The 52,640-nt window shown below is 59.8% G+C and carries 76 protein-coding genes (1 of these 76 running past the window's edge); 25 read left to right on the top strand and 51 right to left on the bottom strand.

The window, feature by feature from the left end:
• From EHF33_RS20750 to EHF33_RS20740, 3 genes are all read right to left on the bottom strand, one after another.
• Positions 1–5,085: the 5' portion of a phage tail tape measure protein gene (locus tag EHF33_RS20750; protein ID WP_124875857.1), read on the bottom strand. 3,510 nt of this gene lie to the left of the window's left edge; only the first 5,085 of its 8,595 coding nucleotides appear in the window; its start codon is at positions 5,083–5,085; the stop codon falls past the left edge of the window.
• A gap of 100 nt (positions 5,086–5,185) precedes the next feature.
• Positions 5,186–5,614, bottom strand: coding sequence for a hypothetical protein (locus EHF33_RS20745; RefSeq protein WP_124875855.1), 429 nt, complete (start codon positions 5,612–5,614; stop codon positions 5,186–5,188).
• A 377-nt stretch (positions 5,615–5,991) separates the two neighbouring features.
• The gene (locus tag EHF33_RS20740; RefSeq protein ID WP_124875853.1) at positions 5,992–6,396 is read right to left on the bottom strand and encodes a hypothetical protein; all 405 of its coding nucleotides are present in this window, start codon (positions 6,394–6,396) and stop codon (positions 5,992–5,994) included.
• Between the two features lie 434 nt (positions 6,397–6,830).
• On the opposite strand from EHF33_RS20740, the gene EHF33_RS20735 reads away from it, so the two are divergent.
• Complete coding sequence (locus EHF33_RS20735; RefSeq protein WP_124875851.1) at positions 6,831–7,028, top strand: hypothetical protein; 198 nt, start codon at positions 6,831–6,833, stop codon at positions 7,026–7,028.
• A 113-nt stretch (positions 7,029–7,141) separates the two neighbouring features.
• Here the strand turns inward: EHF33_RS20735 and EHF33_RS20730 are convergent, their stop codons facing one another.
• Positions 7,142–7,576: a hypothetical protein gene (locus tag EHF33_RS20730; RefSeq protein WP_124875849.1), complete on the bottom strand. Its 435-nt coding sequence runs from the start codon at positions 7,574–7,576 to the stop codon at positions 7,142–7,144.
• Positions 7,560–8,042 carry a hypothetical protein gene (locus EHF33_RS20725; protein ID WP_124875847.1) on the bottom strand — a complete coding sequence of 161 codons (483 nt, stop codon included), beginning with the start codon at positions 8,040–8,042 and terminating at the stop codon, positions 7,560–7,562. Before EHF33_RS20725 ends, EHF33_RS20730 begins: the two co-directional genes overlap by 17 nt.
• 242 nt (positions 8,043–8,284) lie before the next feature.
• Here EHF33_RS20725 and EHF33_RS20720 point away from each other — a divergent pair, with 242 nt between their 5' ends.
• Positions 8,285–8,671, top strand: a complete 387-nt coding sequence (locus tag EHF33_RS20720) for a hypothetical protein (protein ID WP_124875845.1) — start codon at positions 8,285–8,287, stop codon at positions 8,669–8,671.
• Positions 8,668–9,075: a helix-turn-helix domain-containing protein gene (locus EHF33_RS20715; RefSeq protein WP_124875843.1), complete on the top strand. Its 408-nt coding sequence runs from the start codon at positions 8,668–8,670 to the stop codon at positions 9,073–9,075. Before EHF33_RS20720 ends, EHF33_RS20715 begins: the two co-directional genes overlap by 4 nt.
• 54 nt (positions 9,076–9,129) lie before the next feature.
• Here the strand turns inward: EHF33_RS20715 and EHF33_RS20710 are convergent, their stop codons facing one another.
• The 19 genes from EHF33_RS20710 to EHF33_RS20625 form a co-directional block, all read right to left on the bottom strand.
• Positions 9,130–9,315: a hypothetical protein gene (locus EHF33_RS20710; RefSeq protein WP_124875841.1), complete on the bottom strand. Its 186-nt coding sequence runs from the start codon at positions 9,313–9,315 to the stop codon at positions 9,130–9,132.
• A 14-nt stretch (positions 9,316–9,329) separates the two neighbouring features.
• Complete coding sequence (locus tag EHF33_RS20705) at positions 9,330–9,836, bottom strand: hypothetical protein (protein ID WP_124875839.1); 507 nt, start codon at positions 9,834–9,836, stop codon at positions 9,330–9,332.
• A gap of 112 nt (positions 9,837–9,948) precedes the next feature.
• Positions 9,949–10,941, bottom strand: a complete 993-nt coding sequence (locus EHF33_RS20700; RefSeq protein WP_124875837.1) for a hypothetical protein — start codon at positions 10,939–10,941, stop codon at positions 9,949–9,951.
• Complete coding sequence (locus tag EHF33_RS20695; protein ID WP_124875835.1) at positions 10,938–11,234, bottom strand: hypothetical protein; 297 nt, start codon at positions 11,232–11,234, stop codon at positions 10,938–10,940. Before EHF33_RS20695 ends, EHF33_RS20700 begins: the two co-directional genes overlap by 4 nt.
• Positions 11,235–11,242: 8 nt before the next feature.
• Positions 11,243–11,761: a hypothetical protein gene (locus EHF33_RS20690; RefSeq protein ID WP_124875833.1), complete on the bottom strand. Its 519-nt coding sequence runs from the start codon at positions 11,759–11,761 to the stop codon at positions 11,243–11,245.
• A gap of 151 nt (positions 11,762–11,912) precedes the next feature.
• A complete protein-coding gene (locus EHF33_RS20685; protein ID WP_124875831.1) occupies positions 11,913–12,416 on the bottom strand; it encodes a hypothetical protein in 504 nt (167 codons plus the stop codon).
• Positions 12,413–13,120: a hypothetical protein gene (locus EHF33_RS20680; RefSeq protein WP_124875829.1), complete on the bottom strand. Its 708-nt coding sequence runs from the start codon at positions 13,118–13,120 to the stop codon at positions 12,413–12,415. Before EHF33_RS20680 ends, EHF33_RS20685 begins: the two co-directional genes overlap by 4 nt.
• A complete protein-coding gene (locus EHF33_RS20675; protein ID WP_124875827.1) occupies positions 13,117–13,536 on the bottom strand; it encodes a hypothetical protein in 420 nt (139 codons plus the stop codon). Before EHF33_RS20675 ends, EHF33_RS20680 begins: the two co-directional genes overlap by 4 nt.
• Before the next feature lie 3 nt (positions 13,537–13,539).
• Positions 13,540–13,893, bottom strand: coding sequence for a hypothetical protein (locus EHF33_RS20670; RefSeq protein WP_124875825.1), 354 nt, complete (start codon positions 13,891–13,893; stop codon positions 13,540–13,542).
• A 3-nt stretch (positions 13,894–13,896) separates the two neighbouring features.
• Complete coding sequence (locus EHF33_RS20665) at positions 13,897–14,124, bottom strand: hypothetical protein (protein WP_124875823.1); 228 nt, start codon at positions 14,122–14,124, stop codon at positions 13,897–13,899.
• Positions 14,125–14,132: 8 nt separating this feature from the next.
• Positions 14,133–15,356, bottom strand: coding sequence for a phage major capsid protein (locus tag EHF33_RS20660; RefSeq protein WP_124875821.1), 1,224 nt, complete (start codon positions 15,354–15,356; stop codon positions 14,133–14,135).
• 66 nt (positions 15,357–15,422) lie between these two features.
• A complete protein-coding gene (locus tag EHF33_RS20655) occupies positions 15,423–15,815 on the bottom strand; it encodes a hypothetical protein (RefSeq protein ID WP_124875819.1) in 393 nt (130 codons plus the stop codon).
• Positions 15,812–17,200 carry a signal peptide peptidase SppA gene (gene sppA, locus EHF33_RS20650; RefSeq protein WP_124875817.1) on the bottom strand — a complete coding sequence of 463 codons (1,389 nt, stop codon included), beginning with the start codon at positions 17,198–17,200 and terminating at the stop codon, positions 15,812–15,814. The genes EHF33_RS20655 and sppA overlap by 4 nt, the downstream gene beginning before the upstream one ends.
• The gene (locus EHF33_RS20645; RefSeq protein ID WP_124875815.1) at positions 17,178–18,611 is read right to left on the bottom strand and encodes a hypothetical protein; all 1,434 of its coding nucleotides are present in this window, start codon (positions 18,609–18,611) and stop codon (positions 17,178–17,180) included. The genes sppA and EHF33_RS20645 overlap by 23 nt, the downstream gene beginning before the upstream one ends.
• A 3-nt stretch (positions 18,612–18,614) precedes the next feature.
• Positions 18,615–20,246, bottom strand: a complete 1,632-nt coding sequence (locus tag EHF33_RS20640; protein ID WP_124875813.1) for a hypothetical protein — start codon at positions 20,244–20,246, stop codon at positions 18,615–18,617.
• Between the two features lie 31 nt (positions 20,247–20,277).
• Entirely contained in the window at positions 20,278–20,760 is a 483-nt protein-coding gene (locus tag EHF33_RS20635; RefSeq protein WP_124875811.1) for a hypothetical protein, read from the bottom strand.
• 660 nt (positions 20,761–21,420) lie between these two features.
• Complete coding sequence (locus tag EHF33_RS21285; RefSeq protein WP_164473660.1) at positions 21,421–21,567, bottom strand: hypothetical protein; 147 nt, start codon at positions 21,565–21,567, stop codon at positions 21,421–21,423.
• A 160-nt stretch (positions 21,568–21,727) separates the two neighbouring features.
• Positions 21,728–22,471: a hypothetical protein gene (locus tag EHF33_RS20630; RefSeq protein WP_124875809.1), complete on the bottom strand. Its 744-nt coding sequence runs from the start codon at positions 22,469–22,471 to the stop codon at positions 21,728–21,730.
• A gap of 95 nt (positions 22,472–22,566) precedes the next feature.
• Positions 22,567–22,791, bottom strand: a complete 225-nt coding sequence (locus EHF33_RS20625; protein ID WP_124875807.1) for a hypothetical protein — start codon at positions 22,789–22,791, stop codon at positions 22,567–22,569.
• A 213-nt stretch (positions 22,792–23,004) separates the two neighbouring features.
• On the opposite strand from EHF33_RS20625, the gene EHF33_RS20620 reads away from it, so the two are divergent.
• A complete protein-coding gene (locus EHF33_RS20620) occupies positions 23,005–23,613 on the top strand; it encodes a ParA family protein (RefSeq protein WP_124875805.1) in 609 nt (202 codons plus the stop codon).
• Complete coding sequence (locus EHF33_RS20615) at positions 23,610–23,897, top strand: hypothetical protein (protein WP_124875803.1); 288 nt, start codon at positions 23,610–23,612, stop codon at positions 23,895–23,897. Before EHF33_RS20620 ends, EHF33_RS20615 begins: the two co-directional genes overlap by 4 nt.
• Before the next feature lie 15 nt (positions 23,898–23,912).
• Here EHF33_RS20615 and EHF33_RS20610 read toward each other — a convergent pair whose 3' ends face one another.
• The 5 genes from EHF33_RS20610 to parS all read right to left on the bottom strand — a co-directional run bounded on the left by EHF33_RS20610 (position 23,913) and on the right by parS (position 26,008).
• A complete protein-coding gene (locus EHF33_RS20610; RefSeq protein ID WP_124875801.1) occupies positions 23,913–24,278 on the bottom strand; it encodes a hypothetical protein in 366 nt (121 codons plus the stop codon).
• The gene (locus tag EHF33_RS20605; RefSeq protein WP_124875799.1) at positions 24,275–24,643 is read right to left on the bottom strand and encodes a hypothetical protein; all 369 of its coding nucleotides are present in this window, start codon (positions 24,641–24,643) and stop codon (positions 24,275–24,277) included. Before EHF33_RS20605 ends, EHF33_RS20610 begins: the two co-directional genes overlap by 4 nt.
• A complete protein-coding gene (locus EHF33_RS20600) occupies positions 24,640–24,927 on the bottom strand; it encodes a hypothetical protein (RefSeq protein ID WP_124875797.1) in 288 nt (95 codons plus the stop codon). The genes EHF33_RS20605 and EHF33_RS20600 overlap by 4 nt, the downstream gene beginning before the upstream one ends.
• A 128-nt stretch (positions 24,928–25,055) precedes the next feature.
• Positions 25,056–25,565 carry an RES family NAD+ phosphorylase gene (locus EHF33_RS20595; protein ID WP_124875795.1) on the bottom strand — a complete coding sequence of 170 codons (510 nt, stop codon included), beginning with the start codon at positions 25,563–25,565 and terminating at the stop codon, positions 25,056–25,058.
• Complete coding sequence (gene parS, locus EHF33_RS20590) at positions 25,562–26,008, bottom strand: type II RES/Xre toxin-antitoxin system antitoxin (protein ID WP_124875793.1); 447 nt, start codon at positions 26,006–26,008, stop codon at positions 25,562–25,564. The genes EHF33_RS20595 and parS overlap by 4 nt, the downstream gene beginning before the upstream one ends.
• Positions 26,009–26,529: 521 nt before the next feature.
• On the opposite strand from parS, the gene EHF33_RS20585 reads away from it, so the two are divergent.
• Complete coding sequence (locus EHF33_RS20585) at positions 26,530–27,267, top strand: glyoxalase superfamily protein (protein ID WP_124875791.1); 738 nt, start codon at positions 26,530–26,532, stop codon at positions 27,265–27,267.
• 15 nt (positions 27,268–27,282) lie between these two features.
• On the opposite strand, the gene EHF33_RS20580 is transcribed toward EHF33_RS20585, so the two are convergent.
• The 8 genes from EHF33_RS20580 to EHF33_RS20545 form a co-directional block, all read right to left on the bottom strand.
• The gene (locus tag EHF33_RS20580; RefSeq protein WP_124875789.1) at positions 27,283–28,662 is read right to left on the bottom strand and encodes a hypothetical protein; all 1,380 of its coding nucleotides are present in this window, start codon (positions 28,660–28,662) and stop codon (positions 27,283–27,285) included.
• A gap of 241 nt (positions 28,663–28,903) precedes the next feature.
• Complete coding sequence (locus tag EHF33_RS20575; RefSeq protein WP_124875787.1) at positions 28,904–29,170, bottom strand: hypothetical protein; 267 nt, start codon at positions 29,168–29,170, stop codon at positions 28,904–28,906.
• Entirely contained in the window at positions 29,167–29,529 is a 363-nt protein-coding gene (locus EHF33_RS20570) for a hypothetical protein (protein ID WP_124875785.1), read from the bottom strand. The genes EHF33_RS20575 and EHF33_RS20570 overlap by 4 nt, the downstream gene beginning before the upstream one ends.
• Complete coding sequence (locus EHF33_RS20565) at positions 29,526–30,113, bottom strand: hypothetical protein (protein ID WP_124875783.1); 588 nt, start codon at positions 30,111–30,113, stop codon at positions 29,526–29,528. The genes EHF33_RS20570 and EHF33_RS20565 overlap by 4 nt, the downstream gene beginning before the upstream one ends.
• Positions 30,110–30,466: a hypothetical protein gene (locus EHF33_RS20560; RefSeq protein ID WP_124875781.1), complete on the bottom strand. Its 357-nt coding sequence runs from the start codon at positions 30,464–30,466 to the stop codon at positions 30,110–30,112. The genes EHF33_RS20565 and EHF33_RS20560 overlap by 4 nt, the downstream gene beginning before the upstream one ends.
• Positions 30,463–30,720, bottom strand: a complete 258-nt coding sequence (locus tag EHF33_RS20555) for a DUF7352 domain-containing protein (protein ID WP_124875779.1) — start codon at positions 30,718–30,720, stop codon at positions 30,463–30,465. The genes EHF33_RS20560 and EHF33_RS20555 overlap by 4 nt, the downstream gene beginning before the upstream one ends.
• A 161-nt stretch (positions 30,721–30,881) precedes the next feature.
• A complete protein-coding gene (locus EHF33_RS20550; RefSeq protein ID WP_124875777.1) occupies positions 30,882–32,036 on the bottom strand; it encodes a helix-turn-helix domain-containing protein in 1,155 nt (384 codons plus the stop codon).
• A complete protein-coding gene (locus EHF33_RS20545) occupies positions 32,037–32,720 on the bottom strand; it encodes a hypothetical protein (RefSeq protein WP_124875775.1) in 684 nt (227 codons plus the stop codon).
• Between the two features lie 354 nt (positions 32,721–33,074).
• Here EHF33_RS20545 and EHF33_RS20540 point away from each other — a divergent pair, with 354 nt between their 5' ends.
• Positions 33,075–33,812, top strand: a complete 738-nt coding sequence (locus EHF33_RS20540; RefSeq protein ID WP_124875773.1) for a hypothetical protein — start codon at positions 33,075–33,077, stop codon at positions 33,810–33,812.
• 8 nt (positions 33,813–33,820) lie between these two features.
• On the opposite strand, the gene EHF33_RS20535 is transcribed toward EHF33_RS20540, so the two are convergent.
• A complete protein-coding gene (locus EHF33_RS20535; protein ID WP_124875771.1) occupies positions 33,821–34,159 on the bottom strand; it encodes a GIY-YIG nuclease family protein in 339 nt (112 codons plus the stop codon).
• Positions 34,156–34,404, bottom strand: coding sequence for a helix-turn-helix domain-containing protein (locus tag EHF33_RS22110; protein WP_124875769.1), 249 nt, complete (start codon positions 34,402–34,404; stop codon positions 34,156–34,158). Before EHF33_RS22110 ends, EHF33_RS20535 begins: the two co-directional genes overlap by 4 nt.
• Positions 34,405–34,562: 158 nt before the next feature.
• Between EHF33_RS22110 and EHF33_RS20525 the strand changes: the two genes are divergently transcribed.
• The 6 genes from EHF33_RS20525 (at position 34,563) to EHF33_RS20500 (ending at position 37,114) form a co-directional block, all read left to right on the top strand.
• Complete coding sequence (locus tag EHF33_RS20525) at positions 34,563–35,348, top strand: LexA family transcriptional regulator (protein ID WP_241191487.1); 786 nt, start codon at positions 34,563–34,565, stop codon at positions 35,346–35,348.
• A gap of 180 nt (positions 35,349–35,528) precedes the next feature.
• Complete coding sequence (locus EHF33_RS20520; protein WP_124875765.1) at positions 35,529–35,795, top strand: hypothetical protein; 267 nt, start codon at positions 35,529–35,531, stop codon at positions 35,793–35,795.
• Positions 35,792–36,220, top strand: a complete 429-nt coding sequence (locus EHF33_RS20515) for a hypothetical protein (protein ID WP_124875763.1) — start codon at positions 35,792–35,794, stop codon at positions 36,218–36,220. The genes EHF33_RS20520 and EHF33_RS20515 overlap by 4 nt, the downstream gene beginning before the upstream one ends.
• Positions 36,217–36,660, top strand: a complete 444-nt coding sequence (locus tag EHF33_RS20510) for a hypothetical protein (RefSeq protein ID WP_124875761.1) — start codon at positions 36,217–36,219, stop codon at positions 36,658–36,660. Before EHF33_RS20515 ends, EHF33_RS20510 begins: the two co-directional genes overlap by 4 nt.
• Positions 36,660–36,875 (top strand): hypothetical protein, encoded by a 216-nt coding sequence (locus EHF33_RS20505; RefSeq protein ID WP_124875759.1) that lies wholly within the window; start codon positions 36,660–36,662, stop codon positions 36,873–36,875. The genes EHF33_RS20510 and EHF33_RS20505 overlap by 1 nt, the downstream gene beginning before the upstream one ends.
• Positions 36,872–37,114: a hypothetical protein gene (locus EHF33_RS20500; RefSeq protein ID WP_124875757.1), complete on the top strand. Its 243-nt coding sequence runs from the start codon at positions 36,872–36,874 to the stop codon at positions 37,112–37,114. The genes EHF33_RS20505 and EHF33_RS20500 overlap by 4 nt, the downstream gene beginning before the upstream one ends.
• Positions 37,115–37,146: 32 nt before the next feature.
• Here EHF33_RS20500 and EHF33_RS20495 read toward each other — a convergent pair whose 3' ends face one another.
• On the bottom strand, positions 37,147–37,404 hold the full coding sequence (locus tag EHF33_RS20495) for a hypothetical protein (protein WP_124875755.1): 258 nt from the start codon (positions 37,402–37,404) through the stop codon (positions 37,147–37,149).
• A 53-nt stretch (positions 37,405–37,457) separates the two neighbouring features.
• Here EHF33_RS20495 and EHF33_RS21280 point away from each other — a divergent pair, with 53 nt between their 5' ends.
• The 4 genes from EHF33_RS21280 to EHF33_RS20480 are packed head-to-tail and all read left to right on the top strand — an operon-like array spanning position 37,458 to position 38,231.
• Entirely contained in the window at positions 37,458–37,610 is a 153-nt protein-coding gene (locus EHF33_RS21280) for a hypothetical protein (protein ID WP_164473659.1), read from the top strand.
• Positions 37,610–37,801: a hypothetical protein gene (locus EHF33_RS20490; protein ID WP_124875753.1), complete on the top strand. Its 192-nt coding sequence runs from the start codon at positions 37,610–37,612 to the stop codon at positions 37,799–37,801. The genes EHF33_RS21280 and EHF33_RS20490 overlap by 1 nt, the downstream gene beginning before the upstream one ends.
• Positions 37,774–38,016 (top strand): hypothetical protein, encoded by a 243-nt coding sequence (locus tag EHF33_RS20485; protein WP_164473658.1) that lies wholly within the window; start codon positions 37,774–37,776, stop codon positions 38,014–38,016. The genes EHF33_RS20490 and EHF33_RS20485 overlap by 28 nt, the downstream gene beginning before the upstream one ends.
• Complete coding sequence (locus tag EHF33_RS20480) at positions 38,013–38,231, top strand: hypothetical protein (protein WP_124875749.1); 219 nt, start codon at positions 38,013–38,015, stop codon at positions 38,229–38,231. The genes EHF33_RS20485 and EHF33_RS20480 overlap by 4 nt, the downstream gene beginning before the upstream one ends.
• Before the next feature lie 155 nt (positions 38,232–38,386).
• Here EHF33_RS20480 and EHF33_RS20475 read toward each other — a convergent pair whose 3' ends face one another.
• Positions 38,387–39,466: a hypothetical protein gene (locus EHF33_RS20475; RefSeq protein ID WP_124875747.1), complete on the bottom strand. Its 1,080-nt coding sequence runs from the start codon at positions 39,464–39,466 to the stop codon at positions 38,387–38,389.
• A gap of 226 nt (positions 39,467–39,692) precedes the next feature.
• Between EHF33_RS20475 and EHF33_RS20470 the strand changes: the two genes are divergently transcribed.
• The 7 genes from EHF33_RS20470 (at position 39,693) to EHF33_RS20445 (ending at position 43,017) form a co-directional block, all read left to right on the top strand.
• On the top strand, positions 39,693–40,118 hold the full coding sequence (locus EHF33_RS20470) for a DNA cytosine methyltransferase (protein WP_420889988.1): 426 nt from the start codon (positions 39,693–39,695) through the stop codon (positions 40,116–40,118).
• Between the two features lie 5 nt (positions 40,119–40,123).
• Positions 40,124–40,600, top strand: coding sequence for a hypothetical protein (locus tag EHF33_RS20465; RefSeq protein WP_124875745.1), 477 nt, complete (start codon positions 40,124–40,126; stop codon positions 40,598–40,600).
• Positions 40,597–41,070, top strand: a complete 474-nt coding sequence (locus EHF33_RS20460; RefSeq protein WP_124875743.1) for a hypothetical protein — start codon at positions 40,597–40,599, stop codon at positions 41,068–41,070. The genes EHF33_RS20465 and EHF33_RS20460 overlap by 4 nt, the downstream gene beginning before the upstream one ends.
• Before the next feature lie 453 nt (positions 41,071–41,523).
• The gene (locus EHF33_RS21275) at positions 41,524–41,694 is read left to right on the top strand and encodes a hypothetical protein (RefSeq protein WP_164473657.1); all 171 of its coding nucleotides are present in this window, start codon (positions 41,524–41,526) and stop codon (positions 41,692–41,694) included.
• A gap of 48 nt (positions 41,695–41,742) precedes the next feature.
• Positions 41,743–42,030, top strand: coding sequence for a hypothetical protein (locus tag EHF33_RS20455; RefSeq protein WP_124875741.1), 288 nt, complete (start codon positions 41,743–41,745; stop codon positions 42,028–42,030).
• On the top strand, positions 42,027–42,566 hold the full coding sequence (locus EHF33_RS20450; RefSeq protein WP_124875739.1) for a hypothetical protein: 540 nt from the start codon (positions 42,027–42,029) through the stop codon (positions 42,564–42,566). The genes EHF33_RS20455 and EHF33_RS20450 overlap by 4 nt, the downstream gene beginning before the upstream one ends.
• A gap of 172 nt (positions 42,567–42,738) precedes the next feature.
• Positions 42,739–43,017, top strand: a complete 279-nt coding sequence (locus EHF33_RS20445) for a hypothetical protein (protein ID WP_124875737.1) — start codon at positions 42,739–42,741, stop codon at positions 43,015–43,017.
• On the opposite strand, the gene EHF33_RS20440 is transcribed toward EHF33_RS20445, so the two are convergent.
• The 4 genes from EHF33_RS20440 to EHF33_RS20425 form a co-directional block, all read right to left on the bottom strand.
• Positions 43,012–43,935, bottom strand: coding sequence for an ImmA/IrrE family metallo-endopeptidase (locus tag EHF33_RS20440; protein ID WP_124875735.1), 924 nt, complete (start codon positions 43,933–43,935; stop codon positions 43,012–43,014). The two genes, EHF33_RS20445 and EHF33_RS20440, sit on opposite strands and share 6 nt — an antisense overlap.
• Positions 43,932–44,864, bottom strand: a complete 933-nt coding sequence (locus EHF33_RS20435) for a uracil phosphoribosyltransferase (RefSeq protein ID WP_124875733.1) — start codon at positions 44,862–44,864, stop codon at positions 43,932–43,934. The genes EHF33_RS20440 and EHF33_RS20435 overlap by 4 nt, the downstream gene beginning before the upstream one ends.
• Positions 44,851–45,552: a DUF4062 domain-containing protein gene (locus tag EHF33_RS20430; protein ID WP_241191488.1), complete on the bottom strand. Its 702-nt coding sequence runs from the start codon at positions 45,550–45,552 to the stop codon at positions 44,851–44,853. Before EHF33_RS20430 ends, EHF33_RS20435 begins: the two co-directional genes overlap by 14 nt.
• 319 nt (positions 45,553–45,871) lie before the next feature.
• Positions 45,872–46,111, bottom strand: coding sequence for a hypothetical protein (locus EHF33_RS20425; RefSeq protein ID WP_124875729.1), 240 nt, complete (start codon positions 46,109–46,111; stop codon positions 45,872–45,874).
• A 39-nt stretch (positions 46,112–46,150) separates the two neighbouring features.
• Here EHF33_RS20425 and EHF33_RS20420 point away from each other — a divergent pair, with 39 nt between their 5' ends.
• Positions 46,151–46,366 (top strand): hypothetical protein, encoded by a 216-nt coding sequence (locus EHF33_RS20420; protein WP_124875727.1) that lies wholly within the window; start codon positions 46,151–46,153, stop codon positions 46,364–46,366.
• 749 nt (positions 46,367–47,115) lie between these two features.
• Here the strand turns inward: EHF33_RS20420 and EHF33_RS20415 are convergent.
• The 6 genes from EHF33_RS20415 to EHF33_RS20390 all read right to left on the bottom strand — a co-directional run bounded on the left by EHF33_RS20415 (position 47,116) and on the right by EHF33_RS20390 (position 52,640).
• Positions 47,116–49,881, bottom strand: coding sequence for a class I SAM-dependent DNA methyltransferase (locus tag EHF33_RS20415; protein ID WP_164473656.1), 2,766 nt, complete (start codon positions 49,879–49,881; stop codon positions 47,116–47,118).
• Between the two features lie 93 nt (positions 49,882–49,974).
• Complete coding sequence (locus tag EHF33_RS20410) at positions 49,975–50,352, bottom strand: hypothetical protein (RefSeq protein ID WP_124875725.1); 378 nt, start codon at positions 50,350–50,352, stop codon at positions 49,975–49,977.
• A gap of 183 nt (positions 50,353–50,535) precedes the next feature.
• A complete protein-coding gene (locus EHF33_RS20405; RefSeq protein ID WP_124875723.1) occupies positions 50,536–50,901 on the bottom strand; it encodes a hypothetical protein in 366 nt (121 codons plus the stop codon).
• Positions 50,902–50,906: 5 nt separating this feature from the next.
• On the bottom strand, positions 50,907–51,362 hold the full coding sequence (locus EHF33_RS20400; RefSeq protein WP_124875721.1) for a hypothetical protein: 456 nt from the start codon (positions 51,360–51,362) through the stop codon (positions 50,907–50,909).
• A gap of 55 nt (positions 51,363–51,417) precedes the next feature.
• Positions 51,418–51,732 carry a hypothetical protein gene (locus EHF33_RS20395; RefSeq protein ID WP_124875719.1) on the bottom strand — a complete coding sequence of 105 codons (315 nt, stop codon included), beginning with the start codon at positions 51,730–51,732 and terminating at the stop codon, positions 51,418–51,420.
• Positions 51,729–52,640, bottom strand: a complete 912-nt coding sequence (locus EHF33_RS20390; protein ID WP_124875717.1) for a M15 family metallopeptidase — start codon at positions 52,638–52,640, stop codon at positions 51,729–51,731. Before EHF33_RS20390 ends, EHF33_RS20395 begins: the two co-directional genes overlap by 4 nt.

Here is a 52,640-nt window from a genome sequence, read left to right as displayed (position 1 = left end):
CCCGGTGACGTAAGTGTTGGCGCTGGTGCCGGTCTTGTCGGTGGCCTCCTGGAGCTTGCCCATCTCGGTCCAGGCGTCGTTCAGGGTCTTAGCGTCCACCTGCCCGAGGCTGATCTTCTCGCGCAGGCCGGTGGCCAGGGTCTTGTAGGAATCGCGAGTGCCCTGCACGCTCTTGGTTACAGCATCCTGTGCGGCGGCGCTGGCTTGGTTGCGAGTGATGTTGGCGGCGCTGGTGGCCGTCACCAGGTCATTGTCAAGTTTGCCAACTGCCTGCCCGTAGTTGGGGTCTTTGGTGTTGAGGGCCTTCACGGCGCGGTCGCGCTCGGCCTGGGCGATTTTCACCGAGCGGGTGTACTCATCGTCGGCAAATTGCTTGGTCAGGGCAGCCTTTTTGACGAGGTTGTCTTTGACCGCTTCAAGGGTGGCCGCGTTCTGGCCCTTGAGTCTCGCCGACGAGCTGTTCATTGTCTCGATATCGAGCTGCTTAGAGGCGTCGGCAAAGACTTTCTGTTGATCCAAAGCCGCTTTTTTGGCGTCTGAAATGGCCTTGTCGCGGGTCAGGCGGGCGGAGGTTTCTGATGCGTCGTAGGCCGTTTTCGCAGCATCGATGGTTTTTTGCTGGTTGGGCCCGCCCGCCACCGTCGCGGCGGTAATCGCCTTGTCGCGGGTGGCTGCGGCGATGGCCACTTGCCGGTCGTACTCGTTCTTGGCAAAGCCCTTCGTCAAGCTCGAAACCTTCGTCAAATTGTCTTTGACGCTCTCCAATTTGGCGTCGTTGAGCTGCTTGAGGCGGCTGGCCGAGCTGGTCATGCTGTCGATGTCGAGCTGCTTGCTGGCATCCGAGTATTTGCGCTGCTCGGCCAAGTTCTCGGCGCTGGCGCTGCTGGTGCGGGCGTTGCGTTCGTCAAGCGCTTTTTGAAGGGCTTGGGTATGGTCGTTTTCCGCGACCTGAAGGGCCTGCACGCGGTTTGCGGGGTCGGTTTTGTTGGGATTGTTGGCGTTCGCTTTGGCCTGCTTGTACTGGGCGTCCGCGAGGGCCACACCGGCGGCGTAAACGCTCTGGGCATAGTCCTTTTCGTACTGGAGGCGCTTGGAGGCGCTGTCTTTGGCGAGGGCCACTTTGGTATCGCGCTGGCTGGTCAGGCGGGTGAGTTCTTGCTGGGCCAGGGTCACGTCGCCTGCCTGAGCGGCTTCCTTGACCTTGGCGGCTTGCTGTTCGGCGGCCTGCTGGTTTTTGAGTGACTCGGTCACGATGCCCAGTACCGAACCCTTGACTTTGCTGTCCTTGATAAAATCCGCCACTTCGCGCTTAGAAGCCGCGATGGCGGTGTCAGACTGGCTTTTCGAGGCGTCAGCCTGGCGCTGTGCAATCCCTGTCGCCTCAGCGCGGTACTGGTTCAACTCAGCAGTGTTGGCGATGTACTCTTTGGCCCCTTGGTTGGCTCTGCTGAGCGCCCCAACCTCGTAATCGAACACCTTTTTGGCTGCCGAACTGTCGCCGCCGCTGGCCTTGACCCAGGCGTTGATCTGGTTATCGGCCTTGCGCTGGGTATCGCCGCCCACGCGGGTGCTCTTCTGGAGCTGAGCCATCCGCTGAGCTGGGGCGATCCACTTGGCATAATCCGCGTCTGAGACACCAGCGGCCTTAAGTTCCTTGGCCGCCACCTTGGCATCCTCGACAATCTTGCTCCAGAGCAGCTTGTGCTCCTTCTTGAAGGTGGCCACCTCAGCCAGGATTTTGGGATCAGCGTTGCCGCTGGCCTTGGTCTGGATCCAGGCGGCGTAGAGGGTTCTGGCCCGCGTGTCCAGCTCGTTTTGTAGCCCGGCGATATCGGGCTTACTGTTGGCGGCAACTGGCGCGGGCGGCCCCTGTGGATGCTCACCCGGCGCAGGCAGGCGATAGACGGTGGCCTGGTTCTGGTCGTAGAAGTTCTTGCCGGTCATCCGGGCGGAGGTGTTGGAACCCACCAGCATGGCTTTGCCGTTGTTCCAGCCCGCGAACATCTCCGTGTGAGTGCCGCTCTTGGCTCCGTAAGGCCGCCCAGTGGACGGATCGATGCCGTGCCAGAAGACTGCATCGCCCTGTTTGGCATCCTTGAGCGCGATTGGCACGCCGCCCGCCGCCTTGATGTTCCTTTCGAGCTGGGCGGCGTTGTTGCTGTATTTGACCTTCTGGCCGAGTTCGGAGAGCATCTGGCTCACGACGTCGGCACACCAGGCTGCGATTTTCGGATCGCCCGTGACGTTTTTGGTCATGGAGGCGATGAACTGCTGGGCAGTCTCTTTGCCGTTCTGGGCGGCTGCGGCTGGGGCGACAGGCGCGTTGGGATCCTTCGCAACCTTGTTAAATTGCACGTTGTCGGCCAGCATTTCCTTCGTGACGCTGCGCTGCTCCTGAAGCTGAGCAAGCATCTTCTCGCCTGCCGCAATTTTCTTGGCGTCTTTCTCGGCTCGCCACTTTTCTAGAGACTGCTCCAGCAGCGCAATTGACGCGGTTGAAACCCCCAGGTCAGCAAGGAGCTGCTTGCGTTGGTCGAGCATCTTGTTCTGCTCTGGGCTGCCCAGCGCGGGCATAGCGGAGGCCAGTCCATCACCGATGTTGCTCAGGCCGGTGCTCTTGCCGACTTTGCTGAACCAATCTCCAATGCTGTTGGTCTTCTTCTCGATCGCCGTCAGCCAGTTGTTGACGATTTTCAGGAATGCAACCATTTCGTTGTCATCGGCCTTGATCTTCATGTTTCCGAACTTGTCGGCATTGATGCGGGCGTCAGACATTGACGTGGACACCTTGTCAATCCACGTCACCACTGACGTTGCGCCCACTACAACGTCAGCAAGTGCAGGTGTAAACGCCTTGGCAAAGGTGCTGCTGAGGTTCTTGGTGGCCGCATCCAAGCGCTTCTGGCTGCCTTCCAACCCACTGACCACCTCACCGCTGTAGGTGTTGAGGAAGCCGCTGGAATTGCGGATTTCTTCGGTCAACTCCCCTAGATTTCCGAGGATATTGAGGAATGCGGTGGCGCTCCTTGTCCCAAAAATCTGGAAAGACTTCTGAGCAAGATCGTTTTTCGTAATGATGTCGCCGGTCAGTTGGTTGTAGATCGGTCGGGTGCTGCTGAACGTCTTTTGCAAATCCATGACGATGTCGCGGCCTGAGCGCATGTGGCCGGTGGAATCGCGCATGTTCACGCCGAGTTCCTTGTAGATACCAGCAGCCGTTGCGCTCGGCGTCAGCACCTTTTGCATGGCGTTGCGCAGGCCGGTTGCGCCGACACTCGCTGGATCCATGCCTTTCTGCGCCAATCTTACGAGAGCGCCGAGAGATTCCTCCGTCGAGAATCCCATCAGGTGGGCCGTCGCCCCTACCACGTTCAGGCCTTTGGACAGACCGTCCATGCTGGCCATGCTCAAGTGGGAAGCGCGGGCCAGTTTGTCACCGAATCCGCTGGCCTGATCAGCGGTCATGTCCAGATGCTGGAGGTTGCCGTAGAGCCGCTCGGTGGCCTCGCTGAGGGGGATGTGCTCGGCAGCGGCGAGTTTAGCTGAGACGCCTAGCACCTTGAGCGCGTCGGCTCCCTTAACTCCGCCGCGTGCCAAGCTGGCCAGCGCTGTCGCGAGTTCGGACTTGCTGAACATCTTTTCAGCGTCTGAGCCGTTTTTGGTGATGTCGTTGAGCGATTTGTTGATTCCATCTAGGTTCGTGATGCCGTTGGCCGACATGACCAAGAAAGCTTGTTGGAGCTTTTTGGCTTCTTGCTGTCCGTCTTTGGTGAGCTTGATGACGCTGCCCGTCGCCATGCCGAGGGCCATCATGCCGCCTACAACAGGCCCCATACTCAGAGCCATTCCTGCCATACCCGCTTCGGGACTGACCATGCCGAGGGCCATACCCGCGTTACCCAGATTCCCGCTCAGGCCAGCGCCACCAGCAAAGGCCCGACGTGCGCTGCCTGCCGCTGCCGCTTCTTTCTGGGCAGCCGCTGTCTTGAGCACTTGGGCGGCATACTCGCGCTCGGCGAGGATCAGGCCGTTGAGCTGCTCGCGCTGGGTGACGTCCATCGTGCCTAGCGATTCCATTCCAGCGATCTTGGCGCGGATGGCAATCAAGCTGTTTTTGAGGCTGATGACTTGCGAGTTAAGGGCGCTCGCCAGTTCTTTGCTGGTGAGTTCTCCTGACTTCTGGGAAGCCACCAGCGCGTCGGTTCGGAGCTTGGCTTCGGCGAGGGTTTGATTTGCCCGAACCATGCTGTCTGCGAGTGAGCCTTTTTGTATTCCGCCGCTGATACTGGCCTGCACCGCACCGATATTGCGGATGGCCTGGCCGTACTTCTCCTGTAAGGCCGTCAGTTGACGCACGCGGGCCATCTCGCCCTCGTCCAAGCTGGCTTTGCTCTTAAGCGTATCCATCTCGCTCTGAAGGGCTTTCTGTGTGGCGCGGTAGCCCTTTTCGAGCTGCGCGAGGGTGGCCAGGGTCTTCTCGTCGCCCACGCCGCCCTGCCAGTCCAGGCGGGCCACGTTGACGGTCTTCACGGCCTGGCCAGCCGCGCCCATCTGATTCTTGAAGTTGACTGCGGCAGCTGATTTGAGCGAGCGCTCCAGCAGCTGCGCTTCCTTGCTGAACACGCCCGTCTCGTTTGCCGCGCCCTTGAGCACGCCGATCAGCACGCCGGTCTGCTTGCCCCACAACTCGGAGCCAATCGCCCCACGCTGCATCTGCGAGTTCAGGATGCCCACACCACGCGCCGCCACGGTCACACCGCTGTCGAGCTTTTCGACGGTTTGCAGCACCACGCGCTGCTTACCGATGAAGCCGTCGAGCTTGGTGTTCAGCTCATTCAGGGCCGTCACCAATGGCGTGGCCATACTCTGCCCCGCTTGGCGCACCTGCTCCAACTCACCGCGCACCAGGCGGGCGTTGGTTGCCGAGCGAGAGAGTTCCTCTGTGATAGTGCGAATGCCCGCGCTCTGAGCACCAAACTCGCCGAGCAGGAGCTTCACGCGGCTGAGTTCGTCGCCCATGATCTTGATCTGCTCGTTGCCGGAGGTCTTGGCTTGCAGCAGGTAACTGACGGTGCGTGATTCCATGACTGGCCTCCTTCCCGGGGCATTGAAAAAGCCGCCCGGAGGCGGCTGAAGCTTTGGTTTCTAGAATTAAATCGTTGCACAAGAAAAACAGGTTGGTATCTCAACGAGTACAGTAATTTTTCCAAATACCTCGTCCCGGCTCCCCATCGCGTGAAATCAGAAACAAAGTGGAAAATCCACCCACCCTTCCTAATTGCTTACGAACCAACGTGATCTCTGCGGGTCCAAATTTCTTTGCAGCTTCAACACTTGAGAGCACGTTTTTCCCGGATAACCAAGCTGAGACTTCTGCTCTGCGATCGGGCGAGATGTTAAAGCAAGACTCCATAACGCTCACTATATTTTTCCTGACAACAGCCAAATCTTCTGGGAAAAAATATTGCTTGTCTTCTATGAATCTTATGCTCGTATAGCCTCCTAAAGAATTCTCTCTATCTCCAAAAAACGCTACTTCGCTTTTTAGATTACCCCCTATACTAGTGGGCTGAATAATATTGAAATTATATTCATTTATATACGAAATCTTCACTTGTTAGTAGTTTTCTCCGGTTAAGAGGATAGCGAGTGAAGTGCTTTTTGCGCTTGCGGCAGATATGGTCAGAAGAGCTAATAGGGCTACTTTCCTCATCTCTCCAAAGTACACCGCCCGCCTGAGCGTGGGCGGTGTACCGTCAATCAGCTGCTTGGATGTCTGGCGGCGAGAACTTCTCGGGCATGAACTCCCAAGGCATCAGGGCCTGTTTACTGCGGTTGCACCTGAAGCAAGCGACAACCAAGTTCTCAGGCTGAGGCCTTGGTTCAGTAGCATTTCTCTCCTCTCCAATGTCCTTGAGGTGGTTCAGGCATAATCCCTCCAACAACAGAGCGCCCCGGCATAATCTCCGGGGCGCTCTCGGTTCGCTTGACTTAGCGGCGTGTCATTTGAAATTGACCCTTCGCGTTATCTGGTAAGCCATACGATCCAGCTTCGTAATGTCCTTTAAAGGAATTGTCGCTGAATGCTCCATCTGTCACGCTTATAAAACTGTTGCCGGTAGTAAGTTTCACTGTCCCAGCTTTGGCATTTCCGACTGCTCGGCCAAGATACGTTGAGTCTAGATCATACCAACTGCCATCTAATTCCCCTTTATCTCCTTGACTGATCCAAACTGCATATCCGTCATTGAGCACTTGCGTCTGACCAATAGGCAAAACTCGGATGTCCCATGTTCCGACAGCAGAGTAAGGCACTGCAGCTGACTGAGACGTGCCGCTCCCGCATGAGACGAGAGCAAGCAAACCGGCCAGTGCCAGGAATGACAGTTTTTTCATAGCTCATGTTTATCACACACCCGCAACTGGCGGCGGAATGGCTTTCCCAGAGAAGCTCATGCAGGGGCTGGAGTCTTTGACTGGTGAACGCGTTGAGCTCTCCGATGTTCTCGAGGTGGTTCGGGCATAACTTCTCCTCCCATGCAGAAGCTCCCAGCCAACGCTGGGGGCTAATTTTTGGTTTTGGTCGTCTGGGCGGAGATAAGTCTCGTTTCATGTTTTACCTCTCAAGGCCAAAGCCCCTACCGACAAGGTCTGCTGACTGGCAGATCTAGCCTAAGTCTTTTAACCTGCCTAGGTCATTGCGTCCCTAGCCGGAGCAGATTAAGCTATGGGGCGACACTGGAGAGCCGAGCTTGACTATGACCACTGCTTGCACGGTGTCTTTTGAGGCCAGTCGTTAGCGCGCACTCTTGTATTCTTTGGAGGCAGTCATGATTCCAGTTGTCGGCTATAGATTGCGTTGGAACGTCACCGCTAATAACGGTGAAGTTGATATCAGGCTTGCAAACGGTACTCCCGTTGTGCTTAATATTAACTCAGTCGAGGAACAGATTGCTGTTAGCGCACTACTTGCCCTTATGCCCAGGGTTTCGTTCGATGGAACGAATCTGATTGCAGAACACCCTTAAAATTCAGATAACCTAATTTTCTTACTTCCCCCATTTTCTCCTCCCTATGCGGAAGCCCCCAGCGTTGGCCGGGGGCTTCACTACTTCTAATCAAAGCTCTGTGTTCAGTAATTCTATTCGCCCAAATTATCTAATATGTTTTGAATAATATTTTCCTCTTTTTCCTTCAGAACTCCTGAAGCATAGTCGTAAATATATTTGAACATACTTACCGGGGTTAGTTCAGACTCTTTGGTTGAGTTTGCTAAATTTGACTGACCGATTTCTATTTCTACCTTTCCATTGTCTCCATATACGATAATTCTCCATTGGTCTATTGGCATACGTTTTTTGGGGGACTTATTCGGCGTTATAAAACTCATCTCGGTCTGGGATTTTATCTGTTCTAGCACAATCAATCTAGAGTCCGTAACGGGTGGCACAATTTCCACTCTATTATTGCCCACTTTGGCAAAGTATGCTCCATCCGAAGAAGATTCTTGCCAATTTACCTTATGATCTCTTGTTGCATTGAATACACCTTTTAGGAGGTCAATTCTGCGCGGCATTTCTTATCACCTCTTTCGACTTTTCACTGAGCAGTGTTATGAGATCACTATTCCTGTTGAAAGATTCGACGTTCATCTGAAAACTTCCATCCTCTATATGTTTTTCGATACTACCGAAATAAATAACTAAACTTTCTAAGTTACCTTGAAATCCTATACTTTTTATAAAAATTAGATCGCCCTGTAGCTTAACGCATTCGCCTCTTAATCTGTCAGCAACTAAAGCTGCGTGTGTCCAGTTAGAAGATTTCAAACTTTGCTTTAGAGCTGCCATAGAATCTAGCATTCTGCTAATTTCTATACTTCGATCAAATTCCCTGAGTTTTTTAGCTGTATCTTGAGCAGCTTTTCTGGCACCTCTTGCAACGACCACGCCATATCCTGTGAGTACTAGACCGATGAAGTTGAGACCAAACCCTGTCCAAGAGCCTAGAAGCCATATATCAGCCCAAGATTTATCTGCCACCTTCACCCCAGTATGCCTCAAAGTCCACGTTTCCATTCTTTCCTCTCAACGCGAAAGCCCCCGCTTGCTGCTCGGGAGCTTCTTTTTGACGTAGACCTTTCAAAGCTATTGTCACTTTTTGGCCCAGGATTGATCGGAAAACGCATGACTATAGCCGAAAAAGCCAAGAGTTTTGCCCAGCAAGGCCAGACACTTGTCCGGTACCACTAGACAAACTCACGAGTTAAGTTTAAACTTAACTCGTGCCCGACCTGGTATACACGCGCCATCCTGAGCGCCTCCAGAAACGGCATACGCGGATTATCGAAACACTCATCGCCATGAACAGCGCTGGGTACAAAGACTGCGTCACTGAATGCATCCGGATGTGCAAAGACCTTCGTGCGAATGGCCGTCAAAGCCAGTTCGTCAAGCCTCTCAAATATTTTCCAGGTGCGTGGGAACTTAAGCCCAACATTCGGGGTGGCCTGAAGGGTGGAGCGAGAGTGTATTTCATCTGGTTGAGTGATGGCCGTCCTCTTCTAGTCTCTGCTGAGTACAAACAGAACGGCGCAGATGCGGACGATGATCTTCTAGATGAACTTGTAGAGATTGCAGAGGCCGTCAAAAAAGGAGTGTTGACCCCATGACTGATCGCGCCCAACTTCGAGCTGCTCGCCTTGCTGCTCTGATGAATGAAGATGGCACGTTGACCCCTGCGGATCATCTTCCAGTAGGCTTGATGGCTCAAGAAAGTGCTCAAGGGATCGAAGAAGATTTTCAGCAGGCCATTATTGCTAATTCGTTGGCTCAGGCTTGGAAAATTGCTCGCCAGAGAGAGAGTATTACTGGTAAAGCGCTGGCCGAGAGGCGTAAATTCAGTACAGCCCGACTTTCTCAGATTGAGAACGATTCTCATAACCCTACTCTCTCCTCTGTAGCAGACCATGCTGATGCTCTTGGCTATGACGTCCAAGTCATTCTGACGCAACGCATCAATCGGCAGAAAATTGCTGTACCTGTACCATCTCACACTCTTTTTGCAGCAGACTAAAAGTCTAGTTTCCCCTCCCAGTCCCGGCCTCAGCGTCGGGCTTTTTCACGTCCCCTACTTCTGTTTGTTGAGCACTTCAATGCGCTTATCTTCCAGATCGTCGTGAATCCCGCGCCGCACGTCTTGGGCCACCTGGTAGAAGTACAGGCCGCGCAGGGTGGCTTGCTGATCGACGCTCAGCGCTTCGTCCGGGGGCCAGCCGAGCAACTCTCTGACTGTTCCGTAGCCCTGTTTGGCCATGTGGACGTAGAGGCTTAACTGGGCAAGCTGGCCCTGGGCGCTTTTGGGTCGTGGGGCGCTCCAGAGAAGTTGACGATGGCCGTCACCAGCGTGCGTTCGTAGGGCTTGATAACGTCCTTGACCTCGGCGTAGGCCGGGCTGACCATGCCTTCGAGCAGCGTGACCATCACGTTGGCCCGGTCGGCGAGGTAGGTGCGGACTACTGAGGCTTCCGTGTCGGGGGTGGGCGCGGGTTGGCGGCGGCGCATCCGCTCATCGGGCGTGAGGTCTTTCAGGTGGGCGGCTTCTTCCATCTGGGCGGCCTTGAGGTCTTTACGGCCTTCTTGCTCCAGCTCGTGTTCGGCGTACACCAGCCACATGCCGTCGCGCTGGAGCTGCTGCTGATTGACCCGCTGGATGGTAAAGGGCAGCCAGCTCTCCGCGCCCTCGGTGGGCGGGTCGTCCCTGAGTTCGGCGGTGTCGATGTGGATGTAGATGGTGCGGACGTTGCGCTCGCGGAGACGGTCGGCGATTGAAGTCATCAGATGTTCCCTTGTGAGGTGGTGGTACAGGCCCGCACGGCTGTACCAAAGACAGTCGCCGCGCCCCGGTGTTCAGCGGGCAGCGCGGCGACTGATGCGGGCGAAGGGTCGATCAGATGCCGGGGATGGTGCCGAGCAGCTTGATGGTGAACGGCACGACGCCGGGAGCCGAAGATTTGGCGCTGAGGGTCAGGTTGGTCTGAACCGCTCCGGTTTGCAGTGGCGCATCCACGGCGGTCACGCCTGCCTGCATGGTGAATTCCACGCCCTGGCCCGCCCAGTTGACCAGCCCGAAAATCACTGGGGTCAAGGCGGTGTTCTTCATTAGCGCGATGAGGTCGGGGCGGCCCCCGTTGACGATGGCAGTGATTTCCGCGCCGATGTTGCCGGTGCCGGGTTTGTAGCCTGCCGTGAACTCGCCGAGCGGGGAGAGCGGGTCAATCGGGCGCATGACCTTGAGGGTGCTGGCTCCGTCGAGCTTGAGATCCACGCCGCCGAACTTGATGTAGCTGTTCAGGCGGCCAAAGCTGAGGCCATAACCGGGCACGACCGGCGCGGCCACCACGTAGTCGGTCTGGGTCACGCCTTCCGCGTAATAGACCGCCTTGCGTCCGTGGAAGCTCAGCGTGCCGGTGATGATGTCGCGCTGCTGGGGAATGGTCACGTCCAACTCGTGCAGCTGCCCGTCCGTGACGTAGGTGTGACCCACTGTGGGCTGGTACCAGTCCATACTCAGCCCTGCCGTCACCAGATCATCGCTCCACTTCAGCAGGCCGTTGGGCGTGATGACCTTGGAGGTGCCGTCGGCAGGGCCGAACATGGCAATCATGGAGAGGGCCAGGGTCACGGCGTCCATTTCCACGTTGGCGGTGCGTCCGTCGAAGCCCGCACCTTGGTAGGTGCTCTGGGGCGTGAAGAGGCTGCCCGCGAAGAACTTGTCTTCGGTGGTGACATAATCGGGGACGACCTTGCCGCCGCCGGTTTCTTTCATGAAGCGGGTGGGCGGCTTGAAGATCGCGGGCGCGTCCTGCTGACCCCACAAGAGGTATCCGGCCCGGTTGTCGTTGGTGATTGACGTCCAGGGAGCAAAAGCGGGTTGAGTCATTGTGCGGCTCCTTCGGAATCAGGTGCGGGAATCTGGACGACTTCTGGCTGGGGAACCTGCTCGGCTGGCACCACAGTGGGCGCAGGCTCGGGAGTCGACTCGGCGGCTTGCTGCACGCCGCTGTCTTCAACCAGCTCGAAGTGCCCGGTGCGGCTGAGGTTGATGGCGTGGGCTTCGTCGGTGGCTTCCACCACTTGCTCTTCGCCGGTCAGCAGAACCAGCAGCAAGCCGCCGGAGATGATGCTGCCGACCTGGCCGGGGTTGATGACCCGCCATTTTCTGTAATACGTCATGTGGCTCCTTAGAAAGTTACGGTGAGTTCGAGGGTGAGCGCCCAGTTGACGCTGAGGGCCAGCACACCCGGCTGCCCTGGTACCTCGGGCGTCTTGAGGACGAACGCGTTGCCGCTGCCGTCGAAGTCCACCTGGCGGCACTCGATGCCGGGAGCGGACGCGGCGTAGGCCACCGCGATCCTGGGAAAGAGTTCCAGCGCCGTTGCGATCTTGATGTCGTCAGTAGCGGCCCGGCCCGGCGTGGTGCCCAGCGGGTAGTACACGGCGACGTATCCCTGATAGCTGCGGTAGATGCGCTGACCGGCCATGTTCGGCCCATCAGCGGCAGCGAAGCCTGTGACGGCCCACTCTGCTGCGCCCGCTTTGATCTGGCTGTCCAGTAGCGGTTCGTAGGCGAGGAAGCCCGCGTCTGTTTTGACCAGCGTTCGCCCGAGCATGGCGGCGAGGCTCTGGTAATGCAGGCGCAGCATCGGCATGGGGTCAGCCGTTTGCGGCTTGGGTAAGGAGGCGATGGGGGGCAGGGTCAAAAGGTAGCCCTGCTTGCTCTGGGCGGCGCTCCCACCTCTGCCCGAAGCAATACCATCTCCTCGCGTTGCACCCGCAGGAGTGCGGTGAGTTCCCGAACTGCTTGTGACTGCTCGCGGATAGCCTCAAGCAGTTGCCTGGCGGTTTCTTCATTCACGGTGCACCTCTCAGATGCTGATCGAGGAACAGCCCCACGTCGCCCAAAACTTCAAGCGCAGTGTCTCTGACGGGGTGCCGCGCTTGGATGGTCACGCGGCGGGCCATCACCCAGCGGCCTGTCGGCGTGTCGGTGTCCTGGGGTTCGTAAAGGCGGAAGCGCAGGAACGGGATGTACCTGAGAATCTGCCCTTGCCGATTCCGGACGGGCGTGCCTTTTTTGGGCACGATGGTTCCGCCGTCTTCCAGCAGCTGCACCTGCGGACCTGAGACGCTGATCACCGCCGCATCGCCGATCACGATGCCTCTGACCTGTTCGCGGGTTTTGCCGCTGCGGGCCGTGAGGTAGCGGGACATGGGGCCGCCGGAGTATTTCTCCTTGAGCCTCAGCTCGCCGTCGCGGGCCAGATCACGGTTGATTTGCCGCGAGAGTGTCTCAGGGCGCGGCATCGAGGCGATCAGCTGCTCAAACGCAGCAGGGTCGAACCGGACGTCGATCACGGGTTCTCAGTCCACCACGGATCTTCACTGTCCGCCGGGTCTGGTGCGGGCGGCGCAGGCGGCTGCCCTTCGTCGGGAATGGTGGGCGCGAGTTCACTGCCCTGATAACTCAGGCCCAGCGTGTCGCCCAGCACGTCCCGCTGAACGGGCGGCGTGATGGTGTAGCGGTCGCCGTCACTGGTGACGAACTGCTCACCCACCTGAAACACCACCCCTGGAGGCGTGTGCCCGGTGTGCGAGGCATTCAGCTCGGCCCGGACATCCTGAGCGCCGCTGCCTGCGCTGAGCGGGTCGGCGCGGCCAGCGATGATCAGCAGCCTGAGCCGCTGCCCTGCTTTGCTGACGGCCAAAACCGGGTAAGCGCGGGCGTCCACCAAGCGGCACACGCCCGTCTGCTGCCCGGTGAAGTCGCTGGTGTCGGTCTGAAACCCGCGCACCAGCTTGCCGCCCTGATACGGCGTGCTTGCGCCGGGGGCGGGCTGCACGTCGTCAGGATGAACCTTCAGCCGCCGCAGACTCGCCTCCAGCGGATGGGTGCTCAGCTTCTGCGGCCCCGAACGTCCATCCTTCGCCGGATCCTGCACGCTGAACCGGCAGGTAGTACCGTCGCTCCACGTCGCGGAGTGGCGGAAGCGCAGGGCGTTCAGCTCAGGATCCTGCTGGATTGACTGCACCGCGCCCAGCACCTCGCTGAGAAGGCTCATCTCGACGCCCCCACAACGCTTTGCCAGACGCTAACGCCCGCTGCCCGCAGGTGAGCGCGTGCCCGCTGGAGCCAAGTATCGGCGGCAGCTCCAGCACTCGCGGCGGACTGCTCAGTGGTCATGATGGCCCGCTCGATCTTGATCTCGCCCACCACCTCCACCGACTTCAGCGCCCCAGCACCGGCACTCGTCCGGCCACCGGCTCCCAGGCCCGCCGCCGCAACGTGCAGGGCATACGCGCACTCGGCACGCTTGACCTCACGCAGTTCGCGGCTGTCAAGGGTGGCCGGGTCGACTTTGCTGCGCTTGACCATCCAGGCTGCCCAGTCCTGCGCCAGCTCGCAGTGATCCGCCGATACACCGGGGCTGGCCGGGGCGTAGGTCGCTACGTCATCGGGCGTGATGTCCGGCGGCATGGCTTAAACCAACGCCAGTTCTTCCTGCCGGATCTTCTGCGCCGTCCAGTCGTCATCCGTGACCAGCACTGGCGTCTCACCGATGGTGATCTTGTCGCCGGGGTGCAGGAACGTCACGCCGGGCTGGGCCTTCTTCCCGAGCTTGACGCGCCGCTTGCCCTCGGGAACCTCGCCGTCATCCTGGGTCTCGGACGGGTCGTTGCTGGGGTCACCGTTGGTGAGGTTCGCCAGCAGCGCATCAAAGGCCGGTTTGTCAGCGGTCGCCAGGAGTGCATCGAGTTTCTTCTGGCTCAGCGCCTCGTCCACATCCGCGCCGAACTTGTCCTTAATTGCCATCACGGTGTCAGATTTCGCCACGGTTCATTCCTCTCTTTCTGGCCAGTGCCAGCTTTCTTTGGCCTTGCCACTCTGATCTTCCTGAACGGCATAGACGAACGAACCGGGCACGCTCGGGTGCATGACGAACAGCGTCAAGCCCTCGGGCGTCACCTCGGATACGGTGGCGGCGCGGTGGGCGTCTTTCGGCTCACCAGGCAACACTTTGGGCGGCACGAAATGCACCGCCCGTCCAACGGAGATCTTCGCCATGTCCGCGCTCAGGGCCGCACGAAGGCCTGGAACGAATTCGCCCAGGGCTTGGCGTAGCCGATGTTGATACTCATGGTGAATTCCTGCGTCTGGTTGCTGATCTGGCGGGCCTGCTCCTGAATCTGCGAGCCGTTCTCGATGACCTGCTCCAGGGCGCGGGCCGCGTTCCAGCCGAGCAGGGTCTTGCTGCCGTCCATCAGGCTGCCTTTCGGCGCGAGCTTGAGCGGGCTGCCGTCGGGCATCTGGTAGCCCATGCCGGTGTACATGGCGAGCTGCTCAGGATTCAGCGTCACCGCGCCGGTCGAGGCGTAGCGTAGCGCACGGGTGCCCTGCACCTCGGCCAGATCGCCCACGTAGCGGTCCAGTCCTACGCGGGAGTTGTAGGCGACGCTCATGCCGAACTCGTCAATGCTCTGAATCGTCCAGGGGCCAGTGGCGTTGGTGGTGATGGCGGCGTTGCCGTTCCCGTCCCCGTTGCGGGCCACTGCCAGGGCGGCCAGAACCCGGCGCACGTCCTCGTCGTAGGCCATGTTCTGCATCAGCACCGCGAGCTGATTGATCCGCTGGCGGCGCAACGCTTCGTAGGTGAACTTCACGCGGGCACCGTACTTGTAGATCCGCACGACGTTGTCGCCCAGGCTGATCTCGTAGAGCGGCAGGTCGGTGCCTTCCGCCACGCGGCCCATGGTGGTGGCCCCGTCCACGCGGTTGATCTGGGCGGCTTTGTAGCCGTCGCCGTCAATGCCGACCGTCAGCGAGACCAGGTCGTCGATGGTGACGACGTTCTCGGGGTACGGCAGGCGCTGATCGACAGGCGGGCGCATGTCCAGCGGGAAGAGGGTGTCTCCGGCCTGACCGGGGCGGCTGGTCATGGTCAGGTCGCCTGCTCCGGCGTTGATGCCGAGGTTCCCCTCGAACATTTCTTGCAGCAGGATCGGGAAGACCACGTCCGCGCCTTTGATGGAGTTGGCGTTGCCACGGAAGAAGACGTCGCATTTGGTGGCGTTCAGGCCGCCTAGGGTGATGCCCTCGGCGTACAGGAGCTGGCGCACGGGGCTGATGCCCGCCGCGACCCACTCTTCACGGATGAGGCCCTCGGCGATGTCGCCGCTTTCGGCCATGTTGAGCAGGTGGGCGTTCATGTCCACGTAGGTCATGCCGTGGTTGGCGGAGGTTTTGGCGGCATCCTCGAAGATGCCCGCCTGGAATTCAGCGAGTTTTTTAATGGTCATGGTTGGGTCTCCGGTGCAACAAAAATCCGCCCAGATCAGGCGGCGGGGATGGGCTTGGAGGCGGAATCAGAGGCGATTCAGGGCCACATACACCACGGCGTTGAGCGTCTGGCTGCCCACGACGTTGACCAGCAGGCTGCCAGCCGTGCCAGCGGCCACCAGCTTGCCGCTGCCGTCGCCTTTACCCTGGAGTCCGGCGGGGCCGAGGATCACGCTGCCGGTCAGCTTGATGACGGTGACTTCCTCGAAGCTCTGCACCCGGCCCAGCTGGTCAGCATCGATGTTGGTGACGAGGCCGATGGGGAGTGCGCCGTCCGCGCCGCGAATGGCTTTGTTGGGGACGGTGGTATCGCTGGTCACTACGTCGCCCACCACCACAGTGTTGTCGATGATGAAGGTGATGCCGTTGCTGGGGTCCTGACCGCCGTGAACTACGTTGCCGATACGAATGCTGTTCATCGTTTGCCTCCAAGCCCGAAGGCGCTGAGATTGAGCTTCTGAGTGGACTTGGCGGCGGCGTTGGCGGGCGCTTTGCTCTGCTGCCCACCGGGGAGGGTGTCGCGGCGGGCTTCGAGACGGGTGATCTGGCCGCTGATGCGCTCCAGAGACTGACCGGCGTAGACCTCGCGGGCATCGTCGGCAGCCTGGACACCGGCTTCGTCGTTGCCTTCGTTGGTGATGGTCAGCGCGTGCAAGCGGTCAAGCTGCGCCTCGCGGTAGAGAGCGCCGTCTTTGGCCTGGGCAGCCAGGGCGCTGAGGTTGGCGGGCTTGCCGGGTTCTTCGCTGAGGCCCAGCGCGGCGAGCATGTTGGTGCGCTCGGTAGAGGCAGCGGTTTTGCGCTGGATGTCGATGGCGGCCTGAATCTGTTCGGTGGTCGCGTCGGCGCTCAGGCCGAGCATGGCAAGGACTTCTGGGGGCACGGGGGCACCTCCTGATTTCTCTACCGCTGCGCTCAGGCGGGTAGGCGATTGGGCGGCGAGCCGCTGAGTATCCGGCTGGGCACTGAACGCCCCGGCGAGGGCTTGCTGCACCGTGCCCACCTCATCGGCCAGACCCACCTCCACAGCAGCCTGACCAATCCAGGTCCGGCCCGTGGCGAGGGTCTGCGCCTGCGAGAGAGGCATCCCACGTCCGGCAGCCACGGCCTGCACGAACTGGTCGTGGAAGGTGGCGAGCTGCTCGGCGTAGTGGGCTTTGGTGGCGTCGGTGATCGCCTCGCCGGGCTGCCCGAGGGCTTTCTCGGGTCCGCTCCGGAGCACGTGGGTCTGAACGCCGTCCTTGGCGTTCTTCTCGCTGGTGTCCCTGAGCGCCATGATCACGCCGATGCTGCCGACCGTCGCGCCGGGGTCGGCGATGAAGCGGGTGGCCTGAGCGCCGATCCAGTAAGCGGCACTGGCGGCCATGTCATCCGCGACGGCGATGACTTCCTTCTTGCTCGCGGCGTAGGCCACGGCGTCACCAGCTGCGCGAGTACCGGAGACCGAACCGCCGGGGCTGTCGATGCTCAGTACGATGCGCGAAACGTTCGGATCGTCAGCGGCGCGGCGCATGTTGGCAGCGAAGCGCTGCGGGTCGGTGTAGCCGCTCATGGTCATGTCGGCGCTGGCCCGGCTCAGAATGACGCCGTGCAGGTTCATCAGCGCGACTTGCGGCTGGGGAGCTTCTGCACCGGAACCGTAGCCCTGGCTGGCGGCGCGGATCTGCTTTTCTTCATCCGAGAGCCGCACGCCCGCGATGTGCGCTTCGATGATGCCGGTCATCAGGTTCAGTCCGGCTTCAGTGATGGCCCACGGCGTGCCGTACAGGGCGCTGCTAATGGCTTCAAGCTTGCTGATTTGGATCACCTCCTTGTGGATTGGGTTGTACGTCCTGCTTCAAACTCATGGGCGGCGGTGCGGGTTTGTTCTTTTCGCGCCAGGCCAGTACCTTCTGCGGGTCGAGATCGAGGCGGGCAGCAACCATCTGGGTGTACTCGGGGCCGAGCTGCTCCATGTAAATGGCGTCCGCCTGGGCCGCGACGAGTTGGGCACGGGCGTGGTCGAGTTTGAACGGGTTGGGCGGTGCGACGAAGCCCAGCTCCACGCTCGCCGGGATTCCAGCCAGCCGCAGGTGCAGGTTCATCACGAACTCGACGACGCCGCGAGCCACGATCTGAAGATTCTCCGCATGGGACAGGAGAATCGGATACATGACCTCTGCGAGTGCCTGGGTGGTGCCCTCGGTCTTCCCGCGAAGGAAGGGCAAGGTCATCAGGCCGGACCACAGACGCATGTTGTTCATGGCGTGCAGATCGGCGATACCGCCCACGCTGCTGGTCAGCGGAACGGCCTTGCTGCTCACGCCGTCCTCGACCGCGATGACGCCACTGTCCCGAGCGGAGGTCGCCAGATCGATGTAGCTGGTGTACCAGCTCTGCATGCGCCCGCTGTAATCGGGGTCCAGTTCGGAGTCGACACCGAGCTCCGCCAGCGTGGGCTTGGGCACGCCGATTTCGAGGAACGGCCCGTCAGAGATCATCTTGATGATCTTGTCGGTACCGTTCACGAGCGTCAGCTTCCTCTCCAGTTCGATCAGCGCCGAGACCATCACGGGTGTGCCGTGCGGGTCTCGGGCGTGCTGGCCGTAGGGACTGTAGATGTACGTGCGCGTGTCGAGGTTCACGCCGTAGGTGAGCTGCCGGTAGAGCCGGGCGTTGCCTTCCCGCAGGATGCTGATCTCCTCAGCGGGCACGACCTCCACTCCAGCCACGCCGCTGCGGCTCGGTGTCGGGTAGGCTTCCAGGCTGCCCGCTCCGGCCTCGAACGCCTCGCCGAGTTGATGGTTAATCAGCTCGTCCCAGCCCCCGAAGTCACCGAGACGCTTCTCAAGCTGGTCGAGTTCGCGCTTGGCTTGTGTTTTGGCCCGGTCAGAGCCAGTGAATTGCAGGGTGTAGCCGGGGTTGGCCAGGGCGATGATGTCTCTCTTCGCTCCGGCGGCGTCGCTGTCAGCCTGACAGGCATCCCGGCAGAACTGAATGACTTCCTGCCGAGTCCGGCCCGCCAGCAGCTCACTCGGCCACCACCACCCGGCGGCCAAGTCGCTGGGCGAGCGAGAGAGGCGTCCTTTGGGGAGTGGGGCCTGCTTGCGCTGGGCGTTGGCGAGAATCACCGGCACCATCGGCGGCATCGGGCTGATCGGCGAGGCGCGAGCGGGGGAAGCACGGGCCTGCGGGCGGGCGGGGTACTTCTCGGCGAGCACTTTACTGAGAACCGACATTGATCACCTCCTTTTGAGGGCGTTGACAGCGGCCTGCATGGCCATGCGGGCACCAGTGGCGGTGGGAGCAGATTCCACATTTCTGAAGATGTACTCCGGCGCACTGGCCAGCGCGATTCCGTCCCCGTCATCACGGCTGCGGCCTTCGTGACGTTTCTTGAAGGCGTCCTTGGGTTCGAGCTGCTTGACCTCGCGGCGAATATCTTCGACGTTCTTGGTGACGTAGCGGAACTTGCTGTCAGCCAGGTCGTCCTCAGCACGCGGCCCGGTGCCCCGGATGCTGAGCGCACCAATCATCTCGCCGATGCTGGCGTACAGCTCGGTCACGCGGTCGGCGTATTTGAGCGGGTCGTGGGGGGTGCCGCCGAAGTGAATCTCATGCACCGCGATCCGCTTGAAGTCGGCCTTCAGATCCGCATCTCCCTGGACTGCATCGACGATCCCGCCACCGTATCCGGCGTCCACCCGGACGCTCAGCTCGGTATACCCGGCAGTCTTGGCGAGCGCGGCGGCTTTCTTGATCTCGCGCAGGTAGCGAGGCGTGTCCCCAGCCTGAATGGTCGAGACCAGTTGCAGGTTCCCGTCCAGGTCGAGGTAAACCTTCCCAGCATCCTTGCCGAAGCGGGCACCGTCCACCCCGATTCTGGCCAGGTCAGTGGTCTTGGGCCGGGGCGCACGCTTGACGGCCATCTCGAACTGAGCGGAGGTCACGAAGGTATCGCCGTCGCCGCCCTCGGGTGGAATACCCAGCGCCCCGTAGAGAAATCCCCGCTGAGGCAGCCACCATTGACCCGGTGGGAAGACGCGGCCATCGGGGGCGGTGACTTCCCAGGCCGTCTGGAAGGTGTAGCGCTTCGGGTCGTCCTCGTCGATCGGGTGAGCGCCGAAGTCCTCGAAGTCGAACAGCCAGGCGTTGAACGTCTCGCGGCTGGTTCCGCCCGGTACGATCTCGCGGCCATGCACCACGTTCGGGAAGTCCAGCAGGCTCAGCCGGTACGCCTTGACGCCCGCCTGGGTCTTCATGCGCTGGAAGCGGCTGGTGCGGGTCTTGGGGTTGGCCATCATCACCCAGAGCTTCACGCGGTTGCCGGTGAACTGGCGCTTCATGCCGTTGTAGAAGAAGTCGGGAATACCCTCAGCCTCGTCGAACAGAGCGGCTTGGAAGGTGTTGTGCTGACCCTGGGCACGCTCGGAGCCTTTGCCGCCGCTGTCGCTGGTGGTGCGCCCCACCGCGAAGTGGGTGCCAGTCTTGTTGATGCGCGGCTCGCTCGGGAGGATGCCGCGCCCCACCTTGAAGCCCTTTTCCTTGGCCATCTCGATCAGCTTGCGGACGTCCTTCCACAGCAGATCGCTGACCTGCACGCTGGTCGGTGCGGTGCTGAGCACCATGTTGGTTTCACCCGGCGCGGGCGGGAAGCACTCGTGGAAATACAGCAGGGTGCCCGCTTCCAGCACAAACGTTTTACCCAGACCGTGCGCCGCCTCGCCGAGGAAGATGAACGGGACGTTCTCCTCACCGTCGAGTTGCTGGCGAATGCTCTGCTGCATGTCCTCAAGGATTTCGAGCTGGCCAGGCTTGCTGTTCTCGCCTGACCACGGCTCGATGCCGAGCACCTCGCGGAAGAAGCGAATCATCTCGCGCTGATAAGGGCGGAAGTCGGTTTTCCTAGCCTTCTCTCTGGCCTGATGCAGGGCGCTTCCCAGCAAGTTCGCTGAGCTGGATGAGCTTCCAGCGACCAGCCACGGCATCGAGAAGCGTGTCTCTGAGGGACTCGTCATTGGTGATCACCTCCAGTGCAGCTTGGGTCAGGTCAGCGCTCATGACTTCGACCAGGCGGGCCACGGTCGTCATGGAAAAGGTCTTGTCTTCGGTCATCTTGTTCATGCGGTCGACCATCTGGCCGATCTGCGTGGCGATGCTGCTGGCGGTGCTGATGTCCACGATCTGCGCGGGCCTGCGCGGAACGTAGTCCATCGGGCTGGGCATCTCCGGGGCATTCTTGTCGGTGGGCTTGCCCCCAGAGTGAATGTGCCAGTCGATGTCTCGTAGCCACTCGGCCCAGTCGGAGGCGAAGTCTTTCTCGAAGGAGTACTGCCAGAGCATCAACCCGTAGTGCATCTCGTCGTAGCGCTCCACGAAGTCGATCACCACCGCCCGCATTAAAGATCAACTCGGGCAGCAGGTTCATCGGATCGGGGTCTTTTTCGAGGACCGCCATCAGCTCCTGCAACCTCGGGCGGGTGATCAGCGAGCTGTAGCGTCCGTGCTTGATGGGCGTGGACCCACCGTGCAGGCGGCAGCGGCCTTCCCCGACGTGGTCGGTTCCGTGACCGGCAGGCAGGCGGCAGCGGCCTTCGCCTCGGCTGACCTTCGCCCCGCAGTGCCTTCCCCCGTTGGTCGGGTCCGTCCCGTCCGGCAGAACCTTCACCAAAGTCTTGCCTTCCGGCTGCCTCGGGACGTGCTTGCGTGACGCGCGGGGTTTCCTGGGTTTTTCCACGCTCATGGGGTTTCCGGGTACAGCCTTCGGTTTCGCTGCTTTGGACGCGGCTTTCGGTGGTGTCTTCTTGACGGCCACTCGCTTGGCCTCCAGCTTGGGCGGCTCGCTTGGGCGGGGTTGTTTCGCAGGCTTCTTGGTGGGCTTTTTGGGTGTGGCCATCTTCGTTTCACCTCCTTGGTGCACGTCAAAGCCCCAGGCTCGCTGTTGCGGACGCTGGGGCTGGGGGTAGGGATCTCCTCCTCTCCCTTTGGGAGGAAAGGCGGAAAGATCTCCTCGAGCGCGGCTCTCGGCCACGCCGGGGGACGGCTGGGTCAGCTCTTTTTCAGGTGGTGGATCCAGTCAGGGCCGGAGCGCTCCACGCGCACCACGGTGTAGTGGCGACCCAGGTACACCACCGCCCCGATCTGCAGCGGGCGGGAGAGGAGGAGGAGTTTCAGGCGGGCAGCTTCGTTTGCCATGCCCTATGCTCTCCGCGCACCCGGGCACGGGTTTACCAGATCTGGCCGCTTTCCCGGCCGGGAACGAAAAAAGCGCCGCTGATTCCGCCAGCACCTAGATCAATACGATTATGCAGACTAAAAAAATCATAGCGAATTATTACGAAAACGCAAGTGGCCTTCATTCTTCGCCGGGCGTGTCATCGTCCCAGTCGATCTCGAAGGCTCGTGCTTCTCGCTCCTGCAACTCCGGAAGTTCGTCTACCTTCCAGATCATGGCCCGGCGCAGACAGCTGAAGGCGTCGAGCAAGCCCGAATAACGGTCCTGCACGAACCGGCGCGGCCGCAGGTGGCCGTTGTTGTCTAAGAAGATCAGGTGCGCGTCGTCTTCGACCGGGCGACCTCGGTTGGCGCGGCCTTCAGGGCTGCTGTGCTCTTCGATCCAGCGGCACAGCGCACGCCAGCTCCCCTCCCCTACTTCCATGCCGGTGCTGGCTTCCAGCTCGGGCGCATTGGCCACCACCAGCTGCTGACCGTCCTCGTGCCAGATCAGCATCAGGCGGAAATACCACTGGGTGTAGTCTTCGCCGTCCTCGGCGTAGTCGCGCACGCTGAGCACTTCCCACTCGAAATAGCGGCCGGTGTGGCGCTGGGCTTCTTGGGCGTAACCGGCGGTGGCGTGCTTCCAGGCTTGGCGGTGGGCGAGCGCGCGGCGGGCGAGCAGCTGCGCGGCCTCGGTGCGTCCGGCCGAGAGCAGGCGGCAGGCTTCGAGTGCGTCGGCGTAGCTCGCCCGCCCGTGCTCTTCAAGCTGGGCGGCGCTGAGACTGCTGCGGGCTTGCGCAGGCGCGGGTATTCCGTGGTCACCACCGACCGACCGGGCCGCGTCGCGGATCATGGCGTGAATCTGACCAGTGCCCTCTACCACCAACCAGGGGGAGGCGTCCTTGACGAAGTACCGGCGGTGGATGGCCTGGGCGATCAGGTTGATCTCGTGGCGCTCGCGTTGGGCGAGAGGAGGCGTCATTGATTTCCGGGAGGGCGCGGCGCACGCAGCGTGGCGGCCGGACCGTAGCGCTCGTAATACCCGTCGAGGCGCACCTCGCCCAGGCCCGTGAGCACGTACCCCTGACCCCACGACACCCAGCGCACCCAGCCGTTAGCGCTGAGGGTTCGCAGCAGGGCGCGCTGGTAATCGGTGAGATTGACCCGCTCCCGCTGCGGCGAGGCGTCGGGTTGCTGCCACAAACCGGCCGCCTTGAAGGCCTCGATCTGATTGGTAGGCTCGCCTGAGAACGCGGCCAGCAGGCGGTAGGTGTCAGGCAGGGACTGGTGATGCGGCAAGGTGAACTCCTGTCGAGATTCTGGAAACCCCGGAACCCCGGAAGTAAGGAAGTGGGTTTCTTGGAAAGTGTGGAAGCGGGTTTCCGGATAAGTGGGGCGACGCGCTACAGTCGGAGCATGTACCAGATTGCAATCGCCAACGACAAGGGCGGGGTCGGGAAGACGACCAGCGCCATCGCCATTGCCAGCCTGCTGGCGAGCAGGGGCCGGACACTGCTGGTAGACGCCGACGAGAAGACTGCCAGCGCTGTGGAGTGGGCCGCCGCCGGTCCAGGCCTGCCGTGCGAGGTGATCAGCATCGAGCAGATGGGCCAGATGGATCTGAGCACCTTCGCTTACGTCGTGCTGGATACCAAGGCGGGCGAGGACAGCGCGGAGTTGCTGAGCCTGGCGCAAGCTGTGGATTTGCTGATCGTTCCCACCAAGCCGGACGGCGTGAGCATGCGGGCGCTGCCCAAGACGCTGGCCCCGCTGATCCGGGAAGGCATTACCAATTACCGGGTATTGATCACCGACGTGCCCGCTGCGCCAAGCGTCGAGGGCCATGACGCCCGCGAGGCGTTGATGGATCTGGACGTGCCGGTCTTCGCGCAGTCGGTTCGCCGGGCCAGCGCGTTTTCCAAAGCAGCTTTGCAGGGTGTCGAGGTGCGGTCGGTGAAGGGCGACTCTCGTGCCAAACTGGCACACCGTGATTACGAGCTGGTGGTCAAGGAAATCCTGCGATGACCAAGAAATTCGGCGGCGCGCTCCAGCAGTTGCAGCAGGCCAAAGAGGCTGCCAGACGTCCAGACCCCGGAACCCCGGAAGTAAGGAAACCCGTAAGCCTGGAAGTGGAGAAGTCCGGAAGTCCGGATGCAGGGCCGCGCATGGAGAAGTACACAACCACACTGGACAAGGGGCTAATCCTGCGGCTGAAGATGCATGCGCTGCAAAACGACCTGAAACATCAAGACGTGGTGGCCGAGGCACTTGAGGCCTATCTGCTCGCGGCGGGGCAGGGGAGAGACTGAGCACAGCAGCGCCGGTCACCACCGGCCACCACCGAGCAGGCGGCGCAGCTGGCGGCCACGCTCGATCACGGCGTGCACTTCTTCCGGATCGCGCACGATTTGTACCGGCAGTCGGTACAGCATTCGCAGCTCGCCGTGCAGGGCGGTCTGATCCGGGCGCACCTTGCCCTTCACGGTCTTCATTTCGATGATGGCCGCCAGGCACAGCAAGTCGTCGCCGAGGCTGAGAAAGAACACCATGTCTGGCCAGCCGCTCGGCAGGTCGCCCGCTTTGCCCTGGCCCCGGCGCACGTTGCCCGCGTCTGTCTTGAGCGAGTACCAGCCGTGCCGGGTCAGCAACTCGGCAGCCTGCTCCTCGACGTCGCGTTCGCGGAGAATCACCGACTGGCCTCGCGCACCAGAGCGGCGGCAGCGTTGACGGCTTCACGGACGTCCGCCGGGTTGAGCGCGTGGCGACCATACCGGCTGATGAGGGCGGCCATCAGCCGGGTGGCCACCTCGGTGACGGCGGCCTGCTGAGCAGACGGAACCGTGCGGCGCGGAAGCGGCTCGCGGGGCGGGGGAGTCGGCACTGCTGGAGCGGCAAAGTTGGGACTGAGAACAATCGGCTCGGTCAGCGCATCGATGTCGAGCGGCGGGCAGGCCGGGTGCTCGTGAATGGCCGGAATGTCCACCATGCGGGTTTCTGTTCGGGCGTGGTGCTCGCGGAGGAGCTGCTTGGTCTGTCTGCGGGCGCGGCCAGTCATGTTTCCATCCAGGCGTCGAGCAGCTCGCGGTCGTAGTCCTCAAGGAACTCGCGGGGCAGCTCGCTCAAGCGCGTGAGGTACGTCTGGAGGGCAGCAGCCTGCGCTTTGGATACGATCAGGAAGGTGCAGCCCACTTCGGTCACGCCACTGGACTGATTCACGTTCACCGGCAAATCCCGCGTGGCGGCCTCGCGGACAGAACGAAATACCGCCGCCAATTCAGCGGAAGACAGATCCGGGTCGCGGATCGTTGTTGAAGCGCAGACGAGACTGAGAAGGGGCACATTTCAAGTTTACGTTATGTAAACGTGATGTGAACGAGAAGGACGAGAGGAGACGGAAAGCCGAATTGGCACACCTCAAACGAAGCTGGACGCAATCCCTCGGATGCGTCCAGCTTCGTTTAGAAAGGTCAGAGTCTTGGATCGAGTGGCAATGTCTGGAAGTCCAGCAACTTCACCGCCTCACCGATATCAGGGTGGTTAGCATTGATCAAGTAATTGCTCTGCCCTGGACCATACACAGTGAGTGGTAAAATGACTGAAGGAACCCGCAATACAGGAGAGCTTTGCTCATCAAACCACTGATCACCAATAACCTGCGTCGCCGGTGTTTCGGGATGAGCGTTCCAAGTCGCTGGAAGTTGAGCAGCTTTGAGGTCAGCAATATATTCTTCTTCGACTTGGAAGCGGACATAAGCATGTGGAACGGTCTGGAGCACACGACTGTCCACATGGACAACGATTTCAAGCATCGCCTGCGCCAGCGTATCGCTGGTATAGATCAAACGCCGATCGTGCTGCGAGGTTAAGTCTGGGCTGTTCCAGCGTCCACCAAAACGAGCGGCACCGAAACCGTGCTCTGGAAGATCAGGATGCTGGGCGTACTGCAATTTACTGATGCGATAGAGTGTCAGGCTCACGTATAGACTCCGTGCTCTAGCCTGCTAAGCACGGTGCTCACGTACTCGGCCCCACCAGGTAGCAGGGCGAACTGAAGAGGGTTTTTGTTTCCGAATGTCGCACGAGGAGTCATCAGCCAGCGGTGTGCGTCCACAACGCTCTCAAAGTACTGCTCAGCGGCTTCGGTCACTTTTGCCAGATGGTACAGGTTGGCGCTGCTTTCCGCACCGAGCGTGCGCCCTTTGCGGCGGTGGTTGTGATAAGTGCTTTCACTGAGCTGAATCAAGTCCAGTGTTTTCGTCAGCGTCAACCCGAGATGCTTAGCGAATCGCTCCAACGCGTCAGACTTGAATCCCTGATCGACAGCGGTTCCAAGCTCCAGCAGGGTCGTGGCCTTCAGTCCAAGAAGTGAGGCACCGGGTATAGCAGGGACAGTGCGAGTTGGGATAAACGTTTGTGTCATGTCTTTTTTCCTTCCTGCGCGAACATAACGGTTCAGCCCCTGGCTTCACTGTTTTGCCCATAGGTGTAAAGACCGCCTGGACTATTACACTTGCGCGGACGTGAACCGGAACCCCACCCCCTGGATGAAATCCCGATGACCTTACCTCCTGATCGGTTTGGTGGCTTGCAGTCATGAGAAAAAGTTCCGCGAGAACTTCTTCTCCCATTGCCCCTGGCATTGGCGACCGGCGACGCTGGCAGTACGGCTCAGGAACCGTGCCGACTGGTCTTCACCAGTAACTCTATTTTAGCAGTTTCAAACTCTAAAAGTAAAGCGATGTAGGTGCAGCTTCCCGCCAACCTGTTCTTAGACTCCTCTAAGTCTCCCACGTGTCGTATGCCCTGCTATCCTTAAAGCTGGTTGTTACGCGCCAGCCGCCCGCATTGGCAAAGCGTAATTTAGTGATACTCACAGTGACGCTTCCTCTTTGAGACAGTGGACTGGTTCAGCGGGCACCTCGTTCCTGTCGAAGGGGAAAAATGAATTCGAAAGATTTTGCTCGGCGTTTGCGCGCTGCCATCAACGACATTGTCGGCGTACCGATCGCACACATGCAGTCCCTCGAAATTACAGCGCGGGCTTCTGGGTATCGCGATTGGCACGAGCTCGAACAACACCTGAAAATCGAGCCTCTACCTGCGCCAGCGATCACTGTTTCACTCAATGCCCATCTGGCCAATCGCAATCGCCTAAGCCCTCCAGAACTACAGATCATTGAGCATCTCGAACGTCGAGCCGATGCTCAGGGGATTGTTCAGGTCAATGCTCTTGAACTCGGCGAGATGGTGAGCCAAGAAGCGAATCCTCATCCATCGGCAGCATACATGCGTGGCGTCCAATGGCTCAGCCAATACAGTGGCTACCAAATATTTGATGTGATTGAGGAAAGTAGAAAACATAAAGGAAATCACATCTTGAAGATCCATCGAGAAGTTCTCTATCCCTCGCAAGGACAAGACGCAACCCTCGAGCTTTCGCTTGGGGCGATTCATGCGCTTGCAGCTGCAAGCGACGCGCTGCACTTTTACCTCTGGTTGGTAGCCAGAAGTGCTCAGGACGCAGAGGGGAAAACTACCTATCAAACTGGGGACTATGGACTGGATGAGCAGTCCCACCTGGCTCACTTAGTGGATCTCGGTTGGGCAAAGGCGACGAAACACGCCACGACCCACAGTGTTGAATTGCTGGGCATCCGAACAATTGGCGGCCCATTCTAGACCTCAGTCTCTGGTTTAAGCCGAGCGCCCGACGAACTCGAACTTCAGCACCAGGTCCATCGCTCCCACCAAGCTGCCGTCGCTGAGGAGCCACTTTTCGCCGTCGCCAAACTTGTTCTTGACCCGCTCGGTCTTGACCAGTTCGACCGGTACGCCGTCGGCTTTACGCCGGTACTGTGCGCCGGGCAACAACTTGCCTTCCTGCACCACTTCCACTTCCAGTTCAGGCTTCTTAGCGGGTTCCAGCGAGTGACCACCAATGGCCGGAGCCGATGTGGCGGCGGGCTTCTTCTGGCCAGTCCAGGGGCTGCCAATCAGGCGGTCGAGACCACGTGCGATCAGCGTGCGAAGCGATGTGCCGGTCGTGGTGTGCTCGGCTGTGGCCACCGTCTCGACGGCCTGAATCTCGGCCAGGTGCAACAGCGTCCAGCGCTCGCGGGGGAGGCCTCCGGAGCGGGTCTTCTCGCCCAGCATCATCAGCAGATCCTTCTCGCCGAGCAGATTCACCAAGAGCTGATGCGGCTCGCTCGCAGGAAGGGCAGGAAGGCGGCTCTCAAGCTCCGGAGCGGGCACAGGGGCGAATTCCAACACGCGGGCCGGGAGAGGCCGTGATTCACCGCCGGACGCAGCCACTTCCGCCGCCGCGCCGCCCGGAACTTCTTGAGGGGCTTGGTCGTTCCCGGTCTCCAGAGGCAGGAGGTCATCGAGGTCTTCTTCCGTGAAAGCGTCCAGGGGCGCAGCCTCGCCGTTAGGCGACTGCCCTTCCCGCTTGGTGCTGGCCTGCTGAGCAGGTGCCGCGTCGTTCCCCGCTTCTGATTGAGCCTGGTCAGGTGCTTCCAGAGCCGCAGGCGAAAGGGAGGAGGAGGAGATCTCTTCCAATGCGGTGCTGAACGGGCCGGGGAGTGGGGGAGCCTTGGCAGCCTCGCTTTCGCCTGCGCTTGAAGGGCCCTCTTTCTCCTCCTCTCTCTTCTTAAGATCACTCTCTGTGATCTCTCTCTCTCTAGTTGCGGGTTTCCCGTCTGACGGTTTTCCCGACTGACGGTTTCTCCGATTGACGGGAAAGCCGTCTGTCGGTGACTTACGGGAAATGGCAACCGCTTCGTCCACTTCGTCATCAACCACGTAATCCCAGCCGACGAACTTGCCCTTCTCGTTTTGGGCGCGGGTTCGGACAACGTAACCGTTGTGCTCCAGCTCTTTCATGGCGGATTGGTGTGATTCGCGGCCATCACGGCTCTGCTTTTCGAGCCAGATCATGTGGAACTGCCAGTCTTCCGGCGTGCTCATCATGACGGCGAGGAGGCCTTTGGCCTTCAGGCTCAGTGAGGCGTTCCGCAGGGCAGTTCTGTCGATCTGGACGAAAAAGCGGGTTTTTGCTTTCCGGCGAATGCTCATGGTGTGACTCCAGGTACGCGCTGCCTCTGGTCTGGTTGACCCACATGCACAGGGCGCGTATCCTGTGCATAGGCGAAAGCCACCGGACTGCGGAGTCCGACAACGTTTTCGAATTTACTTTCACGGACACCCTCTGCGACTAATGGCCTGGCAGCCACGCGGGGGGTGTTCCCGTTGGTCGATTGCTCGGTGACCTCCGGGTTCCTCCCAGCATAGCAGGCAAGTGGGTCAGTCGTTACGTTCATGCGGCCACCTTTTCGCGCAGCCCGGCCAGGTACGCCACGAGGCCGCTCTTGCCACCGCTGCCGACGATGCCTGCCCGCATGGCACGCCAAGTGAACGCCTTGTTCTTCGGCTCGAAAATGGCCGTAATCCACTCGTCACCGATCCGGAAGGCGTACATGTGATGACCACGCAGATCATCCATAGCAGGCACCTTGGCCACCAGCTCGCCGGGGCAGAACAGGCCCGGAATCCGCTGATCGACTTTGGGCAGGGAGAAGCTCATGCGGACACCGGCGGGTGGGCAATCCAGTCGTTGACCTGACTCAGCGCCCACGCGAGGCGCTCAGGTTTCAGCGGCTCGCGGATTTCCGGCACGTTCGGCAGATCCGCTGGGTACTCCTGCACGTAAGCGAATGTGCCGATCAGGCTGGCGCGCAGCAAGGGGAGTTGGACTGGGTTTAGGGCCACCCGATCGGCTTCGTCCCGGTTGAGGGCCTTGGACAGCTGCCGGTGGAGTTGGCGGTAGCCAGTCACGAATACCTGTTCCGCTGAGCTGAGCGGCGCACTGGAGTGCTCCATGCTGTAGATACTCAGCCCAAGGCTGGCGCACATGGTGGAGATCTGCTGGCGAGCTGCATTCATGGTGTTCCCTCCAGGCGCAGCCGGGCGTCCGGCAACCGGGCCTTCCCGGCTGCAGTGAGTCGAGAAGCTCCGTAGCGGCGATCGGCGAGGCCTGCCTTGGCCAGGTCGGCGAGGGTCAGGCAGCAGCTGGTGCGGCGCATCTTGACTTCACCGCCGATGCAGTGGGCCAGGGCGGTGGCCAGATCGTTGGTGGTCTGCCAGTCCGGCGTCATCAGCGTGAGCAGCCGGGCTTCCAGCGGGGTGAGCTGAGTGCGGCCCGCCAAAAGAACCTGGCGTCCGGCGTCAGTCAGCACGAACGTTTTGCGTGACCGGCCCGAGGTGCGCCGGGGACCTTGAACCAGATGGCCGAGCCGGACGCACCGCCAGACCAGGGTGTTGGCCCTCAGGTGGGTCACAGGACTGCCGGACTGGGTGACTCGCTCGGCGAGTTCGGTCGCGGTGCGGGGTTCGTCCGCCGCTTCGAGCAGAGCCAGGCTGAGGGTGTTGCGGTGACCGGCGGAGGGCTGAGGATGAATGCATGTTTGATAACCGTTGTTATCAACAACGTTACTGACTGGGCAGACAGGAAGAATTCGCCGATTCACGATCTTTCCTTCTTTCGGAAGAGCCGCGCGAAGAAGCCCAGCGCTGCCGAGCTGCTGACGAGTTTGACTCCGACCTCGGGCTTCCTGTGCTTCGGGGGTGCGTACACGGGCAGGTGCGTTTCCGCCAGCAGCTCGGCGTATCCCAGCGCGAGTGGCCGCACTTTACTGAGCGGGACACCTTCGTCCCAGATCGGCTCGGCGGCGGCCATCATGACGTTCGCGGTGGCCGGGTGCAGCCAGATCGCCTCGCCTGGGTATGAGCGGGCCAGCGCCTCCGCGTAGAGTCTGGCTTCTTCTTCGAGCTTGAACGGGCCGTGCGGAATCTGGCCACCCTCGCGCCACACCCAGATCACAAGACCTCCAGAACGTGCCAGAAGTGCCCAGCGTCTTTGCAGGTTCCAACGTGCGCGTAGCCGCGGGAGAAGGATTCCCAGCTGGGCAGGGCGACGAAAATGCGGGGCTTGGGGGCCAGCTCGTCGGGAGGCTCGCGCATCCACATGCACAGACGACCATCCTGCACGGCCACTTTGACGGTCACGGCCCCGAGAGACAGGCGCAGCGTTTTGGCTTCGTTGCGGATCAACTCGTATTTTCGAGTGGTGTCCATCAGCGGCCTCTTTGTCTTGGCAACTTGATGGGCTTGATCTGGAGCTTGACGGGCTTGGGTTTGACGGGCTGCGTGGTCATGAGCTTGGGCATGGCAGGCTCCTTGAGGGAATAGAAAAAGCGCCCGGCGGATACCTGGGCGCTTTGCGGAGAAGGTGTTATTTATCCCGTCGATTTGAAAGATAGGATAAAAGGGTTTTTTCGACGCTCGACAACAAAAAATCCTTCCTTGACTTGAGTAATGGCCTCAAGCATTTCCCGATTTTGCGAAAGCTTATCGGCAATTTGATCGGCAGTTTGAACCTTTTGGCCCGTGATGAACTCGAATGCCTGACTGAGCATAAGCGGACGCTCTGGCTCCGTTTCGGCGTCAAATGGTTCTGTCTTCAACCACCCACGCTGGGCAAGATACTTTCGGTAGTTACTATACTTTTCTTCTGAAAGTATATCCAAGCTATGAATCCTGTGTAGCATAAACGCGATACTGACTTTCCATTTGGGCTTTAGCATCTTGAGAGCGTCAAGACTGAGCGAGTAAACATCCTTGAGAAATGCCTGCTCTGGAAGCAGAAACTCCTGCGCAAAGAGCCAAGCTTGCTTCTCTATCAATTTAAATGCTGCTTTATCCTCAAGCATTTGCTGCTCTACATTCCTGTGTAACAGCAAATGACCTAGTTCATGCGCAATATCTGCGCGTGACCTAAAAGCGTTGCGCTTGACGGTATTTAAGACGATGTACGGCCTTTGATCGCTGCCACGCCATTCCGACATTGCTTCCATCTGGTCGGATTTAAGGTCAAGGCGGACAACAATAGCCCCGCTCCCTTCCAAAAGCCAAACAATGTTGGGTGCTGGGTTATCTCTCAGATTCCAATGCTCACGGGCTCGCTGAGCGATACTGATGATCATGTCTTCAGTGATCTCGGTGGGGTCTTTGGGTAGGGCACCAATCCTGGGCATATCGACTTTAGGGAGGGTGACAAAATCGCACAAATAATCGACCTGGTCCCACAAGAGCGTAACTTGTGCCTGGACGATTAACCGGGCTTTTTTTGATGCTCCGCTATAAGAGCGGTAGAAGACTGTCCCTGTTCTTGGCGAAGGCGGGGGCAGTGTGAAAAAGGCCAGGGGTTGCTGTAAGGCGCTGGCGAGGGCTTCCATAGCTGTTGAGCTTGGGGTTATCTTCCCGTCTTCATACCCACCGACGGCAGCAGGCGTCAACCCCACGGCTCTTGACAGTTCAGACTTGGTCCACCCAAGAACTTCACGCGCTTGCGTCAGCCTGGCCCCAGAAAAATTGGGGCGGTGTGGGGTCATTCAGTCCTCATTTCCTTCTTCGTTCTCCTCTTCCACAAATTGGCTGATGAATGTCGGGGCGTCCCTGTTCAGTTCAATAGGAGCGCGGCGGTTGGCCTCTTCTTCGAACATTCTCAGTAGATCGACACTCCAGTAGAAATGTGTCCCCGAGGCGTCCGGTAGGCCGAAGCGCATGTAGTCCGGGAGCCCACGCTCTCTGTTTTTAGGACCGTATCCGTAGGTGCCGTACCAGTTCAAAATCCCAGGAGGTAACACTTCCACGTCGGTGGCGATACTGCCATCCGGCATAAACAAGCGGTTGTTCGCGGACATAGCGATGGCCTCTGAGCGGTGGTCGGCATCGCGGGGAGTTTGGAGTTCGCTGTCGGTGCTGTGAAGTGAAATGCGGTGTATGTCTCTGCGGCCCGACAGCATCTCCGGATAGCCGTGAGCACCAACTCTGGTCTGTTCGAGCGTCAACTTGAAACGGTCCAAGGTGTGTAGGAACTGATCGTCCACATGGTTCCAGCGATTCGCCCCACGGGCGCGGTGCCGGATGATCTCATGATCAAATTGCGATCGGGCCAGAATGTCTCTCTCTGCTCCTACTGAGATGGCCTGATAAAGAGCGACCAGGAGCCCTTCCTTGTAAAATTCTGTGACGTAGCTCAGGGGCGTGCCGCCGGAATCTTGGGTCAGTTTCACGTCTCACACTATACATGAAAATAGTGTCAGTTTTTAAAGTGGGTAAGTCTATAGTCCTACTTTTTTGAAGTGCAGATTTCGCTCCACTGAGCGCCGGATGTTTCTTGCGTCCGAGACATGCTGGTGTTCTTGCGCTGGCCCGCAGTCGGCCCCGTTTCGTTACTTCCTCGCCTGACTGAGAGCGTTCCCTCCGAGCGGCTGTCGGTTCACAATCTGATTGTTGCCCCCGTATCGGGTGGGGTGGCTCCCTGACCCGCTAGGGTGGCTGCTCCGAAAGATTGAGACGCATCGAGGTGCTCATGCGGGGGCCTGCGCGTGAGTGCTTTCTAAGTGACTGGCCGCTAAACTGCCGGAATGGGATTCTTTCTGATCGTGGTGGGCGTGGCGCTGCTGGGCTGGGCTTGGCGAGGACGTGGACGCGGAGAGAAATCGTCCATGCTGCTGGGCTGGGGCTTCGTGGCGGCGGTGCTGGGGCTGGGGCTGCTGTTCGGCAACGGGAGCACCAGTTCGCCCGTGCGTCTGGACAACACCAAAACTGCCGAGGAGCTCACCGCAGAGGACGACGCGGCAGTGGAGGCAGCGAAGGCGCTGCCCGACCCGCCGCCCGCTCGCAGCGGCTTGGTTGCCGGAGCGCCCCTGGACACCAGCGACGTTAAGGGGTACGCCTCGCACGATGAGCCAGGCCAAACGCATTTCACTGTGGTCGGCGGCCTTCCGAACGGCTGGGTACTCAGCGCCACGAATAACGGCGTCGAGGGCTACTTCGGCACCGAGCGGCTGCTCAGCCTGGACGGGGACGGCGCACGGGTCGCCTGCCACTGGTACTCGAATCAGGGTGCGGGCCAGCTCAGCCGCACCAGCTTTGAGACACTGTTTGGCCCCGCCGATAATCTGTGGAGCAGCTTCGAGCCTGCCCTGAATGACCCCAGCGGCGACGCGGGGTTGTTTCTGGACACGCTGGACGCTATCTGCATGGTCAAACCCGCAGACGCCGCCGTGAGTACCGTAGACGCGCCCGGCGGCGTTTACCGGCCCGACGAAGTGCCGCTGACCGTTGTGATAGAGGGGAACCGGGTCGAAGTGCGGCAGTAAGGAAGGGGTCACGCTGGAGCCTGAGCGAGTTGAAGGCTTTCCATCCGGCGAACGTTGTAGCCGTACTCAAAAGCACCTAATTGGTCAGCCCAGCGCTGTTCAAGCGACTTCAATTCGCTGACTTCGTAGGTGCGCTGGAGGATGGTGAGGCGGAAGGCGGCAACGCCGAATACCTTGAGATCAGCGAGGATCAAGCGGCTGGTGCTGGAGCCGCTGCCGCGCCGAAACGAAAGGCGGTGGTGCATCCGCATTTCGACATTGACGCTGCTGCCGACATAAATGCGCCCATTAACAGTGTTCTCAATGGCATACACGCCAGCGGAGGGGATGGGGAGGCTAGTGGTCATGGGGTTGCCTGAAATTGTGCTGAAAGGGGTTCGACTCGGATTTCTGGACCACCCTCAATTGGCTTGAGGGTTAGCGCGTAGCCGAGTTCCCCAGCCCAGCGCAAAAGTATTCCGCTGTTTACCTCTCGCTGTTCTCGCTCTGCGTACCTAATCGTCTGTGGGTGTACACCCAGCGACTCAGCGACAGAGAGAACGGAGCGGTTTTGCGCTGTGCGTACCCTCCTAAGCTCTGTTCCAATTGCCATGACAAAAAATTAGCATATTTGTACGCCCAAGGCAATTGTAGAAAATTATTGATTACCACTAGACATGACAATATTTTGTCACTATGATTCTATGCATGACATCGTTAAGCTCTTCCGCGATTACTGGGCGACCTTCAGTCCTCTGGGCAGGGGCGTACGTGGCCGCTGAAACTGCCCCGCCCCTTCAGGAGCGTGAGCGTGTGGGCTTAGCGTTGCGGGCCGCACGAAAAGCTGCGTCCATCTCCACCCAGGCTGGTGCCGATGCCGCCGGAATCAGCGTTCCTATGCTGGGAAGCATTGAGCGCGGCTCGCACAGCCTTACCTCAATCAGCGTAGGTAATATGTCGCGCTTAAATAAAGCTTTTGGCCTTACTTGGACAGAATTTATTAGTGTTCTGCTGCCTGTTTACGAATCCTACCTACCATATTTGAAGCGGCAGTTTGAGAATGGCAACAACAGACCGGCAGATTACGACCCACAGGTTCCAAAGATGCGCTCTATTCGCTACGGCGGAATTATTGGAGCTGGGGTTAATCCTCTTGCGTACGCCGCTGAATCTTCTCAATATGAATCCATACCGGACTTTCCAGAAGTTGAGCGTTACGATAACGACGATTTGTTAATCTTGAAAGTAACGGGCGATAGTATGGTTTCTGAGGATGTGCAAGAAACAATATGGCCGGGAAGCACGATCATTCTCAACACAGCTATTGAGCCTTTACCCGGCGATATTGTCGCCTGCTGGATTGAAAATGAGGGCGTGGGCGTCCTCAAGGTGTTTGCGCCGATTGACGGCTATTTAATGCTTACTTCATACAATAAGCGGCACTTGCCAATCATCCTGTCCGAAGAAAACCCAGGCACGATCCAGGGCGTATATGTCGGCCAGATGGCACTCGGACGCAGAGCGCATAACCGCAAACCACCGCTCCGCTCGATGTAATAACTCTTCTCTCTTAACCCTCGACGATCAGCCGAGGGTTTTGCTTTGTCTGGACTTGATAATTTTTTGTCATCACACTAATATTTAACAAGCAAAAGGGAGTGAAACTCCCAAAGGCAGAACGCCCGCCACTCAAACCCCGCGAAAGGCAAGTGGAAGGCGCTCAAGGAGAACACCAGCATGATACACGTCCCCCTGACCGCTCAACTGACCCCCCTTTCCGGCCTCTCCCGCACGATGACCTACGGTTTGAGCGTCGGCACGTGGAGCTGCACCCTGATCGTCACCTCCACCGGCCACACGAACATGCTGGGCGCTCGCGGTCGTGCGGGCTGGAGCAGCCTGGAAGCTGCTGTGATCGAGCTAACCACCGAACGCGCCGCCAAAGCAGGGCCCGCGAATCTGAGACTGCCGGTGCTGGCGCAGATGGGCGGGTGGGCGCTGTGAGCGACATCGAAACGCCCACCCCACTGACCTACCAAGAGCAGAGTGAGTGCCTTCTCAAGATCGCGGTGGCAAACAGCCGGATCGAGGAGCTGCAAAAGCAAATCTCCGAGTACGCCCAGGAGCGCCAGCAGCACGAAGCCGTTCTGATCGCCGACGCCACCCTGACCGGTCAGGAGACTGAGGAGCGCTACGGCTACCGTGTGCGCCTCAACAAAGGCCGCACCAGCACCAGCTGGGACGCCGCGCATTTGGACAAGCATCTCCCTGAAGGCATCAAGGCGTTGGCGATCAGCTATACGCCCAGAGCTGACAGCAAAGTTTTGAACGCCCTTGCCGACGCTGGCAAGCTCAGCGAAGCCGCGCTAGATGCCCGTACCGTCACGCCGCCTCAGCCCCGCATGGTGCTGGAGAAGGTGGAGAAGTGACTGCCCTCCCCTTCACCAACCCCTGCTTCCCTACCGTGCTGGTGCCGGTGCGGGTGGGTGCCGAGTGCGCCAGCGACGTGAGCAAGTGGAGTGTGAGCCACTTCCAGGGGCAGCACAGTTACTTGGTGCGGCAAGGCCGGATCGCTGAGGCGCAGGCTTTGGCGGCGGCACACGTGGGGGAAGGGAACATTGACGCCGAGAGCTACGCGGCCACGCTGTGCGCCGAGTTCGATGCCAGCAGGCCCTTCGCCACCATTGAAGGGCCAGTCGGGGCCAGCATCAACCCCCACATCACCATGATCACCGCTGGCCCGGTATCGCACCTCTCGCTGGTTGACGCGCAGAACCTCATCCTGCACCTGACCCAAGCCGTAGCCGCCGCCCGGCCCGATGAATGCGTGACGATGACCATCGAAGAGTTCTTGCAACGTGAAGCCTGATGAGCGGCTTACCCACCGTCCGCGACGTCTTGACCGCTGACCCTACCGCCGTGGTGTGCTTGTTCCGCGACCCTGACGATGGGCAATGGGTGGCGCACCTGGAAGGCGCAGGCGACCCAGACAACCTCACCATTCGGGTAGCGGACAGCCCAGTGAACGCGCTGTTGTGCCTGCTGTGCGCCGATGTTCCGGCAGTGCATGAGGCGGCATCGTGACCGGCTCCGCTCCCCGCTTCCGCCCTGGCCCCGGCGTGCTGGTGCTGCCCACGCGGCTCAGCGGCCTGAAAACGGGCCTGCGCGGCGTGCTGCTGCTCGACGAAATCAAGACCCTCATCGAAAAGTACAACCGGGAAAGTGGCGAGAAGCGCGTGCTGGGCTACGCACCGGAAGGCGGTTGGTGCGCTGACTGCCAAAGCTGGGTCGAAGGTGGGCAGGTTTGCGGGTGTAAAGCATGAGCGGCGTCAGCGACTGTTTTCCCGATTTCAAGTCAGCCGTGCACGGTCTGGCGGGTAGCCGCACGCTCTTGATCGAGCAGCGCTTTCTTCGTTTGCCAGTACTGCGTTGGCGTCAGTTCCCCGGTGGCGTACCGGAGATACAGAGCGCTGAACTCATCGACCGCAGCATCGCACTTCAAACGAACTTGTGCGAGGTGCAACCGCTCCAACGACTCGGTTATGGCCCCCGGGAGTGGATGGTGCGCGTTGAAGCCCCTCACCAGCGCCAGGATCCTCACGAAAAGTTTCACTTCTTCAGGATAGACAAGCAAACTGACGCCTCCCTTTCCACCTGGAGTAGCCCGTGACCCTTATCTCCGCCCGTGAGCCCCTCACTCACGAACTCCGGCGTGTCCTTGCCCGCCGTGCCACCGCCCGTCTGGGCACCCGTCACCACCTGAAGCTCTGCCGTCGCGTGCGTCAGCTCCAGCGCCGGTTGGAGCGGGTGGGCGGCTGATGGACAGCACCATTCCCACCACCCAGACCGCCGCGCTCGCGGAGTTGTTTGAAATCAACCGCGAGCTGGGCTACCCCGCCAGCGTTGACCCGCGCCTCGCCGAGAAAAGTGGCCGCGCCCAGTACCTCATCGGCCTCCTCGATGGCGTGGTCGCTGGTGGCAAGTGGCCCGCCAAAAAGAGCGCCGCGTGATTCTCCCCGACCGTCACGCCATCAGCCCGGCCAGTCTCGCTGCCGACAAGGCCGCTGCCCATTACCTCGCCCTGGTGCGGGAGCGTGCGCCGCAGCAGCAGCTCAGGGAAGCCAAAGCGGCCTGGCGCGTTCTGGTTCACGACATTGCCTACCCACCCTTCGCCCGCCATTACCGCACCACCGACCGCGCAAGCGGCATTCAGGAGACTCTATGAACGAATCCAAACGCGGCAGCTGGCGCATGGGCCTCGGCGCACTGCTGGCCTTCATCGGCATGAACGGACTGGCAAACGGAAGCCTCCTTGGGCTGGCGCTGCTGCTGATCGCGGTGGCGCTGTTCCGCTGGGGAGCGCAGCGGGCCTTCGTCGTGCCGAGCTTGCCCAGAGTGGCCACGGTGCTGGAGCGGGCGGCGCGGGAGTTGAGGTCATGACCGGTGAGCACATTGTGGTGGACGCCATCTGCCAAATGCCGAACTACGAGCACTGCCGCGCCGAAACGAACCTGCCGACGCCGTACCACTTGCACATATCCTCGACCGGATTAAGGCACTCAGCGCGCCCCACACGGCAAGCCCATTTACCTAATTCACGGACGAGGGGATTGATGCGGGAGCAGCGCGAACTCGTCGCGGGCGGCCACGCTGTCCTTCGCCACGGTGTACCGAAACGGACGACAGCCCAGGTTGGTCACCAGCACCTGGTAGGTCTGCTCGGCGGGTATCTCTTCGAGCACCATCACCTGCATCCCTTTGTCCTTGGTTGTATCCATTGTCCCTGGACAACTGTCGCCCAGATCTGCCTTGAGTGTCGCCAGGGTTACCTCGGGCTTCACCATGCTGAGCGGCCGCCAGACCCCGTAGGCTGGCAGGTTGAAGGTGCGCAGCGCGGACGGCAAGTCGGGCAGGTGGTATGCGGTTGCCCCGAGATAGAGCACCACCCCAGCAGCAGTGCCCCCGCTCAACTTACCGAGCATGGAGAGCGCCCTGCGCGCCCGTGTCGCCACGTTCTCACGTTTATTACGCCAGTGCAGTCGCAGCGAGACCGGCTCGTAATACGCTGCAAACCGGTCCTCAATCGCTTCTATTTTTTTAGAGTTTTCTGGCGACTCCTGGCTTTTCTTCAGCCGCGCGTATTCATCGTACAGTTTGTTTTTACTCTCCTCGAAGTCGCTCAAGTCCCTGATACTGACATCTGGCAGGTACCAGACAGCCTGGTTGTACCATCTGCTCGAGATTTTAAGTTTGCTTTGCCGATTATTAGCTTCTCTGAGTCGCTCTTTCAGTTCCCATTGTTCGGCGATCGAAGGCCTCGTCTTTTTGGACAACTCGTCCAGCCTCAATTGGTCGTCAAGCGACTGATATTGCGGAGCCAGCACCCAGCCCACGTACGTGATCATCGAAGTGATCGAGATCAGTGTCACCAGAGCACCCACTGCCGCGATCACCAGCATCCAGAATCCGCCCTCTGTGGCCATGCCTGCGTTGGGAAGCTTATTGAGCGCCACTCCGGTGAATGCCAGAGTGGCCACCGCTCCGAGAGCCGCAAGCTGCCATTTCGCCACAGTTCGCAGGTCCTCAATACGTGTACGCTCATCGCTGACCACCGGGTCTTCAAGGGGAACGATTGGAGTCGCCGGTGCGGAAACCTCAGCAACCCCAGTCAGCACTTTGCGGCCTCCAAGCGCTCGCCACCATGTAGTAATAGCTTCTCTCATACTCCCCCCGAGAGCGCCGTGTAGGCAGCATGCATACTTTCGGTGCTCGCATTTATTGTACTCTAATATACAGTTCAATTCAGCCTAAGGACTTGCTGGAGTTGTGGACTATGCTGCTAAAACTGGCCCCCGTGCCCATTGAGCAGCAGTCCCTGCCGCGCCCCCTCAGAAGGGACGTATGAGCAGTCCCAAACGTCCCGCTCCCCGCCCGCCCTTGTTCTCCTATCTCCTGGGCAGCGCTGACATCGCCGGGAAGAAGATCGTCGATTTGTTCGCCGGTGGCGGCGGGGTCAGTCTCGGCATCGAACTGGCTCTAGGCCGCAGCCCGGACGTGGCAATCAACCATGACGGTGAGGCCATCGCCATGCACGAACACAACCATCCCTGCACCCGGCATTACCAGACCGACGTGTTCGAGGTTGATCCACGCGAAGCTGTCGGTGATGATCCAGTGGCCCTGCACGTCCGTTCCCCAGGACTGGAGAGCTGCCTCGACGTCGATGCGTTCGAGCGGATTGAAGCCGAAGTAGCCGCGCCCGAAGTGCCGACCGTCCCTTTCCGCCCTCACGTGCCTGCCGACTGGGTTCAGCCGGGACTCTGGTGACCAACATGCCCCATCATTTGAAACTCACCGGCCCTATCGGCTCGGCCACAGAAACTGGCGTGCCAGAGTTCGCCCCTTCGACCTGCCTGACCTCTTGGTTCCTGGACCTGCCGCTCGCGCATCCGTTCTGGCCCCGCTACATGATCAGCGTGGTGCATCTGCGCGAAGAGCTGGGGATGAGGCCTGCGATCCTCCTCTACCCAGAGGCGACCCATGAGCTGATGATCGGGGCACTCGATCCGCAGTTCAATCCAGCGGCCCACGACGCTTCGACTTGGAAGTGGATGCAGCCGTTCAATGTCGTGCATCAGTTCCACGGTCTCTCGGACGGTCAGGCCAAAGCTCTGGCGCAGTGGGCCGCTGGTGAGGTAGTCGAAGGGCGGCTGTGGGTCGAGACCTCCGACCGGATGGGAGAACGGGAACGCTGGAAGCAGGCCCTTGGCGAGCGTGTGGCGCTGCTGGGCCGGGAGCAACTGGCATGACCGAACGGACTGTTGAGGAAATCAAAACCCGCCTCAAGGCTGTTGATCACATCGAGATCAGTGACAACACCACGGGTCAGAAGTTTTACGGTTACAAGCTGGGCGTCGGGGACAGCACGCTCAGTGAGATCTGGCGCTGCACAGACGACAACCGCCATCCTGACCATGCGGCCCACGTGGCGGCGGGTGGAGACGTCGCTGATCTGTATTGCGACAGCCACTATGCCTCGGTGGATGATGAAGCGGCATTTACCTTCCTGCTGAACGCCAAAAAGGACATCGCGTTCTTGCTTGAGCAGCTGGCGCGTGTGCAGCCTCTTCCCGAAGAGTGGCGGTCTGCCGGGCGGGCGACACGGGAGATAGACGCAACCATCACCCTCCTGAACTGTGCCGATCAGCTTGACGTGGCGCTGCGCGGAGAGAGTGAGCAGGTTAAATCTTTGGCCGCACTGGTCGAGGCCAGATTATGAGTCGTACCACTGGCGGATTTGGGCTTGTGGCCTCCGGGAAACCCGCCCGATTGCTGGCCTCTCTTGCCCGGCAAGGAACGGTTCCGGGCGTAATGAGAGACGAGAAAACCATGCAGCGTCTCATTGAACTCGGCCATGTCGCCTGGTCCACTCAGCAGCAGCAGCCCGCCGTCACGGAATCCGGCAAGCAGGCGCTTGAAGCTCTGTCGTCCAGAAAGCATGAACTCAAACGGACGCGGGACCGAGGGGAAGCCAGAAGGCAGGTTCTCTCATGACTCAAGAAGTGGCTCAGGCTTTCACCCAGGTTGCCGATCAGTTCATGGTGCCCGATCCTGCCCGGCCTGATGAGTGGATGTGCCGCTTGTGCTCGGGAGAGACGATACCCGGCGGTCCAGGGATTCACGAGCCAGATTGTGCCTTGACTGTTCTGTTTGAGGCGCTGGAGGCCGAGTCATGACCACCTTTTCAGAGTTTTGCCTGCTGTGCGGCGAGCGAATGGTCATCGAGCACCACGAGTACCCGCTTTACGACACCTACCCGCCGCTCGACGATCCGCACGCGCACTACGTCTGCGCCAACCCCGACTGCCCAGCCTGCATCGATGGCGAGGATGACGATGATTGATTCAGCAACCCGTACCCATGATTGGCGTGGCCAGCAGCACCGTGACGAGTGGGACCGCGTCAGCGTCTCTCTGTTCGTCTGCGCGAGCTGCGGCGCAATCTTCCGGCCCGGCACGCCGCCGCGCTGGCTGGAGCGCTGCGAAGGGACAACAAACACCCACGCCGAGCGGTACCGGGAGCGGTCAGGGCGGCAGACGTGATCTGGTTCACGCTGATCGTCTTGGCCTTGATCCTGAGCACTGTGCCGATTGATCGCCACCCCTGGCCCGCCGTCTGCATTGCCTCACTGACGGTTGCCGTGATCGCTCTGGATTTTCATGTGCGGGGCTTGCTGTGACCGTTCCACTCTTCCAGCCCGGTGACCTCGTCACATGGCGTGAGGCCTTCACTGGCCGCGAGTGCCGGGGCGTGGTGAGGGAATCGCGGGAGATGCGGGAGGCGACGGGCGAGGAAGTCCACTGGTACATGGTGGCCTCGGTCAATGACAACGGAGAGCCGGGCCCAGCCAGACCGCTCGCCGAGCGCCGCTTGAAGTCTGCTGGGGAGCGCTACCCGGTGGCGAGCGTGCCCACGCCCACCCCCCAGCCTGCTCAGAACCGGAAGGCGAAGTTCAAGCTGGGCGAGCTGGTGACTTGGATCGAGGGCCGCAGCGCCCGCGAGCGACGTGGCCGCATCGAAGCGATCTCGCACGAAGGCGGCTTCGGGCACAGCTACCTGGTGCGGAGCGTTGCTGCGGATGGCCAGCTCGGTAAGCAGGCCCGCCAGTTCGCAGAAGTCGAACTGCAAGCGCCGCGCGAGCCGGAAGCGGATCTGCTGCCGCCCGACGAGCTGGCGCGGCGCATGGCGGATCTGCGCGAGCGGCTCAAGTCGTGAAGTTTAGACGCTAGAACACTCTCATGGTTTCGCTATTGGCTACCACTCATAGCATCGCGTGATGGACAGTCTGTGTATCACGGACACAGAGTACAGTTACCATATTTTAGGTTGAAATGGCTTGTCTGTGGAGAGGCTATAGATGCGAGACTTGCCCACAAGGAGTTGCGCCATGCTCGATATTTCGCTAGATGCCGCTACCTGCCTCAAGATGCTCAACCGCTTGATTGGCACCGAAATGAGATTCGTCTACCTGAACCATAAGGGAGAGCTTGAGGTTCGGCACGTCGTAGTAGAGCGTGTATTTTTTGGCACTAAGCTTCCCTACCACCAAGAGCACCAGTGGCTATTTGAAGCACTTGATTTGGAACGTCAGGCTACTCGCACCTTTGCGTTTGAACACATCTGCCCAGAGGGTGCTGAGGCATTCTCCATAAAAGAAAAATTATGATTTAAACCTCATCAGCATGACGGCTCCGAGGGAAAGATTGGGTTCATCAGCTACCCGGAAACCCTCAAAAAGAGGCTGAGCCCGTCGTGGCGTAGAGTCCACGATTGCACATTCACCTTCCAAAACGCGTCCTTGGAAGGTGAATTGCATCTCAGGTGCAGTGATCCGCCACCCACTCTCATCGAGATTTATGCCGTCCAAGATATTGGGAAACAGGTGTTTCGTGGCACTCATTCCTGGGGGGATGAAATAGTTCCCCTTGTGGTAGGCAGACGAGATTCGCCAAGTCAGCATGGTGCTGGGAATGGCGCGCCAGAGTAAAACTAAGTCTACCCCCAAGTCCAGATGCCGCTTGAAAAGAGCTGTGTACGAAACCAAATACCGATCGTAGAGACTCATATGAAGTTCCGAGTTGTAGACACTCAATATGTCGGGGAAAGCAAATCCCCAAAGATCGTCCAGAGGCATCAGTAGCTCAGCGGCGGCCAAATCGCATAAGGCTTCCACATGTGCCCATTGTTCCGGTTCCCGCAAGGCGCTGATTGCTTCAGGATGGCGACTTAAAGAGCGGTACAGAAGAACATGCCCCAGCTCATGAGCTACCGTGCTCCTCAATCGCCGCCATGATAAATACTCATTGACGACGATCACGTATCCGGTTGCGCGCCGTTCTAGACGGCCACGAATCTTGGCTGGAAGATGCTTACTGCGCTCAACCTCTACTTTAAGCATCCTGGTGACGTTCATCAGGCCAAAGGGCGGCTCGTGCATGTGGCAGTACAGACGGGCCCGACGGCACAGGTCCTTCATGGCTCTTTCTGGTGACGTTGCCCCATTTAGCTTCGCGAACAGTGCAAGCGGATTCACCCTGCTGCTGACTTCTCTAGAAGAGAAATCAAGTTTGAGTTGCTCTATCAAGGGGAATTCCTTCGACCAGAAGGATGACGGATGGCCTGTAGAGTGGCTTCGGCTTCTCCCAAACTCAGGCTGGATACCAGGTCAAACGGTGAACCTAGGCCGGTAGATTGAGCGGCAACGAACTGGTTGACATAGTGCACAGCTAGTCCGTATGCCTCAAGAGATGTCGGTTTACTGAGCCCTTGCTTTTCCAGCTCGTCGATGTGTCGTAAGGCTTCCTGCATAAGTTTGTCTGGGGCAGAGTGCGCAGCCACAAGTGCAGGTACCTCGTCAAACAGGGGTGCGACATCGCCAGGAAGGCGTTCTTCCAGTAGCCCAACACCGGGTTCCAGCATGCCGTCCTTGGTCAGATAATCTGCCTCACCTAAAACATAGATTCTCACGTTTGGAAGAGCCGACTGCATCTGGGAGATGCCTTCATCAGAGTAAAAGATTGACGCGATTATCACCTGCGCAGGCTGAAAGCGGGCGATCGCATTCTGAGCGAGTGCCAGGGCAGTACAGCCCGATGCCAACACAGATTTGGCGATGACAAGCAATTTGAGCTGTTCCTCTATTACAGGCCAAGCCGCTTCGACAGGCTTGGCAGTGAGTACTGCATTCCCACGGATATTTCCGAAGGATAGGTAACCAGTGTAAAGAGCACCAAGCTCCTGCTGGATGGGCACGCCCAAGTGAGAGCGCTCCTCTTTAGTAGTGATGACAAGTGTCTGGGGAAGCTTGGGTATTGGTCCTGTGACCGTTTTCCCCTGGGGTGTTGTAAGAGAAACATTTGTGGCAGTAGTAAGGGCATCTGCCATAATGGCAGCAGCTACCTGGCGGCCCAACTGGGCTAAGACTGGAGGTAAGCTGCTAGTGGGAGCTTGAGCATCGCGCACTTGATTCTTGTATGCCTCGTAATAAGTGCCTTCCAATTTATGAAGAGACATACCCACTCCGTTTCCAAGCCTCGAATGAAGCGATCAGTTGACTGACGCAGCCCCAGAAATCTGTCGCTATCTGCCTACGTTTAAAATCTAAGATGTACTCTGTATCAAAAATCCTATAGTTGAGTAAAACAGATTCTTTAGTCTTTTTGTAATCCATTTCCGTATCAGATGTGGGCTTTATGCTAAGTGCGTAGAACAAAAATTGATCATATATATCATGATTATCTTTTAAGAGGATGCGCTGCTCCAACCACCTATTTATGTCATCACGCGCGTGCCGAGCAAGTTCGGTGGAATTCTGATAATCCACTGTCCAATAGCCCTTTTGGTAATCGCGAACTCGAGCGATGAATTGGACTTGCTCTGGATCAGGGTCGATACCCGTTTTGAGATAAACCAGCACTTTGGTTGGATCGGTTTCTACTGCCGCGTCGAACTCGCGCTCAGTGGCCGATAATTGTGTACCAGGAGCAACAAATCCATACCGATCACCTAGCAGCAAAATGTACAGGCCTGCTCGCTTGGCTATTTCCCGGGTACCAGCAATAGAACTGGCTGACCCTACTCCGGCGAAGGCAGGTGCTGCGCCGACAACACTAAAAATGCCGAATTCCCTCAGGAGCTGATCCATGGCGGCTCTTTCCTCCCCCATGTTTAAGACCGTTGAACTCAGCATGGCTTCAATCACGGTCAAATCCGGAGTTGCTAATGTCCAAGGTCGGTCGGGGCATAGGTCAGGATAAACCAAAGATTGATACAACGGCGTATTTTTTGCACGCAGTTTAGATTTCTGTAGCGTAGGGCGGCCCGCGCTGATGGCCTAAGCCACTCGCTGGATGCGCCGCGCTGGGCTGCTGGGTAACCTGCTCTCAGTCCCTCAAGCGTGGGATCACCGGCATGACCTGCCAGGTGCCCCTCGCAAGTCGAGAATGGCCCACGCTCTTCGCTTCAGCGAGCCGCTCAACGAATCTCCTCCTCTTTTTAATTTCAAAGAGGAGGAGATCTTTTCATTCCGGTCTGGCTTCTCTGAGTTCCGCGACGAGCTGGGCCTTACCTTCCTCGGTCATCAGTCCCCGCAGCAGGTGTTCGATCACGTGATGCTTTTGCAGCCCGCGCCAGCCTTGGCTCTGCAACTCAGCAACGAACGCTTCCAGCTCCGAACGGAACACAGGCTGCACGCGGACGCTCAACGTCTCACGCGGCGGCGGCTGAACAGCCCAAGCGGTAGGCACTTCGTCGGTCGGCATGAACTGAAATTTACCACGCCCAACCTCTATCTTTGATTCATGCCCCGCGCCCAACTCATCGACACCATCACCAGCGAGATCTTGGACGATCTCGGCTGGTTCGACACCGCCAGCCAGGCCCGCACCGGGTGCGCCATGCATGCCAGACAGATGCTGGTCTGGGAACGCAGCCCGGACGACCTGTGGATTGCCGAGGGTGAGGAAGAGGCGTACCACGTCGAGGCGGACGTATCCCAAACAGCGAGTGCCGAATGAGTCAGACGCGGTGGTTTGACTGTTGGACTTTGAGCGATGAGTGGCTCAATCTTTCGCGGAGCCAAGTGCTGCGATTGGTAGCTGGCACGGAAATAGCTCTCCTCTCCTCCGAAGGTGAGCGAGAGATCAAGGCGCTCGAAGAATTGCTTTCCATTCACGACGAGGTGAAGGCGTACATTTTGGCGGGTGCTAGGCAAGGGCAAAAGCTGCATATCAATAAGAGGGAACTTTAGTCGCTGAGTGGACAAACGAAAAAAGCCCCTGCACGACCGCCGAAGCGGGTGCAGGGGAGCTTGTGTGATTTAGGCTCTGCGACGAGGCAAAGAAGGCGATAACACACCCTGAATGACCCTCAGTACAATCAGCGTCATCACTCCTAAGCCTGTAACTCCCTTCCAGAACTCGACTCCATTCTGAACAAAAACGATGACTGACAGAATAAAAGGAAGAAGTGCCCATATCCCCCAGACAATTGGGGGAAATCGTTTAGGTTCTTGATCCGATCCTGCTTTGTAGAGCATGATGCAACCTAATACGATAAGCGCGACGGCAAGCAGAAGATATCCTGCTGAATGTACGTACGAGAAGACCGATTGAGAAAGAGTTTGTTGAAAGTTAGGTAACATACAAAAGTATCTAACATCTCTGGAGTTTTGTAGACTGCTGAAAAATGAGCGCTCACCACTTCGCCACAAAAAAGGCCACGCTCCCAGCATCAGCCAGGGCGGGGGCTTTGGTCTTGATTTACTTCAGGGTGTTTGCCCGGCGGCCCGCTCAAGATTTAGTGCCAGCAACCGCGAGAGCACTTCGTCTTCGGAGAGCGGCCAGTCCCAGCCGTAAGCAGCGGCCACCGCCTGGTCGAGCCGTTCGTGGGCGTTGACCAGAGCGGAAGCTGCATGAGTAGCATCGGGCTGCTGGCGTAGGTCCGCGACGGCGTTGTAAAGCCCAGTCAGCGTCGCCTTCGGGTCTTGCGCTAAGAGATGCTCGCGTACCTGCACTACATACTTCGCCCACTTCTCGATCTCAGCCCGTTGAGCATCGGAAGGCTGAGGGAAGGGGAACGTCTCGAAGCAGGTTGATGGGGTGTAGCGAAGATCATTACCAACACCCATATAAGTCCCCTGTGCACGTCCCCAGACTTTGTGGAGACTTGAATTGAGTACCCCGAATGCGAACTCGTCTTCACGTGCAATGACCACGACTTGGCTGTCCGGAAGTGTCCCTGCTGTAATCCAGACTGGAAGCAGATGTTTGGCTACTCTCGGGATACCAATGAATCGTGGTAAACCAGCAAGCTTTTGGCGCATGCCTGGCCGCGACTCTTGATGTCGCCACCAGTAGGTCACATGATTTGATCGGCGTAGATTTAGACGTCCGGCTTTGATGTGCTTCTCAACGTACTCGAACGGTAATAAATACTGAGCCGCTTCAATCTGATCCATCTGCGCGAAATCAATAACCCATTTGCCGCTGGGCCTGCGAATCAAATCCATACCGTTAACCCAAGGTTTGAGGACATCCGCATTCCTGACTCCATCCGGATTCGGAAGATTCAACCACTGCTTTGCCAGCTCCCCAGGGATGTCAAAAGCTCCGCCTTTCTGAGTACCGATAAAACTGATGTTCGCGTTCTCTGCCAGGGGCTTGGCCTGATTGACGTCAGCCCGGGCACTGAGATCAGCGTTGATGCTTGGCACCCGTTGTCCATTGAGCAGGTGTTCTTGCTCCTGACCTCGATCAAATCCGAACAAGCTCACCCGCACCGCCGCGCCGTCTTGCAGCCAAGGTTCGTCTGGCCAGGCCATGAAGATGTCGCCCGTCGTCTTGATGCGCTCCAGCACTGTGCGATTCTTGCCGCCTCGGATGCTGTTGGTGGCGACGAAGCCTGCCCGCCTCGTCGTTCCGGCCTCGATGGCGGCTCGCGCCTTCTCGGGCCAGTAGCAAACCAAGTCGCTCTGCCCAGGTAGGCGGTCACCATAAGTCTGGCGCAGTGTGGCGGTGTACTCGCTGCCTAGGCGTTGATTCATCATCTTGTCACCCAAGAACGGCGGGTTCCCAACGATGTATTCCGCTGCTGGCCACGCAAACTCGCTGCCGTCTTCGTTGAGCAGCGCATCGTGGTGTTGAATGTTCGTCAGCCGCTCCAGCACTGGGGTTGGCCAGTCCCCTCCGTGCGCCCGCTTCCACTGGAAGTAGCCGATCCACAGCGTGATACTCGCCAGTTCATGCGCGAACGGTTCGACCTCGATGCCCAGCGTCTGCCTCGGATGCACCAGCGGCGGCAGATCAAAATCCCCCGCTCCGTATTCGAAGGCCGTCAGCCGCACCTCGTGCTCCAGGTCCAGCAGCTTCTTGAGCGCCACATACAGGAAATTCCCTGACCCACAAGCCGGATCAAGCACATGCACCGCGCCCAACCGCCCCTGGAAAGCCTGGAGTTGAGTGACAGCATGGCGTTGCCCACTCCGCATTGCCGCCAATTTGGCAGTCTCCGCCTTAACGCCTTCCCACTCCCGGTTGAGGTCAAGCATCAATACCGGATCGACGACCCGCTCAATGTCCGGCACCGAGGTGTAGTGCGCCCCGCGCTGGCTGCGCGTCTTGGCGTCCAGGCTGTCCTCAAAGAGCGTGCCGAAAATGGCCGGTTCTACTTCCGCCCAGTCCAGTTTGGCGGCGGCCACCAGCGCGTCGGCGTCCGGCGCAGTCACGGGGAGAGCGAAGCCGTCGTCGAACAGGCCGCCGTTGAAGTGCCGCACGTCGCTGCCCCAGAACTCGCCACCGTGCTGCATGGCTGTGAACAGTTCTTGAAAGTAGCCTTGCGAGCGCTCGGGATATTGCTTAGCTCTCAGTAACACCTTGGTGAGCAGCCCGCGCTCCAAGAGGCCGACATCCTCAGCGAACATGGCGAACACCACCCGCATCAGGAAGTGGGCCACCTGAGTGCGCTCGTGGTCCCGGCTCAGCAGCGACTGAGCAACCTGGCCGATGCGGCGAGTGGCGTCCTGGGTGATGCGCTCGCGGGCCAGGCGAGGATCGAGCGCCGCCGGGTCGTGTAGGGCCGCCCGCAGCACCTGCATGGCTGTCAGATCGGAGCCGCTGACTTTGGCGTCGCGCTCGATGTCGTCCAGGGTGACGCGGTAGGTCTTGGGGCTGGTGCCAGTGAAGTTGGTGTTGACCTCAATGACGCTCATGTCCGAGGTGATGATCAGCGGCGGGTTGCCCAGCTCGCGGGCGTAGAGGGTCGCCTGCTGCAAGGCCTTGCCGAGATTCGCACCCAGCCCCTTGTATTCGGCGATGAAGAACCCAGCTTTGAAGACGTCGGCGAAACCACTGTCTTTGGTGCCGACTTTCTTGACGTGTCGCTCGAAGGTGTAGTCCTGACCGAGTCCGGCCTCGCTTGGGGTGGGGTGTTGGGCGAGTTGGCAGAGGTCTCGCCAGTGGTCCTGGTAGCCTGCGCGTTCAGAAACGGTGGGGGCACGCTCACGCCAGCGTTGGGCAAACTCGTGGGGTTGCATGAAGAGGAGTGTAGAGCGGCTGGGCAGTGGAGATCTCAGCAACAAAAAAGCGCCCCCGCACCGGCCTGAGCCGAGCGGGGGCGCTTTTGGTGGTTACTTCGGCCAGATCTGCTGACCCTCCACCGAGAGGGTGAACGTCGGCTCCGCTACCGGCTGGCCCTGCCCCCTCTGGGTAATCACAAGACGCTGCGGTCCGACGAACTGGTGCGAGACCCGCCCAGACGCTTCGGTGACGGTGATTACCGCCATGCTCGTGCCCGAACAGGCAACCGGATCGATGGCGATTCGGTGATCGGGCCGCTCGGTGGCCGCCGCCGTGCAGGGCCCACCCGTCTCCGGACGAGGCGCAGTCAAAGCCGTGACTTCGAGCCAGCTCTGCTCCGGGCCATCAACAGTGGCAGAGGGCGGCGGAGTGCCCACGATGCCACCGATCACCACTGGCGGAGGCCTCGATGGGGTTGCGGGCGTCACCCAGGAGTCACCCGGCCGTGGCGGTGCGGGATTACTAAAAGGCGAAGGGGCGGGCATGGTCGAACAGGAGGCGAGGGAGACCAGCCCAATCAAGCTCAGCAGCAGCAAGTTCTTTTTCATGGTGCTCCTTGAAACGACATCGGCCCGCCGAATGTCACGGGCGGGCCGACAGGTGAAGGGTGCTTACGGTGCGGTGAGCGTGTACGTCTTGCCGTCGGCGCGGCTGTAACTCGCCGTGACCTTGCTGACACCTCGGCTGGGCAGCACGTAGGTTTTAGTGGCTGAGATGGTCGGGAGCGTGCAGACGATCTGCTGCCCCTGCGCCGTACAGCTCTTGTCGTTGACGGCCAGGCCGTTGCCGGTCAGCGTCAGCGTGGTGGCCAGCGCGGCCTGAGCGCCCGCCTTGAAGCTGATCACCTGAGCGCCGCTTTGCATGTCAAGCCGCAGATCCGCGCCGCCGGAGTCGATCACCGGAGCGGGAGGTGCGGTCGGGGTGATCGTCGGAGCGCAGCTGGCCAGCCCCAACGCGCAGCCCAACGCGAGTAGCAAGCGCCTCATTGCAAGCCGCCTGCGGGCAGGGTGCTGTCATCCACCACAGGCGCTGGGAAGTTGGTGTCAGGGACGCTGGGCACCGGCTCAGGGGCAGGCATGGGCGGCGTGGTGGCCTGCTGAGTCCAGTTGTCCAGCGTGCCTTGCACCAGCGCGAACGCTTCATGCACCGCTTTGGTCATGAGTTGCTCGACGATCATGTCGTCCAGTAGCGTGGCGTTGAGCATGGGAATGTTGGCCTCAAACGTCCGGTAAAGGTCCATGCCCTTGGCGACGGCGATCTTCTCCTGATCCGGGCCAATCAGCTTGCCGAGGTTGCTCTGCGCCACCTGAATGGCTTGCAGGCGGGCGTAGGCGACGCCTTGCAGCGCGTAGAGCCGGAGTTTGGCCTCCAGCGCCTTGAGGTCGAACTGAGAGCCGAACATGCCGAGTGAAGCGGTGAGCAGTGCAGTGTTATTCATGGAGTCTCCTGAGATACGGGAAGGCGAGGTGTCTTCGAGCAAACGAAACCCCCGCTCAGGGTTCGGGCGGGGGGATCTGATCGGGCAGCGGATCGACGGGCGGCGGCTCAGCAAGTGGCACGGGCAGCCCGTTGTCGGCGTTGGCTTTGTCAGCCAGCGTGCCGCGCACGGTATGGACGCCGAGCATGGTCACGCAGGCGGTCAGAATCGCGTCGGTACCGCTGGGCATGGCCCGCTGAGCAACGGCGGAGTAAATGAACACCCCAATCACGCTCAGGAAGCCGATCGCCGCTGGAATCAGGGTGTAGACGCCGCCCGTCGTACCCGGCACGGCGGCGTCTCTGAGGCTCAGGCGCTGCTTGGACGTCATGCCGGCGTGATGCTCAGATCAGCGGTCTGGGCGTCGAGATTCAGCAGCAGCCCCCGGTAAACGGCGCGTCCGGCGAAGGGCGTCCAGTCTCCGGCCTGATCTTGTAGCGTCACCCGTCCGCTGTTGCCGGTCACGGGCGAACCGGGCGCGACAGTGCCTTGCTGCTCGGCGAGGGTGGCCGGACGCATCCAGACACTCCCATCTGCCTGCACCGCGATGGTCGTGGCGAATGTTTTGCTCTGCACCACGAACCGCCCAGTCACGACCTTGCCGCTCAGCTTCACCTGACGGCGCAGCGGCTGCACCGGCACTGGCTTGAGGGGCACGGCGGTGCGGGCCATCGCGTCTTGCCAGGGCTGAACGGCGGTACCGGGCAGCGGGTCAGACCACTGGAAGTGCATCCCGTCGGCGTATGGCCCAGTCCAGCGTCCGCCCCACGTCCAGCCGCACTCCTCCATGCAGCGCACGAGGCCCTGGTCAATCTGCATCCGGGCCAGCGGCACACCATATCCATTGGTGTTGGCGTCGAAATCAATCGCCGCGCCCCACGAATGCACTGAGAGCGGGCGGCCCGGTGTCCAGCCCATGTGCCTGGGCACGTAGCAGCCGTTGTACTCGCGCAACTTACTCAGCAGGCCGCGCCGCACCGCTTCTTGCATGGTGGCGATGAAGACCGGCGCGACTTGCTTGTGCATCCACAGATGCTTCGCCGGCTTGCCCCCGGTCGGCGGGAACCCAGCAAACTGCGTCAGGTCGACCTCGACCAGGTGCGTGCTGGCCCAGGCCGGGTCGGGAATCACGGCCCCGCGCTGCTCGGGGTTGTCACGGTATGAAAAGCGCCCCAGGGCGAACGGGAGTTCGGTATCCGAGGGGCGCTGGGCAATGGCAGCAGCAAAATTAAACGTCAT

It is taken from the genome of Deinococcus psychrotolerans (assembly GCF_003860465.1).
In the GTDB taxonomy this organism is placed as follows: domain Bacteria; phylum Deinococcota; class Deinococci; order Deinococcales; family Deinococcaceae; genus Deinococcus; species Deinococcus psychrotolerans.
This window is presented reverse-complemented; position numbering and strand designations above follow the sequence as displayed.

Bases quoted from the DNA above. Each gene is read 5' to 3' on its own strand.
- EHF33_RS20605 (WP_124875799.1), bottom strand. From the start codon at position 24,643: ATGACTGGCCGCGCCCGCAGACAGACCAAGCAGCTCCTCCGCGAGCAC.
- EHF33_RS20460 (WP_124875743.1), top strand. From the start codon at position 40,597: ATGACCGAACGGACTGTTGAGGAAATCAAAACCCGCCTCAAGGCTGTT.
- EHF33_RS21285 (WP_164473660.1), bottom strand. From the start codon at position 21,567: ATGGCAAACGAAGCTGCCCGCCTGAAACTCCTCCTCCTCTCCCGCCCG.
- EHF33_RS20675 (WP_124875827.1), bottom strand. From the start codon at position 13,536: ATGCCGCCGGACATCACGCCCGATGACGTAGCGACCTACGCCCCGGCC.
- EHF33_RS20665 (WP_124875823.1), bottom strand. From the start codon at position 14,124: ATGGCGAAGATCTCCGTTGGACGGGCGGTGCATTTCGTGCCGCCCAAA.
- EHF33_RS20505 (WP_124875759.1), top strand. From the start codon at position 36,660: ATGAGCGGCTTACCCACCGTCCGCGACGTCTTGACCGCTGACCCTACC.
- EHF33_RS20470 (WP_420889988.1), top strand. From the start codon at position 39,693: ATGAGCAGTCCCAAACGTCCCGCTCCCCGCCCGCCCTTGTTCTCCTAT.
- EHF33_RS22110 (WP_124875769.1), bottom strand. From the start codon at position 34,404: ATGGCAATTGGAACAGAGCTTAGGAGGGTACGCACAGCGCAAAACCGC.
- EHF33_RS20680 (WP_124875829.1), bottom strand. From the start codon at position 13,120: ATGAGCCTTCTCAGCGAGGTGCTGGGCGCGGTGCAGTCAATCCAGCAG.
- EHF33_RS21275 (WP_164473657.1), top strand. From the start codon at position 41,524: ATGACCACCTTTTCAGAGTTTTGCCTGCTGTGCGGCGAGCGAATGGTC.
- EHF33_RS20520 (WP_124875765.1), top strand. From the start codon at position 35,529: ATGATACACGTCCCCCTGACCGCTCAACTGACCCCCCTTTCCGGCCTC.
- EHF33_RS20735 (WP_124875851.1), top strand. From the start codon at position 6,831: ATGATTCCAGTTGTCGGCTATAGATTGCGTTGGAACGTCACCGCTAAT.
- EHF33_RS20730 (WP_124875849.1), bottom strand. From the start codon at position 7,576: ATGCCGCGCAGAATTGACCTCCTAAAAGGTGTATTCAATGCAACAAGA.
- EHF33_RS20700 (WP_124875837.1), bottom strand. From the start codon at position 10,941: ATGACTCAACCCGCTTTTGCTCCCTGGACGTCAATCACCAACGACAAC.
- EHF33_RS20640 (WP_124875813.1), bottom strand. From the start codon at position 20,246: ATGATTCGCTTCTTCCGCGAGGTGCTCGGCATCGAGCCGTGGTCAGGC.
- EHF33_RS20645 (WP_124875815.1), bottom strand. From the start codon at position 18,611: ATGTCGGTTCTCAGTAAAGTGCTCGCCGAGAAGTACCCCGCCCGCCCG.
- EHF33_RS20575 (WP_124875787.1), bottom strand. From the start codon at position 29,170: ATGAGCTTCTCCCTGCCCAAAGTCGATCAGCGGATTCCGGGCCTGTTC.
- parS (WP_124875793.1), bottom strand. From the start codon at position 26,008: ATGACACAAACGTTTATCCCAACTCGCACTGTCCCTGCTATACCCGGT.
- EHF33_RS20570 (WP_124875785.1), bottom strand. From the start codon at position 29,529: ATGAATGCAGCTCGCCAGCAGATCTCCACCATGTGCGCCAGCCTTGGG.
- EHF33_RS20550 (WP_124875777.1), bottom strand. From the start codon at position 32,036: ATGACCCCACACCGCCCCAATTTTTCTGGGGCCAGGCTGACGCAAGCG.
- EHF33_RS20415 (WP_164473656.1), bottom strand. From the start codon at position 49,881: ATGCAACCCCACGAGTTTGCCCAACGCTGGCGTGAGCGTGCCCCCACC.
- EHF33_RS20390 (WP_124875717.1), bottom strand. From the start codon at position 52,640: ATGACGTTTAATTTTGCTGCTGCCATTGCCCAGCGCCCCTCGGATACC.
- EHF33_RS20420 (WP_124875727.1), top strand. From the start codon at position 46,151: ATGCCCCGCGCCCAACTCATCGACACCATCACCAGCGAGATCTTGGAC.
- EHF33_RS20620 (WP_124875805.1), top strand. From the start codon at position 23,005: ATGTACCAGATTGCAATCGCCAACGACAAGGGCGGGGTCGGGAAGACG.
- EHF33_RS20695 (WP_124875835.1), bottom strand. From the start codon at position 11,234: ATGACGTATTACAGAAAATGGCGGGTCATCAACCCCGGCCAGGTCGGC.
- EHF33_RS20555 (WP_124875779.1), bottom strand. From the start codon at position 30,720: ATGGACACCACTCGAAAATACGAGTTGATCCGCAACGAAGCCAAAACG.
- EHF33_RS20660 (WP_124875821.1), bottom strand. From the start codon at position 15,356: ATGACCATTAAAAAACTCGCTGAATTCCAGGCGGGCATCTTCGAGGAT.
- EHF33_RS20705 (WP_124875839.1), bottom strand. From the start codon at position 9,836: ATGACTTCAATCGCCGACCGTCTCCGCGAGCGCAACGTCCGCACCATC.
- EHF33_RS20710 (WP_124875841.1), bottom strand. From the start codon at position 9,315: ATGGCCAAACAGGGCTACGGAACAGTCAGAGAGTTGCTCGGCTGGCCC.
- EHF33_RS20585 (WP_124875791.1), top strand. From the start codon at position 26,530: ATGAATTCGAAAGATTTTGCTCGGCGTTTGCGCGCTGCCATCAACGAC.
- EHF33_RS20535 (WP_124875771.1), bottom strand. From the start codon at position 34,159: ATGACCACTAGCCTCCCCATCCCCTCCGCTGGCGTGTATGCCATTGAG.
- EHF33_RS20465 (WP_124875745.1), top strand. From the start codon at position 40,124: ATGCCCCATCATTTGAAACTCACCGGCCCTATCGGCTCGGCCACAGAA.
- EHF33_RS20425 (WP_124875729.1), bottom strand. From the start codon at position 46,111: ATGCCGACCGACGAAGTGCCTACCGCTTGGGCTGTTCAGCCGCCGCCG.
- EHF33_RS20540 (WP_124875773.1), top strand. From the start codon at position 33,075: ATGGGATTCTTTCTGATCGTGGTGGGCGTGGCGCTGCTGGGCTGGGCT.
- EHF33_RS20715 (WP_124875843.1), top strand. From the start codon at position 8,668: ATGACTGATCGCGCCCAACTTCGAGCTGCTCGCCTTGCTGCTCTGATG.
- EHF33_RS20615 (WP_124875803.1), top strand. From the start codon at position 23,610: ATGACCAAGAAATTCGGCGGCGCGCTCCAGCAGTTGCAGCAGGCCAAA.
- EHF33_RS20395 (WP_124875719.1), bottom strand. From the start codon at position 51,732: ATGACGTCCAAGCAGCGCCTGAGCCTCAGAGACGCCGCCGTGCCGGGT.
- EHF33_RS20435 (WP_124875733.1), bottom strand. From the start codon at position 44,864: ATGTCTCTTCATAAATTGGAAGGCACTTATTACGAGGCATACAAGAAT.
- EHF33_RS20445 (WP_124875737.1), top strand. From the start codon at position 42,739: ATGCTCGATATTTCGCTAGATGCCGCTACCTGCCTCAAGATGCTCAAC.
- EHF33_RS20490 (WP_124875753.1), top strand. From the start codon at position 37,610: ATGGACAGCACCATTCCCACCACCCAGACCGCCGCGCTCGCGGAGTTG.
- EHF33_RS20400 (WP_124875721.1), bottom strand. From the start codon at position 51,362: ATGAATAACACTGCACTGCTCACCGCTTCACTCGGCATGTTCGGCTCT.
- EHF33_RS20740 (WP_124875853.1), bottom strand. From the start codon at position 6,396: ATGAAAAAACTGTCATTCCTGGCACTGGCCGGTTTGCTTGCTCTCGTC.
- EHF33_RS20580 (WP_124875789.1), bottom strand. From the start codon at position 28,662: ATGAGCATTCGCCGGAAAGCAAAAACCCGCTTTTTCGTCCAGATCGAC.
- EHF33_RS20480 (WP_124875749.1), top strand. From the start codon at position 38,013: ATGAACGAATCCAAACGCGGCAGCTGGCGCATGGGCCTCGGCGCACTG.
- EHF33_RS20655 (WP_124875819.1), bottom strand. From the start codon at position 15,815: ATGAACAGCATTCGTATCGGCAACGTAGTTCACGGCGGTCAGGACCCC.